The sequence below is a fragment of the Streptomyces hawaiiensis genome (assembly GCF_004803895.1).
GTDB classification, from domain to species: Bacteria; Actinomycetota; Actinomycetes; order Streptomycetales; family Streptomycetaceae; genus Streptomyces; species Streptomyces hawaiiensis.
Genome location: NZ_CP021978.1, coordinates 565,493 through 620,710, shown reverse-complemented (window position 1 = coordinate 620,710; position 55,218 = coordinate 565,493). Strand labels below are relative to the sequence as shown.

The following is a 55,218-nucleotide window of genomic DNA, read 5'->3' as shown; positions in this document are numbered from 1 at the left end:
GTAGCCGTCGATGAGGATGTCCTTCGCATACATAGCTCCACCATCGCGCATCGCAGGAGATCACGCGTCGAGGATCACGCGCGGGGGATTACGCGCCGAGGATCGCGCGACGGGGCTCACGCGTCGGGAATCCAGCTCCCGTGGAAGCCCAGCGGCACCCGCCCCGGGAGATGGATGCGGGCCACCGGCTCCCCGGTGAAGTCCTGGGCCGCGAGGATCACCAGGTCCGAGGCCCCGCGGTCGGGGTTGTGCACATACGCGATCGCGTATCCGTCGTCCTCAGCCGCCCTCCCGTCACACGGGCCGGACGGCACGAACACGGCCTCGCTCGCCGCCGCGCCCTCGGGCAGCAGGTGCACCTCGGACGTGCCGCACAGCAGGTCGTGCTTGATGAGCGCGTTGGCGAAGGCCCCGTCGGGCGGGATGCCGTCGACCGCCTGGTAGGCGAGCGACATCTCCGCGGCCGCGGCCGAGCAGCCGTACCGGTGCCGACGGGACACCAGCGCCTCGTTGACCCGCGGGAACTCCTGGGGGCGGTCGTCGAGGGTCCTGGTCCGCACCCGCCCCTGCCGCAGGTCGATCGTCCAGCGGTCGAGCCGGGGCGTGCCCGCTCCGTAGGGGCCGCCCGAGCCGTTGCCGGCGACGAGGAACGGCGCGTCGAAGTTGGTCATGTCGACGACGATGTGCGGCCCCTCCTCGTACGCGTTGAGGGTGTGCGAGTAGAAGACCGGGTCGACCTCGAACCAGCGGACCGCGCCCCCTTGCGGGGCGGCACGCCGACCCGTGCCGGATGCCGGTCGTTCCAGACGTACGGCACGATGTCGCCGCGCTCGGCGACCGCCGGGTCGAAGGTGACCGGCATGTCGAGGATCACCACGTGGTTCTCGGTGAGCGCGAAGTCGTGGATCATCGGCGCGTCCGCCACCGGAATCCTCGTGGTCCGCACGACCCGGCCCGTCGGGCCGACGACCAGGTGCCGGACGTGGTTCCAGGTCGGGTGGTGGGCGATCGCGTGCAGCTCCTCGGCGGCCACGTCGAACTTCGTGTGCGCGGTGAGCGGGCCCTTGACAGTGCCCCGGAAGTCGTACGTGCCCACGGTGTTCAGCTCGTCGTCGAGTTCGTACGGCAGCGGCCCGCTCTCCTGGAGCGCGAGGATCCGCCCCCGGTGGGGGATCACATGGGTGTTGCACGGGAAGTCGTCCGGCGGCACCGGCCCCGGGTAGGGCTCGCCGAGTTTCTTCGCCACCTGCGAGGAGCGCACCCAGCGGTTGGGGTCCACTCGGCCCGGCCCGCGCGCAGCCGCACCCCGTGCACCATGCCCTCGCCGAGCATCCAGTGATGGGCGCGCGGATCCTCCAGGCCCAGGACGTTGGGGCCGTTGCGCAGGTAGCGGCCGTTCAGCTCGTGCGGGACACGGCCGGTGACCGGCAGGCCGAAGGCCGTCAGCTCCTCGGTGACCGGCTCGAACGCGTCCTCCAGGAAGGGAAAGCGGCGCGGGGTCCGGGACGCTGCCACGGCGGGCCCTCCTCCCGCTCCGGTGCCGACCAGCGCGCCGGCCGCCGTGATCGCCGCCGCGCCGCGCAGCACGTTACGTCGTGTGTGATCCGTCATCTCGCCTACTTCTGACCGCAGTTGCCTTCGGGGACGGTCACAAGTCTGGTGCGCGGGACGGATCGGGTCAGGAGGGGTGGACACTCTCCTGGGGTGGTGCCAGGCCCCCGGTTTCCAGCAGGGCCATCAGCGCCCGGGCCGCCGGACTGGTCGCCTGCTCGGGCGGCAGCAGAGCCACCGTCTCGTACACCGCGTCTCCGGCACCCTTCACCGGCAGGGCGGTCAGCGACGCGCGCTTGTGCCGGAAGTGACGCGGCACGACGGCGATGCCGAGACCCTCGTCCACGAGGTCGAGGAGACTGTGCACGTCGTTGACCTCCAGGGCGACGCTCCGGCGGACGCCCGCGGCGGCGAAGGCCGCGTCGGTGGTGCGCCGGGGCCCCCAGTCCGGGTGGAAGTCGACGAAGACCTCACCGCCGAGATCCTCCGGCGTCACCGCGCCCCCGGCCGCCGCGAGCCGGTGGCTCGGATGGCACAGCACGGTCATCGGCTCGCTCGTCAGCGGCACCGTCCGCAGCTGGTCGGTGTCCTCCTGGGCTGTGCGCACGGCGAACGCCAGATCCAGGCGCCCGGCCGCGACCTCCTCGGCGAGGGCCCCCGAGCCCGCCTGCCGCAGACAGATCTCCACGTCCGGGTGGCTCCGCCGGAACGCCGCCAGCAGCCCCGCCACGTGCACCCCGGCGATGCACTGCTCACTGCCCAGCGCGAGCATGCCGCGCAGCACGCCCTGCACCGCCGCCACCGCCTCGTGGGCGGAGCGCACCTGTGCGAGGATCCGCTCCGCCTCGCCGAGCAGCGCCCGCCCGGCCGGGGTGAGCGTCACCCGGCGGGTCGTGCGCACGAACAGCGGCGTCTGCAGCTCCCGCTCCAGCGCCCGGATGGACGCCGACAGGCCCGACTGGGACACCAGGAGGCGTTCCGCCGCCCGGGTGAAGTGCTGGTCCTCGGCGACCGCGACGAAGTGCTGCAAGTGGCGCAGTTCCATGACTGAGAAGCGTAGCCGCTGAATTCCATCGGATTCTTCTGTTGGACGCATGGGCGCAGGTCACGCCAGAGTGGACACCGGTTTCATCCCGACCGCGCCAACCCTCTGGAGTCGCGTTGTACACCGCACACCCCGACCGCTACGCGGACATGCCCTACCGGCGCACCGGACGCAGCGGTCTGAAGCTCCCCGCGCTCTCGCTCGGCCTGTGGCACAACTTCGGCCCGGACCGGTCCGTCGAGACGCAGCGCGCGATCCTGCGCCGCGCCTTCGACCTCGGCGTCACCCACTTCGACCTCGCCAACAACTACGGCCCGCCGCCCGGCGCCGCCGAGTCCGCGCTGGGCGAGTTCCTGAAGTCGGACTTCGCGCCGTACCGCGACGAGCTGGTGATCTCCACCAAGGCCGGCTACCTGATGTGGCCGGGCCCGTACGGCGAGTGGGGCTCCCGCAAGTACGTGCTGTCCTCGCTGGACCAGAGCCTGAAGCGGATGGGCCTGGACTACGTCGACATCTTCTACTCGCACCGCCCCGACCCGGACACTCCGCTCGAGGAGACGATGGGCGCCCTGCACTCGGCGGTGCAGCAGGGCAAGGCGCTGTACGTCGGCGTCTCCAACTACTCCGCGGAGCAGACCCGCGAGGCCGCCCGCATCCTGGGCGAGCTGGGCACCCCGCTCCTCATCCACCAGCCGCGCTACTCGATGCTGGACCGCCGCCCCGAGGACGAGGGCCTGCTCGACGCGCTCGACGAGCTCCAGGTCGGCTCGATCGTCTTCTCCCCGCTGGAGCAGGGCGTGCTCTCCGCCCGCTACCTCGACGGCATCCCCGAGGGCTCGCGGGCCGCGAGCGACAGCCCCTTCCTGAACTCCGACGCGCTCACCGAGGACCTGGTGGGCCGGCTGCGGGACCTGAACGACATCGCGAAGTCCCGCGGCCAGACCCTGGCCCAGATGGCGCTGGCCTGGGTGCTGCGCGGCGGCCGGGTCACCTCCGCGCTGGTCGGCGCGAGCAGCGCGCGGCAGATCGAGGACAGCGTCGGCGCCATCCGCAACCTGGACTTCGACGCGGACGAGCTGGCCCGGATCGACGCCATCGTCAAGCAGTAGCGCGTCCGCCTGTCGGGGGCGGCCGCCCCCGGACACTCGGGCTAGGTCGTGTCCGCGAAGTCCCGTCGTTCGCCCGGAGGGCGGGCTCCGCGCGTCTGGTGCGTGCTCTCGGCGTGCCGGGCGGAGACCCTCGTACCGGATGTACTTGGGGCTTCGCCCGGTGCGGCGAGAGTGCGTGCCAGGCGTCGCGGGGCAGGCGGGACTTTGCGGACACGGCCTAAGACCTGATCCGCTCCTCGAGGCGCACGGTCACGGTGTCGCCCTCCTCCTTGCCGATGGCCTGGCGGATGCCCGCCTTCACGGGCAGCTTGTGCGTGCCGTCGCCCAGCGCCATGAACGAGCTGCGGAACGGGTGCCCGTCGATCGTCCCGCGGACCTTGACCAGGCCGCGGGTGCCGAAGAACTCGACGGACCGGGGCCAGACCAGAAAGGTCCAGCCGCCCTCGGCGGGGCTTTTGCGCAGGACCGCGGTGAACTCCGCGTCCAGTTCTCCCGTGGTGGCCATGGCGTCCTCCGGTGCTCGGCGGCCTCTCCCTCATGCAGACGGCCGGACACCGGAGAACTCATCGGGGACGCCGGCCTCACGCCCCGGCGGGCACCCGGTCCAGGAATCCGAGCACGGTCCTGATCCGGCCCTGCCCGTCCAGCGTGATCACATCCGACCCGGCGACCGGCGCCGAGCCGTCGGCCGCGCTCACCAGCTCCCACGAGAAGCGTGCGGTGTCGTGGTGCCCGTCGACGCCACCGGTGAGCCGGAACTCGAACCCCGGGAACCGCTCGCGGGCCGCCGCGATCAGCCCCGCGATCTCCTCATGGCCGCTGACGTCGGCCAGGGGGTCGGCGTAGCCGCCGTCCTCGGTCCAGGCGGCGGCCACCGCCTTGGCGCGCGCCGCCGGTTCCTCGGCGTTCCAGGCCTCGAAATAGCGGGTGACGGCGTCCTCGTAGCGGTGGGCGGTTTCGGACATGGCGGTCAGCCTCCAGGAGGTCGTATCTGCTGTTCAGAGCCCGGATCCCGTTCTCGGTGAAGCCGGTACGACCACCTTGCCCGCACCCGCCGGGAGCGTCGATTACCTCCGGAGTCATGGGCCGTCGCCACCACTCGCCGGATTTCGGCCAACGCGGGGGGTGAATATGCCAGGAGAGTGGCCGGAAATTCATGGTGACAGTGATTCAGTAGTGAACATACTGACCTGCGAGAGCGTTTTCACTTCGCGCGACGGCGCCCTCACGCACAGCACGCGAGCCGCACACAAGCGAGGCCGGGCCGGCAGACGGGCAGGGCAACGGGGGAGGGTCACGTGCACGACGAATTTCTGTGCCACGTCACGGCATACGGAGTCTGCGACGGCCGCCGTATCGGAGTGCCCCTCGGTACCTATCGGGCCCCCACCCTCGCCCTCGCCCTGTGGTGGCTGCGGGACCGCGCCTCCTGGATCGCCCAGCGCCTCGACCCCCGGCCCGACGCCGAGCACTTACCGCCGGGCGCGCTCGTGCCGGTCGCCCCCACCGCGCCCGACGTGCCCGCGCTGCTGCGCGCCTGGTGCGCCGACCCGGCCCAGCAGGAGCGGGTCGCCGAGGAGTTGGCGGCCGGACGGCTGGTGCGCATCGCCACCAGCGACGACACCACCGAGTACGAACTGCTCGCCGAGTCCGTGGACGCCCTGCGGATGCAGCGCACGGCTCCCTTCGTCGGCATCTCCGTCGGCTGACCCGCCGTACACCCCGCTCGCCCAGGCGCACATCAGGGCAAATCGGTAGAATCTTGACCATGGCGCAACCCTCGGTAGCACCGGAACTCGTCCTGGAGACAGAGACGGGCACCACCGTGATGATCCCGGGCCGCGACTACCACGTAGGACGTGACCCGCTGTGCGACATCGTCATCGACGACGACCGGGTCTCCTGGCACCACGCGGTGCTGAAGCCCGAGGACGGTCACTGGACCATCGAGGACGAGGACAGCACCAACGGCACCTACGCCGACGGCCGACGCGTCCACGAGTGGGACGTCGGACCCGGCAGCGTCATCCGCTTCGGCAATCCCGCCGACGGACCGCGCATGACCCTGGCGGGCCGCCCCGCCCCGGTCCCACGCACCGCGGAACGCCCCTCCGCCGTCTCCATGCCCGCCCACACCGGCACCTACCGGCAGCCCACGACCGTACGGCCGCTGCCCACCCGCACCGTCCGCATCGGCCGCGCCACCGACAACGACCTGGTCATCGACGACCTCATCGTCTCGCGCCGGCACGCCGAACTGCGCGCCCTGGCCGACGGAACCTACGAGATCACCGACCTGGGCAGCCACAACGGCACGTACCTCAACGGCAGCCCCGTCACCACCGCCCCGGTCGGCCAGGGCGACATCGTCGGCATCGGCCACTCGGCGTTCTGCCTCGTCGGCGACCAACTCCAGGAGTACGTCGACACCGGTGAGGTCTCACTCGACGTGCAGGACCTCGCGGTCGCCGTCGACCGCGGCCGCAAGACGCTCCTCGACCACGTGTCGTTCCCGGTGGGGGAGAAGTGCCTGCTCGCCGTCGTCGGCCCGAGCGGCGCCGGCAAGTCCACGCTCCTCAACGCCCTCACCGGCCAGCGGCCCGCCAACCACGGCACCGTCCTCTACGACGGCCGCGACCTCTACCGCGACTACGCCGAGCTGCGCCAGCGCATCGGCCTGGTCCCGCAGGACGACATCCTGCACGCGCAGCTGACCGTCCGCAAAGCTCTCTCCTACGCCGCCGAACTGCGCTTCCCGCAGGACACCGCCAAGGCCGAGCGGCGCGCCCGGGTCGACGAGGTCATCCGTGAACTGGGCCTGGAGCAACGCGCCGACCAGCATGTGCACAGCCTCTCCGGCGGCCAGCGCAAGCGCGTCAGCGTGGCCCTTGAGCTGCTGACGAAGCCGTCGCTGCTGTTCCTCGACGAGCCGACCTCCGGCCTCGACCCCGGCATGGACCGCTCGGTGATGCACATGCTGCGCGGCCTCGCCGACGACGGCCGGACCGTCATCGTCGTCACGCACAGCGTGCTCAGTCTGGACGTGTGCGACCGGCTCCTGGTGCTCGCGCCCGGCGGAAAGATCGCCTACTACGGGCCGCCCGAGGACGCCCTGTCCTTCTTCGGCTTCGAGGAGTGGCCGGAGGCCTTCGAGGCCTTCGACCGGGACACAGACCGGGACTGGGCGGGGGAGTACCTCGTCTCGCCCTTCCACGGCCGGTACGTGGCCGACGCCTCCGCGCAGCCCCAGCAGCCCCGCTCCGAGCCCGTCGTCATCACCGCCCCGCCCCGGCCGCGCAGCCGCGGCGCCCAGCTCGGCACCCTGGTGCGCCGGTACGCGGCCGCACTCAGCGCCGACCGCACCTTCCTGATCATCATGATCGCGCTGCCGTTCGTGATGGGCGCGATGGCGCGTGCCCTGGCGGGCGGCAAGCTGACGCTCGACACGGCGATGAACGCGCTGCTCATCCTGTGCGTCGGCGCGGTACTGACCGGGGCCGCCAACGCCGTGCGCGAACTCGTCAAGGAACGCGTGATCTACCAGCGGGAACGGGCGGTGGGCCTGTCCAGATCGGCGTATCTGATGTCCAAGGTCATCGTCCTGGGCGTCATCACCGTCCTCCAGGCGGTGGTGCTGACCCTGGTCGCGCTGCTCGGCGTCGACCTCAACGCACCCGGCGGTGAAGGCGTGCTGATGCCGCCCCTGGTGGAGATCACGGTCGCCGTCGCCTTGCTGGCGTTCACCGCGATGATGCTCGGCCTGCTCGTCTCCGCGCTGGTGCGCAAGGAAGAGGTGACGATGCCGCTGCTCGTGCTCATCGCCATCGTCCAGGTCGTCTTCTGCGGGGCCCTGCTGAAGCTGGCCGCCACCCCCGGGCTCGAGCAACTGGGCTGGCTGGTGCCGGCGCGCTGGGCGCTGGCCGCGATGGCCGGGACCGTCGGGCTGGCCAGGATCGTGCCGGACGACCTGACGAAGGACCCGCTTTTCGAGCACTCGGCGGGCACGTGGCTGCTGGACGTCGGGATGCTGGTCGTGCTGTCGGTGTTGTTCGGCTTCCTGGTGTCCCGGCTGCTGCGCCGGCACGAACCGGCCGTCATGCGGAAGTAGGGAGCGCCTGTGACGACTCCCGGATTCCGGCCCACGCACGTCGTCCCGCAGCACGGGATGCCCGCCTGGGAGGCCCCTGACCCGTCCCGGCCCACCGTGGACCTGGACCCGCTGCTGCCGGTGCAGCTCCTGGAACGGCAGGGCGACTGGGGGCATGTGCTGTGCTTCAACGGCTGGTCGGCCTGGGTCGACGGCCGCCGCCTGGTCGCCGTACCGCAGGATCCGCCCGCGGCGGACGGGGCGCTGACCCGCGCCGCCGATCCGCGGCCGTTGCTGAGCCGGGCGCAGGAAGCCCTGGCGCGCTACCGCTCCGCGGTGGAGGACCTCGCGGGCGGCCTCGACCGGGAGGCGTTCCGCAGCCGCACCCACGGCATGCGCATCGGTGTCGTCGTCGACGGCGAGTCCGTGTGGCTCTACGACTCCGCCCACGGGCACTGGGTGTACGCCGACGGAACCCGGTTGACCACGTACGCGACGGACGAGACGCCCGCGGCCCAACCGGCGTCCCGCCCGGCCGAACCGCCCGTGCATCCCCCGACGCGGGCGGCACCACCCCAGGGCCCCGTCGGAACGCCCCGCGCCGAGGGAACCGCCCGCCCGCCCGACACGCCTCCCCCCGCCCAGGGCGCCCCCGCAGGACCGACCCGGGTAGTCCCACCCGAGGCACCCAAGCCCTCGGGGGTGGCGCCTGAGGAGACCCCCGAGTCCTCGGGGATGGCGCGTGCGGAGACTCCTGAGCCGACTCGGGTGGTGGCCCCGGAAGCGCCCGAGCCGAAGGGGGTCGGGGGTGCGGAGGCTGCGGAGCCGACCCGGGTGGCCGCTCGGGACGCGCCCGAGCCGAAGGGGGTCGTGCGTGCGGAGGCGGAGCCGACTCGGGTTGTGAATGAGGTTCCCGGGTCCTCGGGGGTGGCGCCTGCGGAGGCTGCGGAGCCGACTCGGGTGGTGGCTCCGGAAGCGCCCGAGCCGAAGGGGGTCGGGCCTGCCGAAGCTGCGGCGCCGACCCGGGCGGTGGCACCGGGCCCCCCTGAGCCTACGCGGGTGGTGAGTGAGGAGACCCCCGAGCCCTCGCGGGTAGCGAGTGCGGCCCCCGAGCCCTCGCGGGCGACGCCTGCCGACGCCCACCAGCCCACACGACCGGTGCCACCCGACGTTCCCGAGTCGACGAGGGTCGCGCCCCCCGACGCTCCCGAGCCGACGCGGGTCGTGTCTGCTGACGCTCCCGAGCCGACGAGGGTCGTGACTGCTGGCGCCGCCGAACCCGCGCGTGCCGTGTCCTCCGAGGAGCGAGAGGGCGAGGGTGAGGACGTGGCGGATCGGGCGGCTGCGGCGCCGCCCACGCGGGTCGTGGGGCATGAGCCCACCCGGGTCATCTCACCTGAGGGTGAGGGCCGTTGAACCGCGAGACGAGCCTGTTCTCCGGGCGGCCCTCCGAGCTGGTCGGGCAGCAGATCGCCGGGTACCGGCTCGAGCAGGAGATCGGGCGGGGCGGCATGGCCGTCGTCTACCGGGCCCGCGACCTGCGTCTGGAACGCACCGTCGCGCTGAAGCTGCTCGCCCCGGAACTCGCCCGCAACGACACCTTCCGCCGCCGCTTCACCCACGAGTCCCGGGCCGCCGCAGCGATCGACCACCCGCACATCGTGCCGGTGTTCGAAGCCGGGGAGACGGACGGCGTGCTGTACATCGCCATGCGGTACGTCGCCGGCAGCGACCTGCGGCACGTCCTCGACCGCGAGGGCCCGATGCCGCCCGTCACCGCCGTGCGCGTCGCCGCCCAGGTCGCCTCCGCGCTCGACGCCGCCCACGATCACGGGCTGGTCCACAGGGACGTCAAGCCCGGCAACATCCTGGTGTCCCGCGGCACCGACAGCGACCACCCCGAGCACGTCTACCTCACCGACTTCGGCCTGACGAAGAAGTCACTGTCGCTGACCGGCTTCACCACGGTCGGCCAGTTCGTCGGCACACTCGACTACGTCGCCCCCGAGCAGATCTCCGGCAAGCCGGTCGACGCCCGCTGCGACGTGTACGGGTTCGCCTGCGTCGTCTTCGAGACCCTGGCCGGCCATCCGCCCTTCCTCCGCGACGACGACATGGCCCTGCTGTGGGCCCACCAGTACGACGAACCGCCGCCGCTGACCGAGGACCGGCCCGACCTCGACCCGCGGGTCGACCTCGTCCTGGCCCAGGCCCTCGCCAAGAGCCCCGACGACCGGTACCCGTCCTGCCTCGCCTTCGTCGCCGCTCTGCGCGCGGCGACGACCGGCGGCGGCACCGGCGCCACCCGGTCGCCCACGCGGGTGGACCGGCAGTTGCCGGGCGCGGGGGAGGAGCGGCCCAAGCCGCCGCCGCGCTGGGCCGAACCGGTCTTCGTGCAGCGGACGTAGAGCGCGGCGTCAGCTCTCGCTGTCGGAGCGCACCTCGCCGCGCCGCCGTACGTGCCGCGCGAGCAGTGCCCCGGCGAACCCGGTCACCAGCCCCCACGGGACGGCCAGGCCGACGGCACCCCACAGCTGGGGCCTCAGGAACAGCTCACCCCCGAGACCGCCGCCCAGATCGCCGATGCCCAGCACGGACAGGCCGTAGTGCGCGGAGATACGCCCGACGAGGCAGATCATGAACACCGTGAGCACGAGGGCGACCGCCATGTGCACGGCATGCTGCCAGGCCCGCACCCGGGCCGGCGACCGGGCCGCCATCACGAACGCGGCGGCCAGCAGCAGCACGACATCCACGACCAGCAGCCACCACACCCGGCCGTCGTGCTCGGAGAGGGTCCGCAGGTTCAGCTCGGAGACGTCCGGGGTGCGCAGCACCTGGTCGAGGACCTGCGGCATGGGCAGCCCGAACGGCCCCTCCACCTTGCCGTTCCAGGTGGCGCCGAGCCCGATCGTCAGCGCCAGCCACACCAGGTTGGGCAAGCCGAGCAGAATCACCGCGAACGTCTCCCGCGCGTGCCCCTTGGCCACCGCGACGACCAGCGCGACGACCACGCCGATGACGACGCAGGCCAGCAGCAGCGCGACCATCGCGTACGCGGCCGGCCGCACCGACGCCTGGAAGCGCAGCAGCCCCGCGGGCAACGGGGCCCCGCGCGACACCAGCAGCGCCAGCACCAGCACACCGGCCAGCCACACGACGCCGACGAACACGGACAGCGCAACGTCGGTGGTGAAGCCGATCTTCGGTGAGGCGCCGAAGACGTCGCCGAGTTCACCGAGCGTGTCGTCCCCGAGGGAGATGTCGAAGGTGTGGCGGGCGGCGAGCGTCAGGCCGATCAGCGCGAGCAGCCACAGGGCCGCCACCCGGCCGGCCCAGCCGGCCAGCTCCGTGGCCCCGGCGACCGCGCGGTGCCGCAGCGGCCGTAGGAAGCCCCAGGCGATCACCAGCGCCCCGGTGAGCGTGACGGACAACGGAATCACCGTCAGGCCGGCCTGCGTGTCGGCGAGGTCGCCGGCGCTTCCGGCGAGCTTCACCGTGCCGCCGACGGCGGTGACCATGGTGGCCGCGACGACGGGGGCGAAGGCGCCGTCCGGAAGGTCCGCCGCCCCAGCCGCCCACAGGCCCAGAGCGGCCACCACCGCCATGGCGAGCAGCCCGCCGAGCACCGTGACGAGGGCGTGCACCCAGCCATGGCGGGCGACGGCCCGCTCGCCGGAGGTACGTGCCTGGCCGGAGGGGGTGCGCGAACTCACGCTGCCACGCTAAGCAGCCCCCGTGCCGGGCGCCCGCCGGAGACGTCCGTCCGCGTCGGCTTGCGGGGCGTACGGGACTGGAGCACACAATGAGCTCGTAGTGGAAAAAGCGGCATACACGTGAGCAAATCACCCCACGTGTGTGAAGGCCGCAGAGAACCCACGCGGGAGAAGAGCTCGTGAGCGTCGATCCGCCGTCGTCCGGCCGCCCCACAGGACCTCCCTCGGGCCCACTGTCGGGTCCCTCCCAGCCGCCCTCGGGCGGCGGCCCACCCTCGGAGCCGCCGAACGGAGGTGGCAAGGAGCCGGAGCCTCGCCGACCGTGGTGGGGGTCCGTGCCCCGTGTCGCGATCATCGCCACCGCCGTGGTGGCCGCCGTGGTCCTGGCCGTCGTGCTCTCCCGGCCCGACAACGGCGGCACCGGTGCGTCCGACGGCGGTACCAGCACGTCCAGCGGCGAGGTCTTCCTCCAGCCCGCGGCCGACACGGGCCCGGACGAGTTCACCGAGTCGACGGTCGAGGAGAAGAGCTCCGCCTCCCCGGTCGCGCCCTCGGGGGCCACCGAGTCGGCGCCGCAGAACGCCGTCCGGGGCGTGAAGGGCGATGCGCCCGGCTTGTACGGAGGCACCCGCAAGGTCGCCAGCTGTGACGTGGAGAAGCAGGTCAAGTACTTCGAGGACGCCCCGGACAAACAGCGCGCGTTCGCCTCGGTCGCCCGGATCCAGCCGTCCCAGGTCCCCGCCTACCTGCGCTCGCTCACCCCCGTGCAGCTCCGCATGGACACCCGCGTCACCAACCACGGCTACAAGGACGGCGCCCCCACCAGCTACCAGGCCGTCCTCCAGGCCGGCACGGCCGTCCTCGTCGACGACCGCGGTGTGCCCAAGGTGCGCTGCGCGTGCGGCAACCCGCTGTCCCCGCCGGTCGCCCAGCAGAATGCGCCGAAGACGACCGGCGACGCGTGGCCGGGGTACAAGTCGTCGAACGTCGTCATGGTGACGCCCGCGCCGGAGCCGGTCGACGTCTTCGTGATGTGCGAACCCGACGGCGAGTGGTTCGAGCGTCACAAGGGCGACACCGGCAAGAAGGACCACAAGACCGAGAAGCCGGACAAGCCCTCCCCGTCGGCGAGCGTCACCACGCCCACGGCACCGTCCGACCCGGCATCGCCGCAACCGCCGCCCCCGAGTGAACCGCCGACCTCGGACACGGACACGTCGGGACCGACGACGGACGAGCCGCCCTCGTCGGACACCCAGCCGCCTGCGCCCGACGGCGACACCGGGAGCGACACCGGCGGCGCCACCACGGAAGAACAGGCCCCGGCCTCCTGACCCGGCCGGCTCAAGCGGCGCGGACCACCAGGGCGTAGTCGCCGAGCCCGAGCAGCCGATCGGCCGGCAGGTCGCCGTGCGCGGTGACGACCGCCTCGATCCGGCCCGTCTCCGGTTCGAACGCGACGTCTTGGACCGCGCCGAGCGTGTCGCCCGTCTCGGTGAGGATCCTCAGGCCCGGGAGCTCGTGGTGCGGCGGCACCTCGGCCGGTTCGGCGGTCGTGCGGACCAGCACCGCGTCCGGGCCGATGGCGTGCAGGGCGCCCCAGGCCAGCACGGTCTCCCTTCGGGAGTGCCGGCCCCTCACCCGGACGTGGGTGACCACACCGGACACGGCGTCGACCGTCAGCGACCTGAGGGCGCCGACCTCTTCCGCCTCGGTCAGCGTGAGCACCGGCAGGCCCCGCGCCTCGGAGAACAGCATCATGACGCCGTCCCCTCCTGCCCGGCCTGGAAGGCGCCGACCCGGGCGACGAAGGCCGGCAGGTCGTCGGCGACGTAACGGGTGGCGTCCGCCGGGATGACCAGGGCCCGTCCGGACACCGCCAGGGTTTCGCCGCGCGGCACGTACACCCGGTGCCGACGGCGTCTGGAGCCCTGCATCAGTGCCTTGGCAGCGGCGATCCGGAAGCCCACGACCCGGCCGCTGGCACCGCCCTCGACGATGACGTCGAGCACCGTGCCGACCTCGGCGCCCTCGTCGGTCAGCACCTTCGCGTGCAGCACCCGGCCCTGCTGGGCCTCGCGGCGGGCCACCACGGTGGACGGGTCCTGCAGCGCGAGGGCGTCGCGGATCATGACCGCGTGCGGACCCAGCGCGTGCACCGCCGACCAGGGCAGGCTCCGCTTGAGCGGCCCCGACAGCAGGCCCCGGCCGCTCAGCGTGAAGCCGGTGACACGGCCCGCGGCGGGGTCGAAGACGGTGTCCTTGACCTGCGCGACGGCGTCACCGCCCAGGGTGACCACCGGCAGGGTCGTCAGGCTCCGTGCGGCCAGCAGCTCGTTCATCGCAGGCCCTTCCCGCCGGGCCGGCGCCGGACCGCTATGACGGTCCCCGACCGCCGGCCGGCCTGCACCGCGAGCGTCACCGCCGCGACAGCGGCGAGCGCCGCGATCACCACGACCAGCCATATCCACCAGGCCACCGCGCACCTCCGGCGATCCGGCCCGGCCGCCCTCGGCCGGCCCTGATTCCTTCCGGGTGCCCCACGGACGGGGGACAATGCCCGGAGTACCGAACAGGCGCAGAACTGTCAGGAATGTGATGCCCGGCTCGGGGTACGAGCACTGGTGCAGAGCGTCCGGCCAGTCCGGCTTCCCAGAGAGAAAAGAATGATCGACCACCTGGACGGGGCAGTGATACCGACTGGTTTCGACGTGCCCGTTGAACCGCTGAGGCGAGCGGCACACTACACCGGCGAGCAGGGCTGCATCGCCGAGGCGCGGTCCTTCGCCGCGCTCTTTCTCGATCAGCTCAGGACCGAGTGGTGCGCGCGTATCGACGAGCGTGTCGACGGCGCCGTACTGCTGGTGGTGAGCGAGCTGGTCACCAATGCCGACCGGCACAGCAACGGGCCGTACATCCTGGAGCTCGTCGGCACCGACACCGCGGTGACGGTGGCGGTCTACGACAGCAGCTCCGCACTGCCGCGCATCTTCCCCCGCAACCCCGAGCGCATCGGCCGGCACGGCCTGGAGATCGTCCACGCGCTTGCCGAGCAGGTCAGTGTGGAACGGGTGCCGGTGGGCAAACGGGTGCGCGCCGTGCTGCCGCTCTCCGAGGCAGCCAAGGGGTGACCTGTCCGGGTGAGGGCGTCACCCGTGCGGCGCGGATGACGCCGCGCTGTCTCTCTGAGCGGGCCTGGCTACCCTGATGAGGCCGCATGCGAACGCGGCAGCGGGTGCCGCCCCACTCCCGCATGGGGGACGGCACCCGGTGGTCGGACGACGGTGTCAGGCGCAGCCCAGCTCGCCCAGCATGCCCTCGCGCAGCCGCGTGATGATCCGCTTGATCAGGCGGGACACGTGCATCTGCGAGCAGCCGAGCCGCTCACCGATCTCCGCCTGGGTGGCCTCCTCCACGAACCGCATGTGGATGATCTGCCGGTCGCGCTCGCTCAGCTCCGCCATGAGCGGGGCGAGCGAGTGGAAGTCCTCGACGAGCCGCAGCCCGTCCTCCTCCACGCCGATGAAGTCGGCCAGGACCGCCTCGCCGCCCTCCGGACCGTCGCCGGTGAGCGCGGCGTCCAGCGACGACGAGTTGTACCCGTTCGCCGCGATCTGCCCCTCCACCACCTGGCGCTCGGAGATGTTCATCAGTGTGGCCAGCTCGGCGACCGTCGGCTCGCGGTCCAGCCGGCTGGCGAGCTCCTCTCGGGCCTTGGCCAGCTCCACGCGCAGCTCCTGCAGCCGCCGCGGCACGTGCACCGCCCACGTCGTGTCCCGGAAGAAGCGCTTGATCTCGCCGACGATGTACGGCAGCGCGAAGGAGGTGAACTCGACCTCACGCGAGAGCTCGAACCGGTCGATGGCCTTGATCAGGCCGATCATGCCGGTCTGGACGATGTCCTCCATGTCGTCGCCGCGGCCCCGGAACCGTCCGGCCGCGAAACGCACGAGCGACATGTTCATCTCGATCAGGGTGTTGCGCGCGTACTGGTACTCGTGCGTGCCCTCTTCGAGTTCCGTCAGGCGCTGGAAGAACTGGCGGGACAATTCCCTCGCGTCCCGCGGGGCCACGGACCGCGGGTCCACGACGCCCGGCAGTGCTCCGTCACCCGCGCTGGCTTCGGTGTTCTCTTCGACGACCTGTGCCTTCGACCGGATCACGGCGGTCTCCATTACCTCTCCCACGTCACGGCGGACATCTGCATAGGTACTCCCGAGTTGCGGGTACCCGGGTTGACGCGCACCATGCCCGCGGATTTCCCCACGGGCGAAATCGGACGGAATGCACCCTCCACCCCCGTCGCGGGCGCGGTGATTCCACCGAGGGCGGAACGCCGGGCCCTTCCCCCGACGGCCGGGATTCCTAGGCTGGAGAAGTGACCAGCCACCTGCCGAACGAAGCCCGAGTCATCCCGCTGCGCCCGCACGGCGCGCGTCCCACCGGCGCACCGCCGCGCCAGGCGCCGCCGGCCCCCGCCGTGAAGGAGCCGCTGTGGCGGGACCTGGTGGGCGACGTCCTGCGCCGTGAACGCCTCGCGCAGGAGCGCACGTTGAAGGACGTCGCCGACGAGGCGCGGATCTCCATGCCCTACCTCTCCGAGGTGGAGCGCGGCCGCAAGGAGGCCTCCTCCGAGGTCCTCGCGGCCGCCGCCCACGCCCTCGGACTGAACCTCGGCGACCTGCTGACGAGGGCGCAGGGCGAACTGACCCGCGTCACGTCGCGCTACGCGGGCGGCAGCCGCCGCGGGGCGGCCACCTCGTCGCACGACGGAATGTGCCTGGCCGCCTGAGCCGTACCGCCCGGCCGGCGCCTCACACCTTCACGAGGCGCCGGCTGAGCACCTCGTCGGCCAGCCCGTAGGCCACCGCCTCCTGTGCGGTGAACACCTTGTCGCGGTCCATGTCGGCGCGCAGCGTCGGCACGTCGTGGTGGGTGTGCCGGGCCAGCACCTCCTCCACCTGGGAGCGGATCCGCACCATCTCCTTGGCCTGGAGCGCGAGGTCGGACACCATGCCGCGCTGCCCGCCCGCGGCCGGCTGGCCGAGCAGCACCCGTGAGTGCTCCAGCACGAACCGCCGCCCCGGGTCCCCGCCGGCCAGCAGCACGGCCGCCGTGGAGGCCGCCTGCCCGACGCAGAACGTGGAGATCGGCGCCTGCACGAACGTCATGGTGTCGTAGATGGCCATGAGCGAAGTGAAGGAGCCGCCCGGGGAGTTGAGGTAGATCGCGATCTCGCTCTCCGGGGACGACGACTCCAGGTGGAGGAGCTGGGCGATGACGACGTTGGCGACGCCGTCGTCGATCTCGGTGCCGAGGAAGATGATCCGCTCGTTGAGCAGCCGGCTGAAGACGTCGAAGGAGCGCTCGCCCTGCGGGGTCCGCTCGATGACGTTCGGAATCGTGTACGTCCCCATCACTGCAGCCCCATCCTGCGTCGCGTCGCGGCCGGGCGGACGTCGGAGAGGGACTCCACGACCCGGTCCACCATGCCGTACTCCCTGGCCTCCTCGGCCGTGAACCAGCGGTCCCGGTCGCCGTCCCGGGAGATGTTCTCCGGGCTCTGGCCGGTGTGCTCGGCGGTGATCCGCTCGATGGTCCGCTTGGTGAACTCCAGGTTCTGCGCCTGGATCTCGATGTCGGCGGTGGTGCCGCCGATGCCCGCCGACGGCTGGTGCATCATGATCCGCGCGTTCGGCAGGGCGTAGCGCTTGCCCGGCGCGCCGACGCTCAGCAGGAACTGGCCCATGCTGGCCGCGAAGCCCATGGCCAGCGTGGAGACGTCGTTCGGGATGAGCCGCATCGTGTCGTAGATGGCGAGGCCCGCGTGCACCGCGCCGCCCGGACTGTTGATGTACAGGCTGATGTCGGTGTGCGCGTCCTCCGCGGACAGGATGAGCAACTGGGAGCAGACCCGGTTCGCGGAGACCTCGTCGACCTGGGTGCCCAGCAGCACGATGCGCTGCGCGAGCAGCTGTGCGGCCAGTTGGTCGTCGAACCGGGTCGGAGGGGTGTCGCCCTCCTCCGCCCGTGGGGCGAGTGCCGTCAGTGGAGTCATGGGTTCTCCTCGTCGCGGCGACAGGTGCCGCGGACGTGTCGGGGATGTGCCGTCGACTTCACTCTCGACCTCGGACGATGCCGGCGAACGGTTTCTCTGCCCTCGGCAGATCCGCTACCGGCAGAGCTCGAAGGATCAGCCCTTCTCGCGCAACCGGCGGAAGAACGCCCGCACGTCACCGACCAGCAGGTCCGGCTTCTCCAACGCAGCGAAGTGCCCGCCGCGGTCGAACTCCGTCCAGCGGACGATGTTGTCCGTCCGCTCCGCCTTGTGCCGCAGCGGGATCTGGGGGTCACCGGCGAACGACGCCACCGCGGTCGGCGCCGTGGACGGCTCCTGCGGGGCGGCGATCCGCTCGCCCCGGGCGTGGGCGCGCTCGTAGTACACCCGGGCGGACGAACCGGCCGTGCCCGTCAGCCAGTACAGCATCACGTTCGTGAGCATCAGGTCCCGGTCGACGGCCTCCTCGGGCAGCTCCTCGGAGTCCGTCCACTCCTGGAACTTCTCGACGATCCAGGCGAGTTGCCCCACAGGTGAGTCCGTGAGCGCGTAGGACAGGGTCTGCGGCCGGGTGGACTGCACATGGAAGTAGCCCGTCCCGTCGCGGGACCACTGCGCCCACCGCCGCCATGAGGTGAGGGTGCGCTCCCGCTCCGCCGGGCTCAGCGCCTCCAGCTCCTCGGCGGCCGGCTCGACGGTGGCTTGTGCGCCGGGCAGCAGATTGAGGTGGATGCCGATCACCCGGCCGGGGTGCACGCGGCCCAGTTCGGGGGAGATGGCCGCACCCCAGTCGCCGCCCTGGGCGCCGAACCTCTCGTAGCCGAGGCGCGTCATCAGCTCGGCCCACGCGTCGGCGATCCGGCGTGCCTCCCAGCCGGTCTCCCGGGTGGGGCCGGAGAACCCGAAGCCGGGGATGGCGGGCAGCACGACGTGGAAGGCGTCGGCCGGATCGCCACCGTGGGCGGCCGGGTCCGTCAGCGGCCCCACGACGTCGGCGAATTCGACGATCGATCCCGGCCAGCCGTGCGTGAGGACCAGCGGGGTGGCGTCGGGCTCGGGGGAGCGGATGTGTGCGAAGTGCACCCGCGCGCCGTCGATCTCGGTGGTGAACTGCGGCCACGCGTTCAGCCGCGCCTGCGCCGCCCCCCAGTCGTACTCGTGCCGCCAGTACCGCACCAGCTCGCGCAGATAGTCCGAGGGAACGCCGTACGTCCAGCCCACACCGGGCAGCTCGTCGGGCCAGCGGGTCCGGTCGAGGCGGTCGTGGAGGTCGTCGAGCTCGCTCTGCGGTACGTCGATACGGAAGGGACGGATGCCGCTGTCGGCGGGCGAAGACGTCATGGCCGCGATGCTAGTTCTGAACGGTGTAACGGCCACCTGAATTTGCCGGCCCCCGGCCGATGAGTTCCGGGGCGAGGGACGGTCGACAGTGGTGACAGCGTCGCACGCGCCCAGGAGGACTCATGACCACCGATGGTTTCACCACGTGTCTCTGGTTCGACGGCCAGGCCGAGGAGGCCGCCCACCACTACGTCTCGGTCTTCAAGAACTCCGGCATCGGCAGGACCGTGCGCTACCCCGAGGGGGCGCCCCAGGCCGCAGGCAGTGTGATGACCGTCGAGTTCACGGCCAACGGGCACCGGTTCCTCGGGCTCAACGGCGGCCCTCAGTTCAAGTTCACCGAGGCCACCTCCTTCATGATCTTCTGCGAGGACCAGGAGGAGATCGACCACTACTGGACCAAGCTCACCGAGAACGGTGGCGAGCCCGGCCCCTGCGGCTGGCTCAAGGACAGGTTCGGCGTGTCCTGGCAGGTCGTCCCGGACCGGCTCGACGAGATGATCAGCGACCCGGATCCGGCGAAGGCCGCCCGGGTGACCCAGGCGTTCATGGCGATGAGCAAGTTCGACATCGCCACCCTGGAGAAGGCGTACGCGGGCGAGTGAGGTGCCTCCGTAGGGGCGGAGCCTTTTTCCGCCCCTACGCCGTCTCGGCCAGGATCTCCCCGATCACATGCCGGGAGTTCGCCGCGACCGGCGGATTCGTGTCCCAGTAGTAGGGCAGCGCGATGACCGCGATCGACAGGGCCCAGCCCCGCCCGCGTGCCCATTCGGCCTCGCCGGCGCCCACGGCCTCGCGGAAGACACCGCGGGCCGCGGCCGGAAGCAGGCACCAGGCGCCGATGAGATCGACGGCGGGATCCCCGACCCCCACCGTGCCGAAGTCGATCACGGCGCTCAGCCGCCCGCCCGTGACCAGGAGGTTCCCGGCCATCAGGTCGCCGTGGGCCCAGAGCGGCGGCCCGGTGTGCTCCGGAGCCCGCAGGGCCTCCTCCCACACCTTCGTCACCGCGGCGGTGTCGATCCGCCCCGCGAGACGTCCGAGTGCCTCGCGCAGGAAGGGGTCCCGGGCCGCCAGCGGCACTCCCCGGTAGCCGAGGGGACCCTCCGACGCGTCGATGCGGCGCAGGGCCGTGACGTACGCGGCCAGGTCCCCGGCGAGCAGTGCGGGCTCCTCGATCCTGCCGGGCACCGGATTGCGGCCGTCCAGCCAGCTGTAGACCGACCAGGGCCACGGGAACCCGTCGCCTGCTTCGCCCCGGCCGAGCGGCTCGGGCGAGGCGGCGGGCAGTCCCGGGCCCAGCCGGGGCAGCCAGCGCAGCTCGTGCGCGATGGCCTCCACGGCACGGGGATGCCGGGGAAGCCGTACGACCTTGTCCGCGCCGAGGCGGAACATGGCGTTCTCCGTCCCGGAGGACTCCAGCCGCCGCAGGGGCAGCCCGGCCCACTGCGGGAACTGCCCCGCGATCAGCCGGCCGACGAGCGAAACGTCGATGTCCAGCTCGTCCTCATGCATTCGTACCGCGCACATGGGTGACCATTCGAGCGGTCAACTCGACGCCTGTCGAATGATTTTGGTGATCTCCCGGGCGATGCGCAGGATCCCGGGGGAGCGCACCGGGCACGGCTTGGGCTTGGTGGTGGTGGGGGCCAGGCAGAAGTGCAGATAGTCGTCGTCGCGGTGCAGGGCCGTGCGGTCGCGGCCGGGCTGCGTGCAGAGGCCGGGGCGGGCACGCTCGTAGGCCGTGCACGGCAGGTACTGCGTCCACGCGTAGCGGCCGGTGGCCGGGCTCACCGCCTTCCCGGCGTCCGCCACGAGGCCGCCCGAGGCGGCGGCCCGCTTCTCGTAGAGCGCGTTGACGCGGCGGACCCGGTCGGGGGTGATCGGATCCGGGCCCTGGGACACCCACACGATCCTCGGGCCGCTGCCGCCCCCGGCCGCGGTGATCTGCTCGGTGAGGCGGCGCGCGTCGGCGGCGTAGCGGCTGAAGTACCGGGCCGGTGACTTGTCGTAGGTGATGCCGTCCATGCACGGCGTGTAGCCCCAGGAGTTCCCCCAGAACTGCAGGACCACGAAGTCGGGCCGCAGCCTGCGCACCAGTGCGGCGGCCTTGTCCGCGGCCGGCACCAGGGACCGGTCGGCCGTGCCTTCCAGGTAGTCGCACAGGGTGGTGCCGGAGTAGGGGGCGCCGGTGTACCGCGCTTTCAGGTCCCGGCGTAACTCCTGGCCCAGGACCTTCTGGCCCTCCATCGCGAGCGAGTCGCCGAGGTACAGCACCTCGGGGGCCTTCCCCGGTTTCGGACCGGGGGAGGCGGGGGCCCGCTGGTGGGTGGTGGCCGACGCGCGCGGCGCGGCCGGTGCCGGCTCCTCGGGTCCGGACGCGGGATCCCCGCACCCGCCGAGGAGCACCCCGGCCAGCAGTACTCCCACGACCCACGGCTTGCGCATACGGCAACTCCCGCCCCGGCCACCGAAACGGCACTCAGGCAAGCACAGCCGGGCGCCGGGGGGAAGACGTACGCAGGACGGGATGGCCAGAACCGGCCGGTCGCGATCAGCGGGGGGCGCGGCAGCCGGACGTGGCCGGCGGACGTCCGCTCGGCGCGCGGGTCGGCCACGGGATGACTAGCGTGAGGAAGCGGACGATTCCACCCATTCGGAGAGGGCCGTAGCCATGGCCGTGCAACCTGAAGGAACCCCCTGCTGGGCCGACGCGATGTTCAGCGACCTCGAAGGGGCCAAGAGCTTCTACGGGGACGTCCTCGGCTGGACCTTCGCCGAGGCGTCGGCGGAGTTCGGCAACTACACGGAGGCCTACGCGAACGGCAAGGCGGTCGCCGCCGTCGTTCCGCCCATGCCCGGCCAGGAGGGCCTGTCGCAGTGGTGCCTGTACTTCGCCGCGGACGACGCGGCCGCCACCGCCGCCCGGATCCGTGACCACGGCGGCGAGGTGCTGATGGATCCGATGAAGGTCTCCGACTTCGGCACCATGTGCCTGGCCCGCGACCCCGGTGGCGTCGTCTTCGGCGTGTGGCAGGCGGGCACCCATGAGGGCTTCCAGATGATGGCCGAACCCGGCGCCTACACCTGGGCCGAGGTCTTCACCCGCGAGCCGGAGAAGTCCGACGCGTTCTTCCCCGCCGTCTTCTCCTACCGGCAGCGGGACATGGGGGACGGCGAGATGGACTTCCGGATCTACGACCTGGGCGAACACACCGTGCTGGGCCGGATGAAGATGACGGAGGAGTTCCCGCCCGAGGTGCAGCCGTACATCAACGTCTACTTCACCGTGGAGGACTGCGACGAGGCCGTGGCGAAGGCCACCGGGCTCGGCGGCGTGCTGCGGTTCGGTCCGATGACCACCCCGTTCGGCCGGTTCGCGGCGATCAGCGACCCGCAGGGCGCGAACTTCTCGGTGATCGACACCACGAAGACCGAGGGAGAGATGCCGAAGCTGACCGACGTGGCGTAGGCGCCGGCCCGCACCCGGACCTCCCGGCCGGACGGCCCCCGCGGCCATGGCATGATCGAGCGCATGCGTGAACGTGTTGTGGCCGCGTGTGACGGGGCTTCGAAGGGAAATCCCGGGCCCGCGGGCTGGGCCTGGGTCGTCGCCGACGCTTCCGAGACGCCGGAGCGGTGGGAGGCGGGGCCGCTCGGCAAGGCCACCAACAACGTCGCCGAACTCACCGCGCTGGAGCGCCTGCTGACGGCGACCGACCCGGACGTGCCGCTCGAGATCCGGATGGACTCGCAGTACGCGATGAAGGCCGTCACCACCTGGCTGCCCGGCTGGAAGCGCAACGGCTGGAAGACCTCCGCCGGCAAGCCGGTCGCCAACCAGGACCTCGTCGTGCGCATCGACGAACTCCTGGACGGCCGCTCGGTCGAGTTCCGCTACGTCCCCGCCCACCAGGTCGACGGCGACCGGCTCAACGACTTCGCCGACCGCGCCGCCAGCCAGGCCGCCATCATCCAGGAGCCCGCGGGCAGCGGCCTCGGCTCTCCCGAGCCGCCGCCCGCCCCGGACACCCCGGCCAAGGCCCCCCGCTCCCGCCCGCGCGGCGGCGCGGCCCGGACCGCCAAGACCGCAGGAGGCAAGACCTCCGCGCGCACGATCAAGGCGAAGTTCCCCGGCCGCTGCCAGTGCGGCCGCCCGTACGCGGCCGGCGAGCCCATCGCCAAGAACGACAGCGGCTGGGGCCACCCGGAGTGCCGCACGGGCGCGACCGTCTGATCAGACGTCGAACGTGTAGTGCGGCGTGTGGTCCAGCAGATCCGCCGGACTCGTGTCGTGCCACGGCCGCATCGTCTCGTTGAGGTCGATCACGTTCGGCGTGCCGGCGGCCGGCAGGTAGCCGGAGCCGGGGTGCCGGCGCTGCCACTCGGCCCACAGCTTGTCTATGTACGCGTGGTGCAGCCAGAACACCGGGTCGTTGGGGGAGGCGCCGGTGGCCATGTGCCCGCCGACCCAGACGTGGACGCGGTTGTGCAGGTTCACGCCCCGCCACCCTTCGAGGTGGTTGCGGAAGCCGTCCGAGCCGCTGTTCCAGGGCGCCATGTCGTACGTGGACATCGCCAGCACGGACTCGACCTCGGCCCGCGTCGGCAGCTCCCGTACACCGGATCCGAGGGAGCGCCGCAGGAACGTACGGCCGTCGACCCGCACGGTGATCGGCCAGTTCCCGCCGGACGCGGAGAACGGTCCGTCCGGAACCCGGCCGTCCCGCTCCCGCCCGGTGCCCCCGAGGAAGTCGGGCGCCCACAGCGAGGCGCGCGGCGTACGGTCGACGGTCCAGTCCCAGTAGGGCAGGGACACCGAAGAGTCCACCGACTGCAGCGCCCGCTCGAACTCCAGGAGGAATCTTCGGTGCCAGGGCAGAAAGGACGGTGAGCGGTGCCCGGTCCGTTCGCCGTTGTCGGTGTCGGAGACGATGAACGCGTTGTGCGTCGTGACGAACTCGTCGTAGCGGCCGCTGCGCTTGAGCTCCAGCAGCGCGGCGACGAACCGCCGCTTCTCGTCGGCGGTCAGGGTGGACTGGTTCTTGCGGACAGCCATGTGCGGGTGCTCCAGTTGCCTTGCGGGGCGGGTCAGTTGGCGGGGAAGGGCAGCAGGGGAGCGCCCTGCAGCTCGTCCACCGCCGCGCGGGCGGCGGCGCGCGGGGTGGGCACCGGGTCGTAGTGGCTGACGACGCTGATCCAGCTGCCGTCGGCGTTGCGCATCACGTGCAGCTCCATCCCGTCGACGAACACCGCGTATCCCGCGCCGTGGTGGTTGTGGTGACCGGACCCGGTGGCCGGCCGGCCCTGTATCCGGCGGCCCTTGTACACCTCGTCGAACGTCCCGGGGGAGGCGTGGTGACCGGCGGCCGAGGCCGGGGTGAGGGCGGACAGCGTCCCCGCGCTCGTGGCGAGGACGGCCGCGGCGGTGAGCGCGCTGCGACGGCTGAGTTCCGGCATGCGGACCTCCTGGGTGGGTTCGGCTGATGACCCCGCATGCCTATCGGCCCGCCCGCTACCGGGAGAAATCCACGCGAGCCGGTTGGCTGCGATCCGGGCAATTCCCCTTATGTCGTGCAAGGTTGAACGAAGATGATCTTGCCGCGAGGAGTCTGCGCGCGGGAGTGGAAGGGGAAGTTCCACCCGCGAAGGGTGCTGCGGCGGATGTTTCTGCCGGTGGGGTCCAGCACCCGTGGTGCGCGTCACGCCGGAAAACTGGCGCGATTCGGCGGTCCGGCCGGCGATGCCCGCGTCCTGCTCCCCTGCGTCAGCAATCGACAGCTCTCGGTAATCCTCAGGGATGTGCGTGAAGGTCGCCTGTGTCGGCGGCGGGCCCGCCGGTCTGTATCTCTCGATCCTGCTCAAGCGGCAGGACCCGTCCCACGACATCACCGTCTACGAACGCGATCCGGAGAATTCGACCTACGGTTGGGGCGTGACGTACTGGCGCGCACTGCTCGACCGGCTCCACGAGCAGGACCCCGTGTCGGCGGGCCTCCTGGACGCCGGTTCCGTCCGGTGGTGCGACGGCGTCGTCCGGGGCCTGACGTCCCGGTACAGCGGCGGCCAGGGGCACGGCACCGGCCGCCACCGGCTGCTGGAGATCCTCGCCGCCCGGGCCCGCGACCTCGGCGTGCGCCTGGAGTACGAGCGCGAGATCACCGCCGGCGACCTGCCCTCGGGCGCCGACCTGATCGTCGCGGCCGTCGAGACCGCCCACGGCTGGATCTGGTGCTACGGATACGGTTACGGCCCCGACCGCAGCACCTGCGTCGTCGAGTGCGCACCCGAGACCCGGGCCCGTCTCGGTCTCGACCGGGCGAGCGAGGCCGACGGCCGGGCCCTGCTGGAGAAGCTCTTCGCCCGCGTCCTCGACGGCCACCCCCTGCTGGGCCGCCCGGGCGGCACCCCCTGGAAGACCTTCCGCACCCTCACGAACGACACCTGGCACCGCGGCAACCTCGTCCTGCTCGACGACGCCGCCCACACCACGCACGACTCCTTCGGCGCCGGCACCACCCTCGCCCCGGAGGACGCCATCAGCCTGGCCGCCGCGCCGCGCGAGCACCCGGAACTCCCCCAAGCCCTCGCCCGCTGCGAGAGGGAACGCAAGGCGGCCCTCCTGCCCGCGCAGAGTGCGGCCGCCACAGCGGCCCCGTGGTACGACACCTGCCGCGCTACGTGCACCTGCCCCCGGAGCGCATGTTCGCCCTGCTCGGCCAGGCACTCGCCCCTGCTTCCCTACGTCCCGCCCCAGCTGTACTACCGGCTCGACCGAGCGGCCGGGCAACTGGAACCGCTGCGCCGGTTCAAGCGCTGGCTGGGCCCGAAGGTCGCGCGAACCGTGCACGCGAGGGCCATGGCCCCCTGGATCAGCCTTGCGCGCCGTGGGCGAACAACCGGTCCAGGAACGCGTTGCCGTACACGCGGTGCGGATCGAGCCGGTCCAGCACGGCGTCCGCATCAGCCCACGCGGCCGGGCCGACCGCCGCCGGGACGACGCCGCCCAGCACCTCCTCGTCGCTCCACGCCTCATCGTCCGTGTACGCCCACCCCTTGGACCACTCCACGCGGGTGAGCGCGAACCCGCCGTCGAACGTACGCAGCAGGAACCGCTCGATCTCGCGCAGGAACGCCGCCGCGTCCGGCGTGCCCGGCAGCGTCAGGACGTCCAGCCACACGGCCGTGTCCCACTCGGGGTGGTCCTCGGGCGGCCGGAGCGCCGACAGCAGCGGCGGCCGGGCCCCGGCCGTCCCGGCGTCGGCCGGGTTGTCCAGGCCGGTCACCCGGATCTCCACCGAGCCGTTGACCGGGAAGCTGCCCCGGGCGGCGTACGCCGTCAGCCGCTCCCGGTAGAACGCGGCGAACTCGGAGACGACCCGCTGCACCCGGTCCCGCGAGGTGAGGACCGCGTAGCCGTTGGCGTGCACCCGCAGCGTGGTCGGCTTCAGATACAGCAGCGTGTTCTTGGACGGCCCCCAGAGGTCGGCGGACAGCGTCGTCACCAGTCCGAGCGCGGCGGCCTCGTACTGGGCGATGCCGAGCACCGGCGCGAGGTACCAGGCCGCCTCCGACGTCATCCGGCCGACCAGCTTCGCCACCGGCCCCGGGATGTTGTCCGAGAACGGGTAGTTGTACGGCCGGGTCACCTTCCGCGAGGTCAGCGGCCGGGTGGGGGAGACGCTCCACACCTTCAGCCAGGGATGCTCGGTGAAGGCGAACCAGATCGCCTCGACCCGCCCCGCCGCGTCCAGGAAGCTCGCGAAGGTCCGCCCGTCGCCCGAGCCGGGCGCGGCGAACAGCTCCCCCGCCGGGATGTCCGTACGGCTCACGCACCGCAGGTTCGTGTTCGCGCCGACGCGCAGCACCACCTCGGTGACCAGGGACCGCCCGAGATGCGTCAGCAGCGCTGCGCAGTCCGCACCGTCGCGGTGGAACGTGCGCAGTACGTACGCACCGGCCCCGTCGTCCCACACCACGGCCGTGAGAGACAGGATCAGGTTGCTGAGCGAGCCGTAGGTGTGCCCGGGCCGCCGCTGCTCGCCCCGCGCGGGAACCGCGGTGCCGTGCCCGTCGACGGCCAGGACTCCGCCCAGGGTGAGCACACCGGGAGCGGGTGTCGCCGTGACGCCGAGGCCGTGTTCCTCCAGGAAGGCGAGCAGGTCCTCCATCGTCACGCCCGTCCCGGCGCGTACGACGGCCGGGGAGTCCAGGGCGAGGCCCGTGAGGTGGGCCGCGGTGTCCACCAGGAGGACCGGCGCCCCGGACGGCGTCCCCTCCGTCACCGTCAGCGGCGACCAGCCGTGCGCGGCGCCCCGGGCACGCACCCGCCACCCGTGCCGCCACGCCCAGTTGACGACGGCGACCACCTGGCCCGGGCTGCCCGGCGCACAGGCCCACAGGCCGTCGGCGGTGATCTCGCCGACCCAGTTCCGGTACGCCGAGCGGTACAGCGCGACGTCCGCGGGGAAGTCCGGCAACTCCGCCGCGGCGGCCGCGGGATCCGCGGGCAGGCCGGGTACGACGGCCAGCGCGGCGGCGGTGAGGAGGAAGCCCCGGCGCGTCCAACGCGGATCGTACGACGGGAAGTTGCTCACTGCGTCATGGGTCACGTGGCGTCACGCTAGGGGCCGATGGACACGTGACAGGTTCCTGTCGTCTTTTCTCACTCGTGTGAGTGAATCGAGTGAGGTCGACGGGCCGTCTCGGCTCGTTCCGCACGGAGCGGTGCCGGATGACAGACTGACGCCCATGGACGAGCGCACATTCGACAGGTCGGGTCAGCACGCCTCCGTCATCGGTCTGGGCACCTGGCAGCTGGGTGCCGACTGGGGAGACGTCGACGACAAGGAAGCCCTCGCGGTACTGGAGACGGCCGCCGAGGCGGGGGTGACCTTCTTCGACACCGCCGACGTGTACGGCGACGGCCGCAGCGAGCAGACCATCGCCACATTCCTCAGCGGCCGCCCGGACCTGCACGTCATGGTCGCCACCAAGATGGGCCGCCGGGCCGACCAGATCCCCGCCAACTACGTGCTCGACAACTTCCGCGCCTGGAACGACCGCTCCCGGCGCAACCTCGGCGTCGACCGGATCGACCTGGTGCAGCTGCACTGCCCGCCGACACCCGTCTACTCCACGGACGAGGTGTTCGACGCCCTCGACACCCTGGTCGAGGAGGAGCGCGTCGCCGCCTACGGCGTCAGCGTCGAGACCTGCGAGGAGGCGCTGACCGCCATCGCCCGGCCGAATGTGGCCAGCGTGCAGATCATCCTCAACCCGTTCCGCATGAAGCCCCTGCGCGAGGTGCTCCCGGCCGCCCGTGAGGCGGGCGTCGGCATCATCGCCCGCGTCCCGCTGGCCTCCGGCCTGCTGTCGGGCAAGTACACCCGGGACACCGTCTTCCCGGAGAACGACCACCGCACCTACAACCGGCACGGCGAGGCCTTCGACCAGGGGGAGACCTTCTCCGGGGTCGACTACGCCACCGGAGTGGAGGCGGCCGCCGAGTTCGCGGCGCTCACCCCTGAGGGCTGCACCCCGGCCCAGCTGGCCCTGCGCTGGATCATCGAGCAGCCCGGCGTCACGACCGTGATCCCCGGCGCCCGCTCACCCGAACAGGCCCGGGCCAACGCGGCCGCCGCCCGCCTCCCGGAACTGCCCGGCGAGACGCTGACGGCGATCCGCGACCTGTATGACCGGCGCATCAAGGACCAGGTCGAATCCCGCTGGTGAGGCCGGTTCTCACGGCTCCAGGAGCAGCTGCCTCTCCTGCTCCTGGTCGCCGGAGGCGGCCCCGTCGTCACGTGCCGTGAAGGCCCGGGTGAGCGTGTCGCTCGCCCGCCTCACGGCCTCCGGGCTGCCCTGCACGGTGACGGTCACCGGCGCGGACAGCCGCCCGGAACCTTCTCCGTCGCCGCCGGCGGGACCCGCGTCCGTCTCCCCGTCGAAGGTCGCCATGTGCACCGTCGCGTTCTCGTCGGCGGGAAGCTCGTCCGGTGCCCCGAACGTGCCTTCCAGAGCGCGGACGACCGCTCGCGCGTCGTCGGCGCCTCCGCCGCTGAGCGTCACGGTGAGCTGCGTACCGGACATGCGTCCACGACCTCCTCGGTTCTGCGTCATTCGCGTCGTCCGTGTAACCGCCCCCTGATCGCTCAAACCGCCGCGAGCCCCGGGACGACGACTCGTTCCGGGGAACCCGGGAAAGAGGAGGGCTCAGGTCTCACACCGGGAGGAACAGTGGCGGACGCGGCAGAGGGCGGGGTCATGCGCCGGGGGCGCAACGAGACGGAGGAGGAGAGAGCGGACCGGATGTGGCAGGAGCTCATCCAGGAGGTCCGCGTGGCGCAGATGGGCGTGCAGATCCTGTTCGGCTTTCTGCTCACCGTGGTGTTCACCGAGAAGTACGGGGATCTCTCCGACACCGACCAGACGATCTACCTCGTGACGGTCGTCCTGGGCGCCTGCGCGACCGGGGCGCTCATAGGCCCGGTGTCCCTGCACCGCCTCGTCTCCGGGCGGCGCGTCAAGCCCCAGGCGGTTCAGCTGGCCTCCCGGCTCACCCTGCTCGGCCTCGTGCTGCTGCTCGCCACGACGACCGCCTCACTGCTGCTGATCCTGCGCGTGGCCACGCACGACGGCTTCGTGCCCTACCTGGTCGCCGGCGTGGTCGGCTGGTATCTGCTGTGCTGGTTCGTCCTGCCGCTGTGGACCCGGTACCGCCACACGTCGAGGTGACGACACCGGCGCCGGCGCGCGGAACATGTCGGTCCCACAGCGTGTCGCAGACGCCCTGGGGGCTCGGACCCGCCGCGACTCAGCCCCCGGCGAGAACGCCCGCCAGGAAGTCGTCGACATGGACCTCCTCGCGACCCGGCTGCACCACCTCGTAGGTCTCCCGAAGGAACGCAGCGAACCCCGGCGCCCACGCGAACACCACCGCGTGGTGCCGGCCGCCGTCGGGGCGGGCGTCGCCGAGGAACTCCATGCGCAGCTCCCGCCACATGCCCCGCGACTCGGGGCGCATCCGCACGTCGCCGACCCCGACCGGACGCCGCAGCGCGTCACCGAGCATCTCCCGGTCCAGCTGCCACCGGGCGAGGACGCGGCCGTCGTGGCTGAAGACCACGGTGACGGCGAACGGGTCCGCGGCGTCGTAGCTCAGGTGGGCGAGCACGGAGAAACGGTCCGTGTCGCCCGCCTGGAGCTGCACCACCAGGGTCTTGTGGACGAACGAGTTCACGAGAGAGCCTCCGGGAAGAACCGACGTAGAGCCCTCTAGTACCCCCGATCCAGCCGGAATGCTCAGCCGACCGGGTGATTCCCGCGAGCACCGCGCAGCGACTCGATGCATACGGCGACGGCCCGCTGGAGATCCTCCAGACGCTGCACCATGTCGTCCTCGTAGAACTCCCCGGCGTCGTCGAAGGTCAGCTCCTCGAACACCTTGGTCGCCTTCTGCAGGCTGTTGTAGAACTTCGTGCGCCGCTCCCGCACCCGCAGACCCGGGTCGGCCTCCACTACCTCGACGACGAGGGACTTCATCGTGTCGTAGGCCTCGGCGGCCCACTCGCCGGCGCCCTCGCCCTCGTCCAGCTCGTCGAGCAGCGACAGGTGCCGCTCGGCCTCCTGGCGCAGATCGGCGGGCGCGTCGACGGTCTGCCCGGCGGGCGTCTTGATCTGCCCCGACTCGGCGATCTGGCGCACGTATCCGATCCGGTCGGCCGCCCTGCTCTCCCCGGCGACGGCCTTCTTCAGCTCGTCGGTGCGCACCACGTCACGGGCCAGCTCCGACTGGAGGTCCGGGTCCTCGCGGACTCGGTCCAGCAGGGCCTGGCGGGCCGCGCGGGCGGTGGAGGGGTCGGCGAGGATCGCGGCGCGCAGGGCGGTGGGGTTCTCCGCGACCTCGAGGGCCTTGGTGGGCCGGATGCCCTCCGCCTCGGCGGCCTCGGTGATGGCGGTGCCGCGCTCGGAGGTCGCGCTGTTGCGGGAGATGTAGTAGCCCGGCCACACGTCGGCGTCCGGCAGGTCCACCTCCTGACCCGGCGTCAGCGCCTCGAAGTGCGGGACCATCCCGTCGTCGGCCGCCCGGTCCCACGCCTTGTAGTAGCGCATGACCCGCTCCGGGGAGCAGCCGGCGAGTTCCGCGAACTCCTTGGCGGACACCTTCGGCGTCTCGTCCGAGCCCTGCCCGCCGGGCCGCACACTGCGCGCCACCATCAGACCGAAGGCCCACCCCCCGGTCCGGGCGTACGCCCCGAACTCCCGCGCGTCCCGCGCCACCGGGTCGCAGACGGGCGCCGGGGCGGCGGGGGACGTCTCGGGCGGGGTCATGGCTACGGTCACGGACGACTCTCCTGAGGTGGGGCAGATCGGACTGCACGAGGTGCGGACGGAAGCCTAGCGGCCCCCGCTGACCTGGCCGTTCCCCGCCCGTGCGGCCCGGGCCGAAAACCGTTGTCCCGGCCGGGCGCGGGTGCGCGAGGATGCCCGGCATGGTGCGACAGGAGACGGACGCCACGCTGCGCCGCTGTGCGGAGTGCGGCGGCTACGCGTACGGCGGTGCCCCCGCCTGTGCCCGCTGCCGGGACCTCGTGGACGGCATCGTCGAGGGGGAGTGGGCCGCCTTCCTGCGGCAGTGGGGCACCGCTGAGGGCGGTGACCAGGAGCGGGCACTGGCCGAGATGGTCGCGGCCGAACCCGACCGGCACGACTGGCGGATCGTGGACGCCGCCCTCGACCGGCTGGTGTGCCCCGACTGCGGCGACCGGCTCGCACGGGGCCCGGCCGGCTGCCCGGCCTGCGACCTGGCGCACGGCTTCCGCTACGCCGCGATCGAAACGGACCGGCCGGGTGTCCCGCCCGGCAACGAACACGCGATCCGGGTCAACGTCTCAGTGGTGCGCAGGCCCCAGGTCACCTCGGAGGGCGAAGTGCTCGTCCGGCGCCTGCTGCTGCCCCTCCTGCTGGCCGGGTTCCTGCCCACGACCGAGGAGGCACAGCGGGTGGGCGCCCTCGTGAAGAAGAGCCCCCCGGGGCGGAGGGCTCAACTGGTGGAACGGGCTGTCGAGGCGCTGGCGGAGGACTTCAGCCGAACGCGTCGCGCAGCGCGGGCAGCAGGGTCTTCTCCGACCAGTCCAGATACGCCGGCTGCGACTCGCCGCCGATCTGGACGAGGGCGATCTCGGTGAACCCGGCCTCGGCGTACGGGCGGACGGCCTCGACGAACGCGTCCGGGTCGTCACCGCACGGGATGGAGTCGGCGACGTCGTCCTGTGTGACGAACTGGGTCGCCGCCTCGAAGGAATCCGGATGCGGCAGCTCGGAGTTGACCTTCCAGCCGCTGCCGAACCAGCGGAACTGGGAGTGCGCCCGCTTGACGGCCGTGTCCCGGTCGGGGTCGTAGCAGACGGGCAGCTGGCCGACGCGGGGCTTGCCCTGGCCGCCGTGCCGGTCGAAGGTCTCCAGCAGCCCGGCCTTGGGCTCCGTGGCGATCACCAGGTCACCGAGCCGGCCCGCGAGTTCGCACGACCGCTCCCCGGAGACGGCGATGCCGATGGGCGGCGCCTGGTCCGGCAGGTCCCACAGCCGGGCCGACTCCACGTCGAAGTGCGTGCCGCGATGGTTGACATGGCCGCCCTTGAAGAGGGCGCGGATGATCTCCACGGCCTCCTCGAACATCTCGTGCCGCACGTCGACGGACGGCCAGCCGCCGCCCACCACGTGCTCGTTGAGGTTCTCGCCCGAGCCCAGCCCCAGCCGGAACCGGCCCTCGGACAGCAACTGCAGTGTCGCCGCCTTCTGCGCCACCACCGCGGGGTGGTAGCGGAACGTCGGGCACGTCACATACGTCATCAGCGGGATACGTGACGTGGCCTGCGCGGCAGCGCCGAGCACGGCCCACGCGTACGGCGAATGACCCTGCGAGCGCAGCCACGGGAAGTAGTGGTCGGAGGTTACCGAGAAGTCGAAGCCCGCCTCCTCGGCCCGCACCACATGGTCGACGAGCTCTCGGGGGCCGGCCTGCTCGGTCATCATCGTGTATCCGATTTGCACCATACTCGGCGAGTCCCCTGACAGCGCGCCCGGAAACGGCTCGATCAAGGTCGCCGACGGGTGCAGGATGCATCCATGAGTGCTTCCGTCCTGCCGTCCTCCGACCCCGCCGCCCAAGGGGTCGACGCCTCCGGCGTCCACGCCTTCCTCGACGCTCTCGAAGCCGCCCCCGAGATCGAGCCGCACAGCCTGATGATCATGCGACACGGGCATCTGGTCGCCTCCGGCTGGTGGGCGCCGTACACCGCCGAACGCCCCCATCTGCTGTACTCGCTCAGCAAGAGCTTCACCGCGACCGCAGCAGCTCTGGCCGAGGCCGAGGGACTGCTCGACTTCGACGCTCCGGTGATCTCGTACTTCCCGGAGTTCGAGGCCGACATCACCGATCCGCGCAGCCGGGCCATGCTCGTACGGCACGTGGCGTCCATGTCGAGCGGCCATCGGCGGGAGACCGTCGACGAGGCCTTCGGGCGGGACCCCGCCGAGCCCGTCCGAGGGTTCCTGCTGCTGCCGCCCGACCAGGATCCCGGCACCGTCTTCGCCTACAACCAGCCCACGACGTACACCCTCGCCGCGATCGTCCAGCGCGTGACCGGCCAGTCGCTCACCGGGTACCTGCGGCCCCGGCTGCTGGATCCGCTGGGCATCGGCGAAGTGGCCTGGCGGTGCGACCGCACCGGCCGCGAGCTGGGCTTCAGCGGTCTGCACGCGACCACCGACGCCGTCGCCCGGCTCGGCCAGCTGTATCTGCGCGACGGGGTCTGGGAGGGCAAGCGGCTGCTGTCGGAGGGATGGGCGGCCCGGGCCTCGCGACCCCGCATACCCACCGCCGGAGCCATAGGGGACGGGGACCGGCCGGACTCGGCCCGGGGCTACGGCTACCAGTTCTGGATGTCCCGGCACGGCTACCGGGGCGACGGCGCGTACGGCCAGTTCTGTCTGGTGCTGCCGGAGCACGACGCGGTGATCGCGACGACCGCGGCGACCGAGCGGACGCAGGAGTACCTGAACCTGGTCTGGGAGCATCTGCTGCCCGCCTTCGGCCCCGAGCCGCTGACCGGCCGGGAGGCCGCCGACGCGGAGCTGTGCGAACGCCTCGACCGGCTCGCGCTGCCGCCCGCCCCGGGCCGGCCCACACCCCCGGAGCGGGACCGGGACTGGGCCACCACCGCGTTCACCCCCTCCGCCGAGACCGGACCCGTCCTCACGGCCGGGCTCGCCGAGGACGCGGACGGCTGGACGCTCACGCTCACCGGGGCGATGGACCGCCCGGACCAGCCGGACCGGCTAAACCTACGCCTCCCGGGGGAGGGCTGGACGGTCGCCGAGGAACCCGTCCCGACCGCCGTGAGCGGCGGCTGGACCGACGTCGGCACACTGGCCGTCGAGGTGGTGTTCCTGGAGACTCCGCACCGCCTGGCACTGACCTGCTCCCTCGCGGACCGCACGCTCACCGCGCACTGGCGCACCGAGCCGCTGCAGCGCGGCCGGTTCACCTCCCTGCGCGCCCGGCCCGGCTCAGTCTGAGCCGGGCCGGAAGGTCTTGAAGAACGTGCGCAGCGCCTCCTGGTTCGCGGCGTCCTTCCCTTCGGCTTCCGGGGTCGTCCAGCGCAGGGAGAAACTCCGGCCCCCGCCCAGCAGGACGCCCCGGCCGTAGGTGTGCACACGAGTGCCGTCGACGTCCGCGGTCCACTCCATGTCGGCGGCCTCGCGCCCCTGGTACGTCGTCGCGCGGATCGCCCCGATCCGGTCGTAGCCGTCGGTCCGCTTGAGGTTGGGCTCGACGTCGTCCCGCCACACGGCCACGGGGTCCGGGCCCGCCTGTTCGCTGTAGGTGACGGCCAGCGTGCGGTCGTCGCCCTCGGCGCCGAAGACGACCCGGTACGCCTCGCCCTCGCGGTCGGTGTCCAGCCGCTTGAAACCCTCGGGGAGCGCGACGGAGAAGCCCTCCGGCGCCCGGTAGCGCTGGAAACCGGGCGGCAGGGCCGTGGCCGGGGCGGACGGGGTGGGCGTGGGTGTGGGCGTGGGTGTGCCTGTGGGGGACGGGGACGACGGAGTGGGGGTGGGGGCGGGGGACTCGGGCGGACTGGGCGCCCCGGACGGTTCGGGGTCGCCGCCGGTGCCCTCGCCCGGCGTGGCGGCGGAGGCCGGCGGCCGGGCCGGCGATTCGGCCGCGTCGCTGCCGCCGTCCGTGCCGGGCAGCCCCTGGGTCGCGGCGAGCACGGCGACCGCGACGGTGACCACGGCCAGGGCCGTACCCGCCACCATGGTCCGTCTGCTCCACACCGGGCTTCCCGGCCGCATGGCGGCGTAGGCGCCGCGCAGTCGCGGGGCCGGTGCCGCGGCCACGGCCGCCTCGGGGTCCTCGCTGAGCGCGCGGGTCAGCGCCTCGCGCACCACCGGGCGGGTCAGCCGCTCCCGAGAGTCCTTGCGGAGCAGTCCCTGCACGACCTGGGTGAGCGGCCCGGCGCGCACCGGCGTGCGCAGCGGCAGCCGGTCCACGCCCTTCAGGGTGTTCTCCGGGCGCCCCCGGTCCCGGAAGGGCGGGCGCCCCTCGACCATCGTGTACAGGATCGCGCCCAGCGCCCACAGGTCGGCCGCGGGACCGATGCGCTGATCGCGCGCCTGCTCCGGGGAGGCGTACGCGGGTGCCGTGAGCCGGGGCGCGAGGGTCGCGCCGGCCAGGCCGAAGCCGGTGACGACGACCGAGTGGTCCTCGCGTACGAACACCTGGCCGGGGCTGAGCTCGCCGTGCGTGATGCCCTCGGCGTGCGCGGCGTCCAGCACGTCGAGCAACTCCAGGCCGATCCGTGCCGCCCGTACGTAGTTGAACGTGCCCTGCTCCGAGAGGAGTTCGCCGAGCGGGGTGCCGTCGATCCACTCGTTGACGGTCCACAGGGCACCGGCCTCCTCGACGGCGTCGACGACCATGGCGATCCGGCCGGGGCACAGCAGCGCCATGTTCTCGGTCGTGCGCAGCAGGCGGGCGGCGGACCGGCGCTCGGCCCCGCGCGGGTCCTCCGGAAGCCCGGTCTGGGTCACGAGGCACGGGCGGGGGACCTCGCCGGTTCCGGTGTCCTCGGCGTACCAGCAGATGCGGTTGGTCTCGCGCTGGATGATCTCGAGCAGCCGGTACCGGCCGGCGACCAACTGGTGTGTGGAGACGTGCGCCCTGCCCATGGCCATCCCTCGCTGGAAACCTGGCTCTCATCTTTTCCAGAGGTACGGGGCGTGAGGCGGCCTGCGTTCAATCCGATCGCAACTCCGGGGTCATTCTTGTCTTCTGTTCAAGAGATGGGATCAAGTGTGCGAGGGAAAACGGTCTTTCGCGGGCTCGGGCGCGGTTCACCTCGGTCGCCCGGGCTGCCGCGGGCGGGAGGAATTCGCCCGCGGCAGACCGTGGATTCGCAAATTCCCGCCCGGCCTGGTGGTAACCCGCGGTAAATGCGGACGTGTACAACGTCCGAACTCCGAGCCCTCCGATGAATTCCGCGACGGATTCCCCGCGAGCGGGCCGGAACGTCAGCGCAGACCGAAGCGGCGCGACCAGGCGAACACGTCACCCGTCGTCGCGTTGCCCCCGCACACCACCAGGCCGAGCCGGGCCCCGTCGCCGACCCGCTCCAGGACCTGCCGGGCGGCGGGCAGCAGACAGCCGGCCGCCGGTTCGGCCCACACCTTGGCGTGGTCGGCCAGGTCCAGCGAGCCCTGCACGGCCTCCCGGTCCGGGACCACGAGGACCTCGGTGACCTGGGCGGAGACATGGTCGTACGTCAGCTGCGACACGGACGGGGCGCTGAGGGTGGAGACGATCGACGACAGGGCGACCGGCAGCGGGCCGCCAGCCGCCAGCGCCTCGGACATGGCCTGTGCGCCCTCGGTCTCCACGCCCCACACCCGCACCCCGGGCCGGCATGCCCGCAGCGCGGCGGCGACACCGGCGATCAGGCCGCCGCCCCCGATGCTCACGAGGACGTCCGTGAGCTCACCGGCGTCGGCGGCGAACTCCAGCCCGACCGTGCCCTGTCCGGCGATCACCACCGGGTCGTCGAAGGGGTGGACCAGGGTCAGCCCCTCCTGCTGGAGCCGCGTCATGTGTGCGAACGCGCCGTCCATGTCGTCGGTCAGCCGCACCGACGCGCCGGACGCCTCCGCGATCTCCACGGCTTTGGCGGGTGCCGAGCGCGGCATCACCACCGTGGCCTTCACATCGAGGGCCGCGGCCATGACCGCCAGGGCGATCCCGTGGTTGCCGCCGCTGACCGCCACCACCCCGGCGGCCCGTTCGGCCTCGGTCAGCGACAGCAGTTTTGCCGTCGCCCCGCGCGCCTTGAACGAGCCGGTGCGCTGCAGCAGTTCGAGCTTCGCGGTGACCGGTGCGCCGAGCAACGCCGACAGCCCCGGGCTGTCCACGGTCGGTGTGCGCACGACGTGCCCGGCGATCCGCTCGGCCACGGCTTCGATCTCCGAGATGCCGATCATGGCAGCCATCCTTCCGGCGCGGGTTGCGGAACGCGCCGTGATGAACCCTGACGCGCACAGGGGGCCGAGGTCAACGCGGTGCGGGGACAGTACGCGGGCGGGTCGGCGCGGACTGGCCGGTCGGCGGGGTCGGGCGGGGTGGTGGGGCGGGACGAGGCGGCGGAGCGACTGGGCGTGGCCGGGCGGTGGAGTGGGGACGGCATGGCCGGGCGGGGCGGCGTGGCCGTGTGCGGCGCCCCAGTCGTGGCGAGTGCCGGCCCCGCGCGGGTGTTACGGCCGTGCGAAGCGTCCTCGCCCGCTCCGCCGGCCGTTCGCGTCGGGTTCAGACGGTCGTGTCGCTCCGGGTTGGCGGGCAGGGACCGCAGTTGGCTGGAGGTCGTGCGGGCGATGGTGTCGCGGTGAGGGGCGGGGTGCCTCTCTCGCGAGGGTCGGTTCAGACGTCGCGCCGCACCACGTAGGCGAGCAGCGACCGAAGTTCACCGGCGGCCCCCGCGGCCAGCGGCACCCTCGCGAGTGCTGTCTCGACGGCGGTGATGTGCCGCCGGGCCTCCGCCATGGCCGCCGAACGGCCGCCCGCCTCCTCGATCAGCGCCGCCGCCGTGCCGGGCGCGTCGCCCGACTCCAGGAGTGCGGCGATGCGGCCGCCCGTCGGGGAGCCGAGCGCCACCAGCACCGGGAACGTCCTCTTCCGCTCGCGCAGATCACCGTGGACCGGCTTGCCGGTGACCCGGGGGTCACCCCAGACGCCCAGCACGTCGTCGACGATCTGGAACGCGACTCCGAGATGCCGGCCCGCCCGGTCGAGCGCGGCGACCGTCTCGGGTCCGGCACCCCCGAGCACGGCGCCGAGCCCGGCCGCGCAGCCCAGCAGCGCGCCCGTCTTGTGCTCCGCCATCGCCCGGTACTCGTCCGGCCTCACCCGCTCCGGCCCCGTCCACGGACGGTCGGCGAACAGCAGGTCGTCCGCCTGCCCGCGCACCAGGTCGCCCAGCGCCACGGACAGCGTCCGCACGCCCCCGGCACCTCCTGGCTGCGCGGCGAGCGTCTCGACGGCCAGGGCGAACAGGGCGTCGCCCGCGAGCACCGCGGGCCCCGTGCCGTAGGCCTTCCACACGGCCGGGCGGCCGCGTCGGTCCGCGTCGCCGTCCATGATGTCGTCGTGCAGCAGGGAGAAGGCATGCACCAGCTCCACCGCGACGGCCGCCGCCACCCCGGCCCGCCCCGGAGCACCGGCCGCCTCGGCGCCGAGCACCGCGAGCGCCTGCCGTACGCCCTTGCCGCCGGGGGCGACGGTCGGCGCACCGCCGATCTCGCACCAGCCGAAGGAGTACGCGGCCATCTCACCGACCCACGGGTGCAGCCGCGCGACGGTTTCCTCCAGGGCGGGCCGGACCAGGGCGCGACAGCGGTCGAGGACCCGGAGGGTGTCGCCGGCGTCGGCCGCGGGATCGTGCCACGCGGACTGTCGGGCTGTCCGTGCCCGCGCGGCAGGGGGCGTTGCCGTCGTGGTGCCGCGCCGCGCCGCCTCCACCGTCGTCGGCAGCGCCGTCACAGTGCCGCCTCCGTCGCCCGCCCGGCCGCCGGTATGCCGAGTTCCTCATGGGCCCGGGCCACCATCCGACGGGCGTGCTGCAGGCCGATGCGTTCCAGCAGGCCGGCGAGGTCGGCCAGTTCCGCCGCCGTCTCGTCACGGTCGCGGCCCAGGCGGGCCAGGGACTTGGCGAGCCCCAACCGCGACAGTGCCTCCCCGCGCGGCTCGCTCATCTCGCGGAACTCCTCGAGGGCCTGCTCGTACAACTCCCGCGCCTGCGCGTAACGCCCCGCCCGGTACAGGACGTTGCCGCGCATCTTGTGGTTGTAGGCCAGCGCGCTGGACAGCCGCATCGCGCGGCACGTCGTCTCCGCCTCGCTCAGCAGCTCCAGGGCCCGCTCGGTGTCCCCGTCGCGCACCGACACCACGTCGGCCAGTCCGCGCAGCGCCCAGGCGTGGCCGCGCCGGTCGTCGGCACGAGCGGCGATCTCGGAGGCCTCCTCGAACAGCGCGTACGCCGAGTCGTAGCGCCCGGTGTTGCGGTGCATCTGCGCGATGCCCTCCAGCGCCCACACCGTGTGCCGCGCCTCCCCGCGCCGCCGGGCCTCGGCGAGCAACTGCTCGTGCAGTCGCCCCACGGCCTCGTAGTCGCCCTGGATGCGGCCGGTCTCGGCCAGGCCGGCCAGCGAGTAGCCGCGGACGACGACGTCCCCGCCCCGTTCGCCCAGGTCGGCCGCCAGCCGGAGCAGCCGGCGGGCCAGCGGGAGCGCGCCGCGCTGCCGGGCCAGCGTGCCGCCGCTCCACAGCGCCCAGGCCATCGCCCCGACGTCCGCGGCCTGCCGGGCCGCGCGGTAGCTCGCCTTCCAGGCCCGGTCCGCGTCCTCGACCCGGCCCAGCCGACGGTGCGCCTCGGCCACCGCGAGTCCGGAACGCGCCGCCTCCCCGGGCTGTCCGGCACGCTCGGCCGCCCTCAACTGCTCGGTGCCGGCGGCCAGGACGTCGGTCAGTGAGGAGTTGACGGACAGGGTGGTGAGCGAGCCCTGGTACTCCGGGGCGAATGCCTTGCCGTACATCGATGCCTTTCGGTCCGTATACACACCATGTATACACAGTACGTATACATGGTGTGTATAGAGGGGTGGAAGCCTGCCCTGGCCACAAGGGCCAGGGCATCCCTGTTGTCGGTCAAGACGTCGGCGGCACGGACCGGGTTGCCTCTGAGGCGCAGATCACCTGACGGGTCTTCAGTGTTGGCCGGGTTTGTGCGGTGTCGCCTCGCTCGGCCGGACGACGACGTACCCCTCGCCCTGGAGCAGCAGTTGCACGGCCTCGCCGGAGCCGCCGCGCAGCATGGAGCCGATGGACTGGGAGCGGTGCAGCGAGGTCTGCAGGCCAGCGGTCCACCCGACGATCGCGTCCGTGTCGACGTACACCGGATACTGCGGCGAGACCGGGATGACGAGCGGACTGCCCTCGCACACCAGGCCCAGCCTGCCGTGCCCGGTGAAGACGCTGTTGAACAGGCCGCCGCCGGTGACGCCGGCGCCCTTCACGGTCGCGATGCGGTACGACAACGTGGCGTCGAAACACAGGACGTTGCGGCCGTTGACCGTGAACTCGTCACCGGGCTCGACGTCGACGATGAAACAGTTCTGCGCCTCGTGCGCGAACCAGGCCTCGCCCTGCCCGCTCACCGCCATCAGCGGCAGCCCCTCACCGGTGACCGCGCGCTTGAGCATGCCGCCCACGCCCTGGCCCTTGCGCTCGAACTGGAGGTTGCCGCGGTAGGAGATCATCGCGCCCTGGCGGGCGAGCATCTCGCCGTTCACCGTGTATCGGATGCACTTGGCGTTCTCGACCGTCATGCCTGGCGCTACGGCCGGCTGCACCATGTGCTCACTGGAAAAGAGGTCACCCTTCATACCGGCATCCTCGCCCGGAGCCTCTCCCTCCGCCAAGATCGCGCGGGAGACCCGGTCGTGAAGCGCCGTCGCCGGCGTCAGCCCCCGAAGAGCTGCGTCCAGTACATGCCCGCCCGGCCGCCCCCGCAGAAGCCGATGCCGATGTGGGTGAAGCCGGGTTTGAGGATGTTGGCCCGGTGGCCGGGGCTGTTCATCCAGCCCTCCACGACTTCGGCGGGGGAGCGCTGGCCGCAGGCGATGTTCTCGCCGATGGAACGCAGGGCGGAACCGGCTGCGGCGGCCCGGTCCCAGGGCCGGCTGCCGTCGGGTGCGGTGTGCGCGTAGAAGGCGCGGGCCACCATGTCCGCACTGTGTGCCTGGGCGGCCGTGGTGAGCGACGGGTCGGCGGCCAGGGGCCGGAGCCCGGCCCGGGCTCGCTCCCGGTTGGTGAGATCGATGACGGCCGCCGCCGTGCCGGCCAGCCCCTCGGGCGTGAACGGCCTGGCCCACAGCGCTGTCCAGAAGGTGTCACCGGACGGGCCGTCGTGCACCTGGGCGAGCCCGGCGTGGGTGAACGCCGGGTCGTGCAGGGTGCGCCGGGGCCCGTCCGTGCGCAGGCAGTACGCGACGAACCCGGCGGCCGAGCGCGGTCCGGACACCAGGTGCTCGCCGATGGTGAGGTACGCGAACCCGGAGTCGATGACGCGCTGGTAGACGGAGACGCCGTCGCGCGTCTCGACGCCGAGACGTCCGGCAGCGGCCATGGCGGCGGCGTGCTCCCGAGCGGCCGACATGAGTCGGGCGTCCAGGGAGAGCGGGGGCGAACCGGCTGCGGCCCGGGCGGAGTCGACCAGGGGGAGGAAGCCGTCCGGATCGAGGGCGGCAAAGGCGCCCGGGGGCGGGCCGGGGGTCGCGTCGTCCACGACGTCGACGCCGAAGTCCCGTGCGAGTCCCGCCAGTCCATCGGCGTACCCCTGGCCCAGGGCGCGCAGCTTCCAGCGGTCGCCGCGCCGGTAGAGCTCCGCGAGCAGCAACACCGTCTCCTGCCGGGGCCGCGGCGGCGTGAAGCGGGCGAGCGGGCGGCCGCCCGCGTCGGCGACGTGGAGCGTGGGGGAGGGCAGGTGGCCGAGGGCGGTTCCGGGCTCGGCGGGGCTGACGACGACGGTGACCCGGGTCGCGCCGGGGCGCAGTCCCGGCGGGTCCACGGCGAGCGTGTCGCCCCGCAGGGCGGCTCCCGGCGCCGCCGGCTGGTTGTAGAAGACGAAGTCGCCGTCGTCCCGGACTTTTCCCCCGTCGTCGGTGACGAGCGCGGACACGTCGAACGGCCCGGGCACCCGGACGGTCACCGCACCGCCCGGGAGCGCCAGATTGCCTCCGGGAACCAACTCGCTCATCACGCCGCCTGCCCCTTCCCCCCCGGGGGATCCGGTTGCCCGGACAACGGCCGTCGCGGCACCAGGGTTCCCTCAGCGGCCGGCGTGCCGGGGACTGCTGAGCCGGTGTCCGCCCGCCGCAGAACGCGGCGTCGAGTGTGCCCGGCATCGTGTCCGTCACCGTGCCGGTGCCGGAGGTGCCGGAGGTGCCGGCGAGCGGCGAGGGTGCGCCGGCCGTCCCGGGACGCGAAACGCGTAGGTGGAGCAGCCCTGGACCGCGCCGGTGTGGCCGTACACGGACGTGCCGACCGAGAAGGACGGCACGCCCGTCGAGGCCGCCCCGCACAGCGTCGGCAACCTCACCACTACCGTGGCGTACGGCCGGGACGACCCGCAGGATCCGCCTCACGCCCCAAGGCTGCGAGAACCCGCGGAATCTCGCCCCGTGCCACCGCCCGCACACCACCGACCGGCCGAAGGAGCGCCGAAACGAATGTCCCGCACCGCACGCCCCCGCTGCCGTGCCGCCCTGGCCGCCCTCTCCTGCTGCGTCGCGCTGGGTTGCGGGACCGGCTCGGTACCTCAGGGGGACCAGCCGAGCCCGCCGCCCAGCGCCCCGGCGGCGGCCGGGCACGGCGTCGTCACCTGGGCCTCCTCCGCAGGCCACGTCGGCGAGGCGGCCGACGGGCGCGGCTACCGGCTGATGGTGCACACCAGCGTCGGCGGCAGCGGCCTGAGGGTGCGGCTGTCCAACGCCTTCGGCGACCAGCCGGTGACGTTCGACAACGTCCACGCGGGCCTGCGACGGGACGGCGCCGCACTCGTCCCCGGCAGCAACCGACGCCTCACGTTCGGCGGCGCCCGCTCCGTCACCGTCCCCGCCGGCGGCATCGTCTACAGCGACCCGCTGCCCGGCCACGTCCCCGCCGGGCGCACCCTCGCCGTCAGCCTGTACGTCCCCCGGGCGGGCGGCGCGCTCACCGGGCACTGGCTGGCGATGCGGACGTCGTACACCACCGACGGTGACCACACCGCGCAGGAAGGCGCGGCCCACTGGAAGCAGCGGACCGGCTCGTGGTTCTACCTCGATGCCGTCACCGTACGGCCCCGTAAGGGGACGGGTGCCGTGGTCGCCCTCGGCGACTCCATCACCGACGGCTGGCATTCCACGACCGACCGGGACCGCCGCTGGCCCGACTACCTGGCCCGCCGCCTGGCCGCGTCCGGCACCACGGTCAAAGGAGTGGCCAACGCGGGCATCGCCGGCAACAAGCTCCTCCTCGACGGCCCCGGGCAGAGCGCCCTGAACCGCCTGCAGCGGGACGCGCTCTCGCTCCCGGGCGTGCGCACGGTGTTCCTCTTCCAGGGCGTCAACGACATCAAGGCCGAGCCCGGCGCCACGGGCGCCGGGCTGATCGCCGGGTACCGCAGGCTGATCGACCGGGCCCACGCGGCCGGGAAGTGCGTCGTCGGCGCCACCATCGCCCCCTTCAAGGGCTGGCAGGAGTGGGACCCCGCCGGGGAAGCGGTGCGGCAGCAGGTCAACGCCTTCATCCGCGACAGCGGCGCATTCGACGGGGTCACCGACTTCGACCGCGTCCTGCGCAGCCCCCACGACCCCGAGCGGATCCTCCCCGTCTTCGACGGCGGCGACCATCTGCACCCCAACGACAAGGGGATGCGGGCGATGGCCGACGCCGTCGATCCGAAGACGCTCGACTGCGGGACCGGCTAGCGCGGGGAGCACACCGGAGCGTCAGCCGGATGTCGACGGCTCCGGGGTGATCAGGCCCTCGCGGTAGGCGATCGCCACGGCCTCGCCGCGGCTCGACGCGCCCAGCTTGGCGAGGATGTTGGAGACGTGCACGCTCGCGGTCTTGCCGCTGATGAACAGCTCCTCGCCGATCTGCCGGTTGCTGCGGCCGAGAGCGAGCAGCCGCAGCACGTCCTCCTCGCGCGCGGTGAGCAGGCCGGCCCGGTCGTCGTTGCCCGGCGTGTCCGACAGCCGGCCGCGCCGCAGCAACGCGTCGGCCTGCTCCCGCAGCGGCGTGGCACCGAGGTCGTCGGCGGTGCGACGGACCTCCCGGGCCTCTGCCGCCGCCTCCTCGCGACGCCCGGCCGCCACCAGAGCCTCGGCGTACCGCAACCGGCAGCGCGCCCGCTCGTAGACGTCGCCGTAGCCGAACGCCGTCACCGCCCTCGACCAGGCCGCCGCGTCCGGTCCCTTCGTGGCCCGGACCCACTCCGCCTCCGCCCGGGCCAGCCAGGCCTGTCCCTCCGGGCCCTGGGGTGCGCCGTCCTCGCCGTGGGTGGCGATGGCCCGTGCCAGTTCCACCAGTTCGGTGGCGGTGTCCGTCCAGCGGCGGGCCCCGGCCTCGTCGCCGGTCAGCCGCAGCCCGGCGGCCGCGTCGGCCACGGGGGAGAGGGCCAGGGCGGCGAGCCGGACCGTGACGCCCGGGCGGGGGACCGCGTCGTCGGCCAGGGCCGTGACCGTGGACCGCATCCACCGCACCGCGTCCTCGGGATCACGGCGCAGTCCCGCGGCGTCGGTGAGCACGATGCCCGCGACCAGCGTGGCCATCCAGTCGAAGGGCCCCTCCAGCAGGGCATGCGCCCGGTCGGCGGCCCCGAGATCGCCGCGCGCCAGCATCACGTACAGCGCGGGACCGACTGTGTAGCCGCCGGCCGCCGGCAGCACCTCGGCGTCGGCCGCCGCCGCGCGCACGCACTCGTCCCAGCGGCCCAGCACATGCAGCACCAGCAGCCGCAGATACCGCATCTCCAGCGGGTAGGGCGAGGACAGCAGCCCGGCGCGCCGGGCCCGGTCCAGGCCCTCGGTCAGCCACGACACGCACTCCGCCAGGGCGCCGGACTCGTAGCAGCCCATGGCCAGGTTGAACAGAGCACGCAGCTCCACCGGCGCGTTGCCCGAACTCCGGGCCAGCTCCCGGGCCTTCAGCAGCCGCTCACGGCCCTCGTCGCCGCGCCGCCCGGCCCCGTCGAACACGGCCAGTGAGATCAGCAGGTCCGCCTGTGCGTCGGTCACCCGCAGCTGCTCCGCCACGCCCAGGGCCCGGCGGGCGACCCGCAACGCGGTCTCGTTCTCCCCTACGTGGCGTGCGGCCAGGACATGGGTGGCCGCCGCCCACACCCACGTCCGCGACGGAGGATCCTCCGGAATCATCGCCAGGGCCTCGCTGCTGTAGGCGAACGCCGCGGTCAGGCTGTCCACGCTCAGCAGGTTCCCGGCGAGTGTGTAGCGGACCCGGGCGGCGAGCTCGGAGCCGGCGTCCTGGCCGAGTTCGGCCAGCGCGGACCGGCTGAGGGAGACCGCCCGGTGCAGTTCCCCGGCGTGTGCGGCGGCCGCCGAGGCGCGCAGCGTCAGCGTCACCCGGTCGACGCCGCCGCCCGAGGGCCTCGCTTCGGGACCCACCGCCGGCCACAGATCGAGCGCCGCTTCCAGATGCCGCTGCTCCTCGGCGGGCGCACCGACGCGCTGGGCGTGGTCGGCGGCTTCCAGGGAGGCGGCCAGCGCCTCGGCGAGGTCGTGACTCTCCCGGTAGTGGTGCGCGCGCTCGGCAGCGCTCTCGGCCGTCCGGCCACGACCGGCGAGCAGCCGGGCGAACGCGCCGTGCAGCCTCGCCCGCTCTCCGGGCAGCAGATCGGCGTAGACGGCCTCACGGGCGAGGGCGTGCCGGAAGGAGTACGTGTCGTCGCCTCCGGCCACGAGAAGCTGCCGCCCCACCGCTTCGCGCAGCGCCGACTCCAGCTCCTCCTCGGGCAGCCCGACCGCCTCCCGCAGCACGTCGTGCTCCGCCCGGCGCCCGGCGACGGCGGCGGTCCGCAGCACCTGCTGCGCGGTCTCGGACAGCTGCTCGAAGCGGATGAGCAGCACATCGGCGAGCCCGCTGGGCACTCCGCCGGACTCCGTGTCGGTGGCCGCGAGCAGTTCCTCCGCGTAGAAGGCGTTCCCTTCGGCCCGCTCCACGATCCGCCGGACCGTGGCGTCCGGCAGCGGCCGATGCTCCAGGGCGCGCACCAGGCGCGCCACATCCGAATCGCCCAGCGGCCGCAACTCCAGCCGCTCCACGGCCGGTAGCCGTATCAACTCCGCCAGCAGCGGCCGCAGGGGATGCCGGCGGTGCAGGTCGTCGGTCCGGTACGAGGCGAACACCGCCAGCCGGTGCCGGAGCACGCCCCGGCCGAGGAGGAACCGCAGCAGGTCCCGCGACGACTGGTCGGCCCAGTGCAGGTCCTCCAGCACGAGCAGCAGCGGCGCGGTCTGAGCCACGTCGGCCAGCAACCCCGCCATCCCTTCGAACAGCCGCAGCCGCCCGTCCACGTCCCGCACGGAATCGGTTCCGGCCCCCAGCAGCCGCTCGACCACGGGATGCGCGGCCATGGCGCCCGAGAACCGCTCGTCGGCGGCGAGCACCCCCAGAATCTCGGTGAACGGCAGATAGGGCAGCCCGACGTCGCCGAGATCCACGCAGTGCCCGGTGACCACGGTCATGCCCGCAGCGGCGGCTCGCCCCCCGACCTCGTCGAGCATCCGGGTCTTGCCGACACCGGCGTCCCCGGCGATCAACACGGCTCGGGCCTCACCACCACGCGCCCGCTCCAGTACACCGGACAGGCGCGTGAGTTCGGCGTTCCGCCCGACGAGGGGCGTGGCCGATGAAGCCTGCTGCACAGAACCAACCTTCTTGTTCAGGGGCGCGGTGGAGAACTGCGCGACCGACTCACGGACAACCCGCTGCCGCATCGACGCGACAGCGCCGGGCTCCTAGCCCCGCAACACCTTCGCCCAGTCGTCGGGCACCCGCCCCGCCGGCCCCGGCGTCGGCTGGTCGACGGGATGACTCACCGGCTCGGCCAGCTCCGGCCCACCCTCGTACAACTCGTTGGTCTCATAGCTCCAGTACCAGTCCTCGCCCGGCTCGAAGCTCTGCACGAGCGGATGCCCGGTCTCCCGGAAATGCCCGGTCGCGTGCTTCGCCGGTGAACTGTCACAGCACCCCACATGCCCGCACCGCGCACACCGCCGCAGATGGAACCACCACCCGCCCGCCGCGTCGCACTCCGCGCAACCACTGCCGCTCGGCGCGGCACCCGGGTCGATTCCGTTCTCCGCAGTCATGCCGACTCCTCCTCGACCGCTGTCAGCGGAAGCAGTACCTGGAAACGCGTGTCCCCCGGCTCCGACTCCACCTGGATGCTCCCGTGATGCTTGTCGACCACGATCCGCCAGGAGATGTCGAGCCCGAGCCCGGTCCCCTCACCCACCGGCTTGGTGGTGAAGAAGGGATCGAAGATCCGCCCCCGGTCCTCCGCCGGGATGCCGACGCCCGTGTCCCGGAACTCCACCAGCAGCCGGTCGTGTTCCGCAGCCGTCCGCACGGTCAGTGTCCCCTCCCCGCCCGCGCTGTTCATCGCCGCGACCGCGTTGTCGATGAGGTTCGTCCACACCTGGTTGAGCTCCGCCGGGTACGCCGGGATCTTCGGCAGCGCACGGTCGTAGTCCTTGACGACCTTGATCCGCTTGCCGATCTTTCCGGACAGCATCAGCAGCGTGGAGTCGAGGAGTTCGTGCACGTCGGCGTCCTGGAAGGGCGCCCGGTCGAGCTGCGAGTACTGCTTCGCCGCGTCCACGAGGTGGGAGATGCGGGTGGTCGAGTCGTGGATCTCGTCCATCAGCAGCTCGGTCTCGACGGTGTAGTTGAGCCACCCGATCGCGCTCGGCAGGATGTTCTCGTCGACCGCCGCGGCGACCTGGTCCAGCCAGTCCACGTCGAGACCGGCCTGGACGAAGGTGGGCGCGATCCGCCAGCCCTCCGGAATGCCGTGGTCGTCGAGCCAGTCGGTGACCGTGTCCTCTCGGTCGGACGCCTCCAGCGGACTCAGCGCCGGTGCCTTCGCGACCCGTTCGGCCGTGCGCTCCTGGAGGTCGATGAGGTTGGCCATGACCTCGGGGGAGTACGAACCCTGCGCGATGACCGCCAGCTTGTGGCGCATTTTGCCGACCCGCTCGCGCAGCGTCGCGGTCGCCCGTACGGCCGCCGCGGCCGGGTTGTTCAGCTCGTGCGTGAGACCGGCGGACAACGAGCCGAGCGCCAGCAGCCGTTCCCGCTGGCCGATCATCCGCTGGGTGTTCTTCGAACCGAAGAACAGCCCCTCCAGCAGATGCACCGCCATCGGGAACCACTCCTGCATGATCCCCGCGAACGTGTCGGCGGGCAGCACGAAGAACCGCGTCGGCTCCGTGACGCGCATGGAGTTGTTGTAGACCTGCCGCACCCGGTCGCCCAGGTACGCCTGCATGGATCCCGCGTACACCCCGCGCTGGGAGGTCCGGGTCACCTCCACGTCGTCCCCGCCGACCCGGCGGTACAGCACGACCGTGCCCTCCAGCATCACGTAGAAGCAGGTGGCGGGTTCCCCCTCGGTGTACACGGGCCCGGGCTCGAACCGCTCCACGCGCCCCTCGGCGCACAGCCGGCCGAGCTGCTCGGGCGTGAGCTTCTCGAACAGGAACAGCGCCCCGATCTCCTGCGGGTCGCAGGGCACCGCCCGCCCGCTCACGACTGCTCCAGGTACCGGTGGACGAGCATCACGGCCATGGCTCCCTCTCCGACGGCGGACGCGACCCGCTTCGCGGACTCCGAGCGGGCGTCGCCCGCCACGAACACGCCGGGCACGTTGGTCTCCAGGTGGTACGGCGGCCGGTCAAGTTCCCAGCCCTGGGGCGGGCGGCCGTCGGCGGTCAGGTCGGGCCCGGCGAGGATGAACCCGCGCTCGTCCCGCAGCACCGTGCCGTCCAGCCAGCCGGTCAGCGGGGCCGCGCCGATGAACACGAACACCCACTGCGCGTCGACCTGTTCGGTCTGCCCGCTGTCCACGTCCCGCAGCGTCAGCCGCTCCAGCCGGCCGTCGCCGTGCGCCTCCTCGACGACCGTACGGGTGCGCACCTGGATGTTGGGGGACTCCTCGATCTGCTGGATCAGGTAGTGCGACATGGACGCCGTCAGCGATTCGCCGCGCACCAGCAGCGTCACCGACTTGGCGCCCCGGGACAGGTACATCGCCGCCTGCCCGGCGGAGTTGGCGCCGCCGACGATGTACACGTCCTGGTCCTGGCAGGCGGGAGCCTCCGTCAGGGCCGACCCGTAGTACACCCCGCAGCCGGTCAGGTCCTCGCAGCCGGGCGCCGCCAGCTGGCGGTAGGACACGCCGGTCGCCAGGATCACGCTGTGCGCGGCGATCGCCGAGCCGTCCGAGAACCGTACGATCCGGGCGGCGCCGTTGACCTCCAGGGCCGTCACCTCACGGGCGGTGAGGATCTCGGCGCCGAACTTCGCCGCCTGCCGCCGCGCCCGGTCGGTGAGCTGCGCGCCCGACACCCCGTCGGGGAAGCCCAGGTAGTTCTCGATGCGGGAGCTCTGGCCCGCCTGCCCGCCGGTCGCCGACCGCTCCACCAGCACGGTCCGCAAGCCCTCGGAGGCGCCGTAGACCGCCGCGCCGAGCCCGGCCGGGCCGCCGCCGATGACGACCAGGTCGTAGAAGTCGGCCGTGGGGGTCGTGGCCAGCCCGACCCGGGCGGCGAGGTCGACGGCCTCCGGCTCGATCAGCGGTGTTCCGTCCGGCGTGATCACCACCGGCAGCCGCATCCCGTCCTCGCCGGCCGCGGCCAGCAGCCGCCGCCCCTCCGGCTCGTCGGAGGAGTACCAGCGGTACGGCACCTGGTTGCGGGCCAGGAACTCCCGTACGTCCGAGGAGCGCGAGGACCAGCGGTGCCCGACGACCTTGGTGCTGGGCACGGGCCGGAAGTCGCTGGAGCGCCACGCCTGGAGCAGATCGTCGAGGACCGGGTACAGCTTCTCCTCGGGCGGGTCCCACGGCTTGAGGAGATAGTGGTCGAGGTCGACGACGTTGATCGCGTCGATCGCGGCGTTCGTGTCCGCGTACGCGGTCAGCAGCACGCGCCGCGCGCCCGGGTAGACGTCCAGGGCCTGTTCGAGGAACTCGATGCCGTTCATCTGCGGCATCCGGTAGTCGGCCAGGATGACGGCCACGAGATCGCCGCGCAGCTTCAGCTCCCGCAGCGCGTCCAGCGCGGACTCGCCGGACTCCGCCCGCACGATCCGGTACGACGCGCCGTACCGCCGCCTCAGGTCCCGGGCCACGGCCCGGGAGACCCCCGGGTCGTCGTCCACGGTCATGATGACGGTCCGCGCCGAATCGGCGGCCTGTGCCATACGTCCCCCACACCGGGCGGTCGACTCACGGCACGGCGTCCCCGGGGCACCGTGCCGACCTTTGCCCATCGTATGTTCGATCGCCACGCAGCGCTCCGACACGGAGATCGGCTCCGGCGGGCGTAGTGAAGACTGGGCGGCGGCAGGTAGTGACCGTGACTAGGGAGGCAGCGGGATGACACGCCCGATCACCGCAGGGGTCGACGGATCGCAGGAGAGCCTCGCGGCCCTCGGCTGGGCGGCGCGGGAGGCGGTGCGGCGTGACCGGCCGCTGCGCGTGGTGCACGCCTGGCGGGCCCAGCCGCAGCAGGCGCTCGAAGCGGGGATCGAGGGGGACGCGGACAGCCAGGCCGAGTGGGTGCACAGCGCGGTGAACGAGGCCGTCGGGACCGTCACCGAACGGCATCCGGACCTCGCGGTGACCACCGATGTCATCGAGGGCCCGGTGGCCGACACCCTGGTCGCCGCCGCGGCCGAGGCCGAGACGCTGGTGCTGGGCTCGCGCGGGCACGGCCGCATCCTCGGATTCCTGCTCGGCTCGGTCGGCCAGCAGGTGATCGCCGCGGCCACCCGGCCCGTGGTGCTCGTCCGGGCCGGCGACCAGCCCTCGTCCGAGGCGGCCGGGCGCGAGATCGTCGTCGGCCAGCAGGGCGACCCCGAGGACAGCGCCGACGCGCTGCGCTTCGCCTTCGAGACGGCCGCCGCGCGCGGGGCGACGGTGCGGGTCGTGCGGGCCTGGAACCTGCCGCCCGTCTTCGCCTACAGCCCCGGCTCGCTGAAGCTGCTCGACGAGGCCGGGGGCCTGGAGCCGTACGAGAAGAAGAGCCTGGCCGCCGCGGTCCGGCCCTGGCGGGAACGCTTCCCCGGCGTGCGGGTGGAGGAGCACGTGGAGATGGGCAGTGCGAGTCAGGTGCTGCTGTCGGTGGCCGGGACGGCCCAGCTGATGGTCGTCGGACGCCGGGTCCACCGCACGGCCGTCGGGGCCCGCATCGGCTCGGTGGCCCACGGGATGCTGCACCACGCGGACTGCCCGGTGGCGGTGGTGCCGCACGGGTGACGGCTCCGGGGCCTCACTCCGCCGTCGGCTGCAGCGTCTTGCGCGCCTTGGGCAGGATGTTCTTGATGTAGTCCTCGACGGCCGTCTCGATGCCGATGTCGTGCTGGGCCCGCTCGGACATGTACCAGCGGTGTTCGAGGAGCTGGTGGTAGATCTCCGCCGGGTCCATCGCGCCGCGCAGTTCGGGCGGCACGGCCCGCACGGTCGGCCGGAACACCTCTCGCACCCAGCGGTGGGCCAGCACCTCGGGGCGGGCTCCCAGGGGGTCGCCCGGCGCGTAGTCGTCCTGGGTGGCCATCCAGCTCTCCAGGTCGTTCAGCAGCCGCCGGGCCTGGTTCTCCTCCGTGTCCAGGCCGGTCAGGCGCAGCAGCTGCCGCTGGTGGTGGCCCGCGTCGACGACCTTGGGCACGAAGCTGACCGTGTCGCCGTTCGAGGCGTGCTCGATCTGCATCTCGGCGACGTCGAAACCGAGGTCGTTCAGGCGCCGGATCCGGCGTTCGATGTAGTGGTACTTGCCGGCCGGGTAGACGGAGGCCCGGGTCAGCTCGTCCCACAGGCCGCGGTAGCGGGCGCAGATCTCCATGCCGAACTCGATCGGGTCCACCGACGGGTGCAGCGCCCCCGAGGCCTCCAGGTCCAGCAGCTCCCCGCTGATGTTCACCCGGGCGAGGTCGAGGTCGTAGTCCCGCTGCCCGGTGCTGAGCTGCGGATGCAGGTCACCGGTCTCGGCGTCGACCAGGTAGGCGGCGAAGGCGCCCGCGTCGCGCCGGAAGAGGGTGTTGGACAGTGAGCAGTCGCCCCAGGCGAACCCGGCGAGATGCAGTCGCACCAGGAGCACGGCGAGCGCGTCCATCAGCCGGTGCATGGTGGCCGGGCGCATGGTCGTCTCGAACATCGAGCGGTACGGCATCGAGCCGCCCAGGTGCCGGGTGACCAGGACGCTCTCCAGCGGGGCGCCGCTCGCGTCGGTCCGGCCGGTGACCACGGCCAGCGGGTCCACCGCCGGGATGCCGATCCGGTCGAGGTCGCGCAGCAGCTCGTACTCGCGCAGCGCGGGCCGCTCGGCCAGCTCCTTGACGGCGATCACCTCGTCGCCGGCCCGGGAGTAGCGCACCACGTGCCGGGAGATGCCGCGCGGCAGCGGGACGAGGTACTCCTCCGGCCAGTCCTCCAGGGGAAGGTGCCACGGCAGCTCCAGCAGAAGCGCGGGATGCTCCGGGTTGGTCGCGCTGATCTGAAGTGCCATGAGCCGGGTGTCCTTGTCTCGCCGCTGATCGTCACCTCAGACTAGAGGGCGCGCTCCCGGGCCCGGTGTGCGGCGCCCTTCAACGAACCGCGGTGGACCGGACCGTGCCCGGGCAGCAGCAGCTCGCCCTCCAGCTCCGCGAGGACGTCCAGGGAGGCCACGGCACGCGGACGTTCGTGGTGGAACATGTCCGGCAGCAGTTGCGGCCCGTCGACCCGCGAGGTGGGGTGCCCGCTGACCAGGGCGTCGCCGGAGACGAGCACGCCGGTGCCCGGCAGGTGGTAGGCGCAGTGCCCGTCGGTGTGGCCGGGCGTGTGGACCGGCACGGGCCGCCCGGGCAGGTCCAGGGCGCCCGCCGCCGGGAACGGCTCGGGAGCTGTGACGGGGTTGTGCGTCGTGCCGCCGGAGCGCAGCGCGTGCACGACCCACGGCAGCACCCCGGGGCGCCAGCCGTTCTTCAGCACCGTCCCGACGGACACCTGATGCAGGAAGTCGCGGCGCGCGTGCGGTACTTCGGCCTCGTGCAGGTACACGGGCGTGCTGTACGTGGCGCGCAGGTACTCGGCGGAACCCAGGTGGTCGTTGTGCGCGTGCGTGATCAGCACCGCCGCGACCGCCTCCGGGGAGCTTCCCACCTCCGCGAGCGAGGCGAGGAGCTGCTCCCGGTCGCCGGGGTAGCCGGTGTCGACGAGGGTGACGGCATCCCCCTCCGCGAGGATCACCCAGTTGGTGTTGGAGCCGTGCGCCAGGTAGGTGCCGTCCGCGACTTGGTGTACGTCTGCCCGCATGATCGCCCCGCATTGGTGTGGTCCCAGCCCGACGAGAGAAGGAAAGCAGACCCCACGGCGCGTGGAATGGCCGGGTCCGCCTCAACGGACGGGCAGGGCATGGCCCTTGGGACTCACCGCACGCCGTGTGGGCGGAACTGGATGCTGATGCGCGGCTCCGTGGCACGTGCGCTCTTGGGGATCGCGTGCTCCCAGGTGCGCTGGCAGGAGCCGCCCATCACGATGAGGTCGCCGTGGCCCAGGGGCCGGCGCACGGTGTCCCGACCGCCTCCGGCGGGGCGCAGCAGCAGGTCCCGGGGCGCCCCCACGGACAGGATCGCGACCATCGTGTCCTCGCGCGCACCGCGCCCGATCCGGTCGCCGTGCCAGGCGACACTGTCCCGGCCGTCGCGGTAGTAGCACAGTCCGGCCGTGGTGAACGGCTCTCCCAGTTCCTCGCGGTAGTGGGCGCTCAACGCGTCCCGCGCGTCGTGCAGCACGGGGTGCGGCAGCCGGTCGTCCACGCCGTAGAACGCGAGCAGGCGGGGGACGTCGACCACGTTGTCGTACATCTTGCGCCGCTCCGCCCGCCACGGGACCTCCGCGGCCAGCTGTTCGAACAGTTCGTCCGAGCCGCTGAGCCACCCGGGGAGCACGTCGAGCCAGGCGCCGAAGCCGAGGTGGGTACGGCTGATCCCGTCCAGAGGGCCGAGGCGCAGCTCGTCGGCCTGGTCGAAAAGGGAGCCCTGGAGGTGCATGCGGCCAGCGTACCTCCGTATCGAAAGTGTGTTCCATCGGAAACCCGCCCTTTCGATACACCGGTGTATCCAATACAGTCATGTATCGAAAGGGGGCCGGGCATGGCTGTCGAGGGAAGCACCGGGCGCGTGACCAGGCGCCGTGTCCACACCCGCGCCAACCTCCTGGACGCGGCGTTCTCCGTGTTCGCGGCCAAGGGCTTCGGGCACGTGTCCATCGAGGAGGTCTGCGAGGCCGCCGGCTACAGCAGGGGCGCCTTCTACTCCAACTTCTCCAGCCTCGACGAGCTGTTCTTCGCCCTGTACCAGGAGCGCGCCGAGCTGATCGCGGAGCAGGTGTCCGGGGCCCTCGCCCTCGACGGGCCCGACCTCGACGTGCCCGCCGCCGTGGACCGCGTCACCGACGTGCTGCTCCTCGACCGCGACTGGCTCCTGGTGAAGACGGACTTCCTCGTGCACGCCGCCCGCGACCCGGAGGTGGCACGGAGCCTGCTCGAACACCGCGCGCGGCTGCGGCAGGCCATCGCCGACCGGCTCGGCCGGGCCCGCGGGCACACCGCACTGCCCGCCGTACTGGGCGACACCGACGGCGCCGCCCGTGCCGTGGTCGCCGCGTACGACGGCGTCACCACGCAACTGCTGCTGGACCGGGACCTGGAGCACGCCCGCGCCTGGCTGAAGCAACTGCTCACGGCCCTGCTGACCGACGGCAGCGGCACCCTCGATCACACGAAGAACTGAAGAAGGGAACGGTCGCCATGGATGCCGATGTCATCGTCGTCGGAGCGGGCCTCGCCGGGCTGGTCGCGGCGCACGAACTGACCAGCAGGGGCCGCAGGGTCGCCCTCGTCGACCAGGAGAACGCGGGCAACCTCGGTGGCCAGGC

At 72.5% G+C, this 55,218-nt stretch carries 53 protein-coding genes and 2 pseudogenes (2 of these 55 only partly in view); 20 read left to right on the top strand and 35 right to left on the bottom strand.

The window, feature by feature from the left end:
• The 3 genes and pseudogenes from CEB94_RS02960 to CEB94_RS02950 form a co-directional block, all read right to left on the bottom strand.
• Positions 1 to 33, bottom strand: partial view of a mycothiol transferase gene (locus CEB94_RS02960; RefSeq protein WP_175430668.1) — the beginning only. Its footprint begins 483 nt before the window's first position; 33 of the gene's 516 nt are visible here — the first part of the coding sequence; the start codon lies at positions 31 to 33; its stop codon lies beyond the left edge, outside the window.
• 83 nt (positions 34 to 116) lie between these two features.
• Positions 117 to 1,611: pseudogene (locus tag CEB94_RS02955) on the bottom strand (carotenoid oxygenase family protein).
• Positions 1,612 to 1,678: 67 nt separating this feature from the next.
• The gene (locus CEB94_RS02950; RefSeq protein ID WP_175430667.1) at positions 1,679 to 2,596 is read right to left on the bottom strand and encodes a LysR family transcriptional regulator; all 918 of its coding nucleotides are present in this window, start codon (positions 2,594 to 2,596) and stop codon (positions 1,679 to 1,681) included.
• A gap of 116 nt (positions 2,597 to 2,712) precedes the next feature.
• Between CEB94_RS02950 and mgrA the strand changes: the two genes are divergently transcribed.
• Positions 2,713 to 3,705 (top strand): L-glyceraldehyde 3-phosphate reductase, encoded by a 993-nt coding sequence (mgrA, locus tag CEB94_RS02945; RefSeq protein ID WP_175430666.1) that lies wholly within the window; start codon positions 2,713 to 2,715, stop codon positions 3,703 to 3,705.
• Positions 3,706 to 3,922: 217 nt separating this feature from the next.
• Here mgrA and CEB94_RS02940 read toward each other — a convergent pair whose 3' ends face one another.
• On the bottom strand, positions 3,923 to 4,210 hold the full coding sequence (locus CEB94_RS02940; RefSeq protein WP_175430665.1) for a DUF1905 domain-containing protein: 288 nt from the start codon (positions 4,208 to 4,210) through the stop codon (positions 3,923 to 3,925).
• Positions 4,211 to 4,286: 76 nt separating this feature from the next.
• On the bottom strand, positions 4,287 to 4,670 hold the full coding sequence (locus CEB94_RS02935) for a nuclear transport factor 2 family protein (protein ID WP_175430664.1): 384 nt from the start codon (positions 4,668 to 4,670) through the stop codon (positions 4,287 to 4,289).
• 333 nt (positions 4,671 to 5,003) lie between these two features.
• Between CEB94_RS02935 and CEB94_RS02930 the strand changes: the two genes are divergently transcribed.
• The 4 genes from CEB94_RS02930 to CEB94_RS02915 are packed head-to-tail and all read left to right on the top strand — an operon-like array spanning position 5,004 to position 10,200.
• A complete protein-coding gene (locus CEB94_RS02930) occupies positions 5,004 to 5,414 on the top strand; it encodes a hypothetical protein (protein ID WP_175430663.1) in 411 nt (136 codons plus the stop codon).
• A 59-nt stretch (positions 5,415 to 5,473) separates the two neighbouring features.
• The gene (locus CEB94_RS02925; protein ID WP_175430662.1) at positions 5,474 to 7,813 is read left to right on the top strand and encodes an FHA domain-containing protein; all 2,340 of its coding nucleotides are present in this window, start codon (positions 5,474 to 5,476) and stop codon (positions 7,811 to 7,813) included.
• 9 nt (positions 7,814 to 7,822) lie between these two features.
• Entirely contained in the window at positions 7,823 to 9,208 is a 1,386-nt protein-coding gene (locus CEB94_RS42130) for a hypothetical protein (protein WP_425472420.1), read from the top strand.
• Positions 9,205 to 10,200, top strand: coding sequence for a serine/threonine-protein kinase (locus CEB94_RS02915; protein ID WP_175430661.1), 996 nt, complete (start codon positions 9,205 to 9,207; stop codon positions 10,198 to 10,200). Before CEB94_RS42130 ends, CEB94_RS02915 begins: the two co-directional genes overlap by 4 nt.
• A gap of 9 nt (positions 10,201 to 10,209) precedes the next feature.
• Here CEB94_RS02915 and CEB94_RS02910 read toward each other — a convergent pair whose 3' ends face one another.
• Positions 10,210 to 11,508, bottom strand: coding sequence for a streptophobe family protein (locus CEB94_RS02910; protein WP_175430660.1), 1,299 nt, complete (start codon positions 11,506 to 11,508; stop codon positions 10,210 to 10,212).
• A gap of 335 nt (positions 11,509 to 11,843) precedes the next feature.
• On the opposite strand from CEB94_RS02910, the gene CEB94_RS02905 reads away from it, so the two are divergent.
• Positions 11,844 to 12,842 (top strand): DUF6777 domain-containing protein, encoded by a 999-nt coding sequence (locus CEB94_RS02905; RefSeq protein ID WP_175430659.1) that lies wholly within the window; start codon positions 11,844 to 11,846, stop codon positions 12,840 to 12,842.
• Positions 12,843 to 12,852: 10 nt separating this feature from the next.
• Here the strand turns inward: CEB94_RS02905 and CEB94_RS02900 are convergent, their stop codons facing one another.
• The 3 genes from CEB94_RS02900 to CEB94_RS02890 are packed head-to-tail and all read right to left on the bottom strand — an operon-like array spanning position 12,853 to position 13,987.
• Positions 12,853 to 13,269, bottom strand: a complete 417-nt coding sequence (locus CEB94_RS02900; RefSeq protein WP_175430658.1) for a PRC-barrel domain-containing protein — start codon at positions 13,267 to 13,269, stop codon at positions 12,853 to 12,855.
• Positions 13,266 to 13,850: a PRC-barrel domain-containing protein gene (locus CEB94_RS02895; RefSeq protein WP_175430657.1), complete on the bottom strand. Its 585-nt coding sequence runs from the start codon at positions 13,848 to 13,850 to the stop codon at positions 13,266 to 13,268. The genes CEB94_RS02900 and CEB94_RS02895 overlap by 4 nt, the downstream gene beginning before the upstream one ends.
• Positions 13,847 to 13,987 (bottom strand): hypothetical protein, encoded by a 141-nt coding sequence (locus tag CEB94_RS02890; protein ID WP_175430656.1) that lies wholly within the window; start codon positions 13,985 to 13,987, stop codon positions 13,847 to 13,849. The genes CEB94_RS02895 and CEB94_RS02890 overlap by 4 nt, the downstream gene beginning before the upstream one ends.
• Before the next feature lie 187 nt (positions 13,988 to 14,174).
• On the opposite strand from CEB94_RS02890, the gene CEB94_RS02885 reads away from it, so the two are divergent.
• Positions 14,175 to 14,639: an ATP-binding protein gene (locus CEB94_RS02885; RefSeq protein ID WP_175430655.1), complete on the top strand. Its 465-nt coding sequence runs from the start codon at positions 14,175 to 14,177 to the stop codon at positions 14,637 to 14,639.
• A 156-nt stretch (positions 14,640 to 14,795) separates the two neighbouring features.
• On the opposite strand, the gene CEB94_RS02880 is transcribed toward CEB94_RS02885, so the two are convergent.
• On the bottom strand, positions 14,796 to 15,683 hold the full coding sequence (locus CEB94_RS02880; protein WP_175430654.1) for an RNA polymerase sigma factor SigF: 888 nt from the start codon (positions 15,681 to 15,683) through the stop codon (positions 14,796 to 14,798).
• 203 nt (positions 15,684 to 15,886) lie between these two features.
• Between CEB94_RS02880 and CEB94_RS02875 the strand changes: the two genes are divergently transcribed.
• The gene (locus tag CEB94_RS02875) at positions 15,887 to 16,300 is read left to right on the top strand and encodes a helix-turn-helix domain-containing protein (RefSeq protein WP_175430653.1); all 414 of its coding nucleotides are present in this window, start codon (positions 15,887 to 15,889) and stop codon (positions 16,298 to 16,300) included.
• Positions 16,301 to 16,322: 22 nt separating this feature from the next.
• Here CEB94_RS02875 and CEB94_RS02870 read toward each other — a convergent pair whose 3' ends face one another.
• The 3 genes from CEB94_RS02870 to CEB94_RS02860 all read right to left on the bottom strand — a co-directional run bounded on the left by CEB94_RS02870 (position 16,323) and on the right by CEB94_RS02860 (position 18,907).
• Positions 16,323 to 16,925, bottom strand: coding sequence for a ClpP family protease (locus tag CEB94_RS02870; RefSeq protein WP_175430652.1), 603 nt, complete (start codon positions 16,923 to 16,925; stop codon positions 16,323 to 16,325).
• Positions 16,925 to 17,566: an ATP-dependent Clp protease proteolytic subunit gene (locus tag CEB94_RS02865; RefSeq protein ID WP_175430651.1), complete on the bottom strand. Its 642-nt coding sequence runs from the start codon at positions 17,564 to 17,566 to the stop codon at positions 16,925 to 16,927. The genes CEB94_RS02870 and CEB94_RS02865 overlap by 1 nt, the downstream gene beginning before the upstream one ends.
• A gap of 135 nt (positions 17,567 to 17,701) precedes the next feature.
• Positions 17,702 to 18,907 carry an epoxide hydrolase family protein gene (locus CEB94_RS02860; protein ID WP_175430650.1) on the bottom strand — a complete coding sequence of 402 codons (1,206 nt, stop codon included), beginning with the start codon at positions 18,905 to 18,907 and terminating at the stop codon, positions 17,702 to 17,704.
• A gap of 122 nt (positions 18,908 to 19,029) precedes the next feature.
• On the opposite strand from CEB94_RS02860, the gene CEB94_RS02855 reads away from it, so the two are divergent.
• Positions 19,030 to 19,512 carry a VOC family protein gene (locus CEB94_RS02855; protein ID WP_175430649.1) on the top strand — a complete coding sequence of 161 codons (483 nt, stop codon included), beginning with the start codon at positions 19,030 to 19,032 and terminating at the stop codon, positions 19,510 to 19,512.
• A gap of 34 nt (positions 19,513 to 19,546) precedes the next feature.
• Here the strand turns inward: CEB94_RS02855 and CEB94_RS02850 are convergent, their stop codons facing one another.
• Both CEB94_RS02850 and CEB94_RS02845 read right to left on the bottom strand, forming a co-directional pair.
• Positions 19,547 to 20,437 carry an aminoglycoside phosphotransferase family protein gene (locus tag CEB94_RS02850; RefSeq protein ID WP_175430648.1) on the bottom strand — a complete coding sequence of 297 codons (891 nt, stop codon included), beginning with the start codon at positions 20,435 to 20,437 and terminating at the stop codon, positions 19,547 to 19,549.
• Between the two features lie 18 nt (positions 20,438 to 20,455).
• Positions 20,456 to 21,355, bottom strand: a complete 900-nt coding sequence (locus CEB94_RS02845; RefSeq protein ID WP_175430647.1) for an SGNH/GDSL hydrolase family protein — start codon at positions 21,353 to 21,355, stop codon at positions 20,456 to 20,458.
• A 226-nt stretch (positions 21,356 to 21,581) separates the two neighbouring features.
• On the opposite strand from CEB94_RS02845, the gene CEB94_RS02840 reads away from it, so the two are divergent.
• Both CEB94_RS02840 and CEB94_RS02835 read left to right on the top strand, forming a co-directional pair.
• Positions 21,582 to 22,379, top strand: a complete 798-nt coding sequence (locus CEB94_RS02840; protein WP_175430646.1) for a VOC family protein — start codon at positions 21,582 to 21,584, stop codon at positions 22,377 to 22,379.
• A gap of 51 nt (positions 22,380 to 22,430) precedes the next feature.
• Complete coding sequence (locus CEB94_RS02835) at positions 22,431 to 23,144, top strand: ribonuclease H family protein (RefSeq protein ID WP_175430645.1); 714 nt, start codon at positions 22,431 to 22,433, stop codon at positions 23,142 to 23,144.
• Here the strand turns inward: CEB94_RS02835 and melC2 are convergent, their stop codons facing one another.
• Both melC2 and melC1 read right to left on the bottom strand, forming a co-directional pair.
• Positions 23,145 to 23,966 carry a tyrosinase MelC2 gene (gene melC2 / locus CEB94_RS02830; protein WP_175430644.1) on the bottom strand — a complete coding sequence of 274 codons (822 nt, stop codon included), beginning with the start codon at positions 23,964 to 23,966 and terminating at the stop codon, positions 23,145 to 23,147.
• 32 nt (positions 23,967 to 23,998) lie between these two features.
• Positions 23,999 to 24,367, bottom strand: a complete 369-nt coding sequence (gene melC1 / locus CEB94_RS02825) for an apotyrosinase chaperone MelC1 (RefSeq protein ID WP_175430643.1) — start codon at positions 24,365 to 24,367, stop codon at positions 23,999 to 24,001.
• Positions 24,368 to 24,707: 340 nt separating this feature from the next.
• On the opposite strand from melC1, the pseudogene CEB94_RS02820 reads away from it, so the two are divergent.
• Positions 24,708 to 25,772, top strand: a pseudogene (locus CEB94_RS02820) (FAD-dependent monooxygenase); the annotation flags it as partial.
• Between the two features lie 7 nt (positions 25,773 to 25,779).
• Here CEB94_RS02820 and CEB94_RS02815 read toward each other — a convergent pair.
• Positions 25,780 to 27,519 carry a cholesterol oxidase substrate-binding domain-containing protein gene (locus tag CEB94_RS02815; RefSeq protein ID WP_246111689.1) on the bottom strand — a complete coding sequence of 580 codons (1,740 nt, stop codon included), beginning with the start codon at positions 27,517 to 27,519 and terminating at the stop codon, positions 25,780 to 25,782.
• A gap of 139 nt (positions 27,520 to 27,658) precedes the next feature.
• On the opposite strand from CEB94_RS02815, the gene CEB94_RS02810 reads away from it, so the two are divergent.
• Complete coding sequence (locus CEB94_RS02810) at positions 27,659 to 28,642, top strand: aldo/keto reductase (protein WP_175430642.1); 984 nt, start codon at positions 27,659 to 27,661, stop codon at positions 28,640 to 28,642.
• A 9-nt stretch (positions 28,643 to 28,651) separates the two neighbouring features.
• Here CEB94_RS02810 and CEB94_RS02805 read toward each other — a convergent pair whose 3' ends face one another.
• A complete protein-coding gene (locus CEB94_RS02805; RefSeq protein ID WP_175430641.1) occupies positions 28,652 to 28,999 on the bottom strand; it encodes a hypothetical protein in 348 nt (115 codons plus the stop codon).
• A gap of 147 nt (positions 29,000 to 29,146) precedes the next feature.
• On the opposite strand from CEB94_RS02805, the gene CEB94_RS02800 reads away from it, so the two are divergent.
• Complete coding sequence (locus tag CEB94_RS02800; protein WP_381110870.1) at positions 29,147 to 29,644, top strand: DUF6328 family protein; 498 nt, start codon at positions 29,147 to 29,149, stop codon at positions 29,642 to 29,644.
• A gap of 79 nt (positions 29,645 to 29,723) precedes the next feature.
• Here the strand turns inward: CEB94_RS02800 and CEB94_RS02795 are convergent, their stop codons facing one another.
• A complete protein-coding gene (locus CEB94_RS02795) occupies positions 29,724 to 30,149 on the bottom strand; it encodes an SsgA family sporulation/cell division regulator (protein WP_175430640.1) in 426 nt (141 codons plus the stop codon).
• A 62-nt stretch (positions 30,150 to 30,211) separates the two neighbouring features.
• Positions 30,212 to 31,240 (bottom strand): hypothetical protein, encoded by a 1,029-nt coding sequence (locus tag CEB94_RS02790; RefSeq protein ID WP_425472534.1) that lies wholly within the window; start codon positions 31,238 to 31,240, stop codon positions 30,212 to 30,214.
• Between the two features lie 161 nt (positions 31,241 to 31,401).
• On the opposite strand from CEB94_RS02790, the gene CEB94_RS02785 reads away from it, so the two are divergent.
• Positions 31,402 to 32,097: a hypothetical protein gene (locus CEB94_RS02785; RefSeq protein WP_175430638.1), complete on the top strand. Its 696-nt coding sequence runs from the start codon at positions 31,402 to 31,404 to the stop codon at positions 32,095 to 32,097.
• Here CEB94_RS02785 and CEB94_RS02780 read toward each other — a convergent pair.
• Positions 31,994 to 32,965 carry an LLM class F420-dependent oxidoreductase gene (locus CEB94_RS02780; protein ID WP_175430637.1) on the bottom strand — a complete coding sequence of 324 codons (972 nt, stop codon included), beginning with the start codon at positions 32,963 to 32,965 and terminating at the stop codon, positions 31,994 to 31,996. The genes CEB94_RS02785 and CEB94_RS02780 overlap by 104 nt on opposite strands.
• A gap of 72 nt (positions 32,966 to 33,037) precedes the next feature.
• Between CEB94_RS02780 and CEB94_RS02775 the strand changes: the two genes are divergently transcribed.
• Complete coding sequence (locus tag CEB94_RS02775) at positions 33,038 to 34,489, top strand: serine hydrolase domain-containing protein (protein ID WP_175430636.1); 1,452 nt, start codon at positions 33,038 to 33,040, stop codon at positions 34,487 to 34,489.
• Here the strand turns inward: CEB94_RS02775 and CEB94_RS02770 are convergent.
• From CEB94_RS02770 to CEB94_RS02745, 6 genes are all read right to left on the bottom strand, one after another.
• Positions 34,481 to 36,142, bottom strand: coding sequence for a serine/threonine-protein kinase (locus CEB94_RS02770; RefSeq protein WP_175430635.1), 1,662 nt, complete (start codon positions 36,140 to 36,142; stop codon positions 34,481 to 34,483). The two genes, CEB94_RS02775 and CEB94_RS02770, sit on opposite strands and share 9 nt — an antisense overlap.
• A 342-nt stretch (positions 36,143 to 36,484) precedes the next feature.
• Positions 36,485 to 37,444, bottom strand: coding sequence for a threonine/serine dehydratase family protein (locus tag CEB94_RS02765; protein ID WP_175430634.1), 960 nt, complete (start codon positions 37,442 to 37,444; stop codon positions 36,485 to 36,487).
• A 433-nt stretch (positions 37,445 to 37,877) separates the two neighbouring features.
• Positions 37,878 to 38,996, bottom strand: a complete 1,119-nt coding sequence (locus CEB94_RS02760; protein WP_246111688.1) for a polyprenyl synthetase family protein — start codon at positions 38,994 to 38,996, stop codon at positions 37,878 to 37,880.
• Positions 38,993 to 40,048 (bottom strand): tetratricopeptide repeat protein, encoded by a 1,056-nt coding sequence (locus tag CEB94_RS02755; protein ID WP_175430633.1) that lies wholly within the window; start codon positions 40,046 to 40,048, stop codon positions 38,993 to 38,995. The genes CEB94_RS02760 and CEB94_RS02755 overlap by 4 nt, the downstream gene beginning before the upstream one ends.
• A gap of 171 nt (positions 40,049 to 40,219) precedes the next feature.
• Complete coding sequence (locus tag CEB94_RS02750) at positions 40,220 to 40,897, bottom strand: AIM24 family protein (protein ID WP_175430632.1); 678 nt, start codon at positions 40,895 to 40,897, stop codon at positions 40,220 to 40,222.
• Positions 40,898 to 40,974: 77 nt separating this feature from the next.
• Positions 40,975 to 42,270, bottom strand: a complete 1,296-nt coding sequence (locus CEB94_RS02745; protein ID WP_175430631.1) for a CAP domain-containing protein — start codon at positions 42,268 to 42,270, stop codon at positions 40,975 to 40,977.
• A gap of 472 nt (positions 42,271 to 42,742) precedes the next feature.
• On the opposite strand from CEB94_RS02745, the gene CEB94_RS02740 reads away from it, so the two are divergent.
• A complete protein-coding gene (locus CEB94_RS02740) occupies positions 42,743 to 43,984 on the top strand; it encodes an SGNH/GDSL hydrolase family protein (protein ID WP_175430630.1) in 1,242 nt (413 codons plus the stop codon).
• A 21-nt stretch (positions 43,985 to 44,005) separates the two neighbouring features.
• On the opposite strand, the gene CEB94_RS02735 is transcribed toward CEB94_RS02740, so the two are convergent.
• From CEB94_RS02735 to CEB94_RS02720, 4 genes are all read right to left on the bottom strand, one after another.
• Complete coding sequence (locus tag CEB94_RS02735; protein ID WP_175430629.1) at positions 44,006 to 46,942, bottom strand: helix-turn-helix transcriptional regulator; 2,937 nt, start codon at positions 46,940 to 46,942, stop codon at positions 44,006 to 44,008.
• Between the two features lie 93 nt (positions 46,943 to 47,035).
• Positions 47,036 to 47,389 carry a UBP-type zinc finger domain-containing protein gene (locus CEB94_RS02730; protein ID WP_175430628.1) on the bottom strand — a complete coding sequence of 118 codons (354 nt, stop codon included), beginning with the start codon at positions 47,387 to 47,389 and terminating at the stop codon, positions 47,036 to 47,038.
• Positions 47,386 to 48,831, bottom strand: coding sequence for an ATP-binding protein (locus CEB94_RS02725; RefSeq protein ID WP_175430627.1), 1,446 nt, complete (start codon positions 48,829 to 48,831; stop codon positions 47,386 to 47,388). Before CEB94_RS02725 ends, CEB94_RS02730 begins: the two co-directional genes overlap by 4 nt.
• Complete coding sequence (locus tag CEB94_RS02720; protein ID WP_175430626.1) at positions 48,828 to 50,504, bottom strand: NAD(P)/FAD-dependent oxidoreductase; 1,677 nt, start codon at positions 50,502 to 50,504, stop codon at positions 48,828 to 48,830. Before CEB94_RS02720 ends, CEB94_RS02725 begins: the two co-directional genes overlap by 4 nt.
• 175 nt (positions 50,505 to 50,679) lie before the next feature.
• On the opposite strand from CEB94_RS02720, the gene CEB94_RS02715 reads away from it, so the two are divergent.
• On the top strand, positions 50,680 to 51,561 hold the full coding sequence (locus CEB94_RS02715) for a universal stress protein (RefSeq protein ID WP_175430625.1): 882 nt from the start codon (positions 50,680 to 50,682) through the stop codon (positions 51,559 to 51,561).
• Between the two features lie 13 nt (positions 51,562 to 51,574).
• Here the strand turns inward: CEB94_RS02715 and CEB94_RS02710 are convergent, their stop codons facing one another.
• The 3 genes from CEB94_RS02710 to CEB94_RS02700 form a co-directional block, all read right to left on the bottom strand.
• Entirely contained in the window at positions 51,575 to 52,807 is a 1,233-nt protein-coding gene (locus tag CEB94_RS02710; RefSeq protein ID WP_175430624.1) for a DUF4032 domain-containing protein, read from the bottom strand.
• A gap of 41 nt (positions 52,808 to 52,848) precedes the next feature.
• On the bottom strand, positions 52,849 to 53,595 hold the full coding sequence (locus CEB94_RS02705) for an MBL fold metallo-hydrolase (protein WP_175430623.1): 747 nt from the start codon (positions 53,593 to 53,595) through the stop codon (positions 52,849 to 52,851).
• A 113-nt stretch (positions 53,596 to 53,708) separates the two neighbouring features.
• Positions 53,709 to 54,332, bottom strand: a complete 624-nt coding sequence (locus CEB94_RS02700; protein ID WP_175430622.1) for an alpha-ketoglutarate-dependent dioxygenase AlkB — start codon at positions 54,330 to 54,332, stop codon at positions 53,709 to 53,711.
• Positions 54,333 to 54,434: 102 nt separating this feature from the next.
• On the opposite strand from CEB94_RS02700, the gene CEB94_RS02695 reads away from it, so the two are divergent.
• Positions 54,435 to 55,073 carry a TetR/AcrR family transcriptional regulator gene (locus CEB94_RS02695; RefSeq protein ID WP_175430621.1) on the top strand — a complete coding sequence of 213 codons (639 nt, stop codon included), beginning with the start codon at positions 54,435 to 54,437 and terminating at the stop codon, positions 55,071 to 55,073.
• Between the two features lie 17 nt (positions 55,074 to 55,090).
• Positions 55,091 to 55,218 carry the 5' end (the start) of an FAD-binding dehydrogenase gene (locus CEB94_RS02690; protein ID WP_175430620.1) on the top strand. Its footprint extends 1,546 nt past the window's final position, so only the first 128 of its 1,674 coding nucleotides appear in the window; the start codon lies at positions 55,091 to 55,093; its stop codon lies beyond the right edge, outside the window.

Bases quoted from the DNA above. Each gene is read 5' to 3' on its own strand.
- CEB94_RS02755 (WP_175430633.1), bottom strand. From the start codon at position 40,048: ATGTACGGCAAGGCATTCGCCCCGGAGTACCAGGGCTCGCTCACCACC.
- CEB94_RS02775 (WP_175430636.1), top strand. From the start codon at position 33,038: ATGAGTGCTTCCGTCCTGCCGTCCTCCGACCCCGCCGCCCAAGGGGTC.
- CEB94_RS02710 (WP_175430624.1), bottom strand. From the start codon at position 52,807: ATGGCACTTCAGATCAGCGCGACCAACCCGGAGCATCCCGCGCTTCTG.
- CEB94_RS02850 (WP_175430648.1), bottom strand. From the start codon at position 20,437: ATGTGCGCGGTACGAATGCATGAGGACGAGCTGGACATCGACGTTTCG.
- CEB94_RS02745 (WP_175430631.1), bottom strand. From the start codon at position 42,270: ATGAGCGAGTTGGTTCCCGGAGGCAATCTGGCGCTCCCGGGCGGTGCG.
- CEB94_RS02845 (WP_175430647.1), bottom strand. From the start codon at position 21,355: ATGCGCAAGCCGTGGGTCGTGGGAGTACTGCTGGCCGGGGTGCTCCTC.
- CEB94_RS02855 (WP_175430649.1), top strand. From the start codon at position 19,030: ATGACCACCGATGGTTTCACCACGTGTCTCTGGTTCGACGGCCAGGCC.
- CEB94_RS02865 (WP_175430651.1), bottom strand. From the start codon at position 17,566: ATGACTCCACTGACGGCACTCGCCCCACGGGCGGAGGAGGGCGACACC.
- CEB94_RS02740 (WP_175430630.1), top strand. From the start codon at position 42,743: ATGTCCCGCACCGCACGCCCCCGCTGCCGTGCCGCCCTGGCCGCCCTC.
- CEB94_RS02780 (WP_175430637.1), bottom strand. From the start codon at position 32,965: ATGGTGCAAATCGGATACACGATGATGACCGAGCAGGCCGGCCCCCGA.
- CEB94_RS02790 (WP_425472534.1), bottom strand. From the start codon at position 31,240: ATGACCCCGCCCGAGACGTCCCCCGCCGCCCCGGCGCCCGTCTGCGAC.
- CEB94_RS02935 (WP_175430664.1), bottom strand. From the start codon at position 4,670: ATGTCCGAAACCGCCCACCGCTACGAGGACGCCGTCACCCGCTATTTC.
- CEB94_RS02835 (WP_175430645.1), top strand. From the start codon at position 22,431: ATGATCGAGCGCATGCGTGAACGTGTTGTGGCCGCGTGTGACGGGGCT.
- CEB94_RS02695 (WP_175430621.1), top strand. From the start codon at position 54,435: ATGGCTGTCGAGGGAAGCACCGGGCGCGTGACCAGGCGCCGTGTCCAC.
- melC1 (WP_175430643.1), bottom strand. From the start codon at position 24,367: ATGCCGGAACTCAGCCGTCGCAGCGCGCTCACCGCCGCGGCCGTCCTC.
- CEB94_RS02880 (WP_175430654.1), bottom strand. From the start codon at position 15,683: ATGGAGACCGCCGTGATCCGGTCGAAGGCACAGGTCGTCGAAGAGAAC.
- CEB94_RS02940 (WP_175430665.1), bottom strand. From the start codon at position 4,210: ATGGCCACCACGGGAGAACTGGACGCGGAGTTCACCGCGGTCCTGCGC.
- CEB94_RS02750 (WP_175430632.1), bottom strand. From the start codon at position 40,897: ATGAAGGGTGACCTCTTTTCCAGTGAGCACATGGTGCAGCCGGCCGTA.
- CEB94_RS02720 (WP_175430626.1), bottom strand. From the start codon at position 50,504: ATGGCACAGGCCGCCGATTCGGCGCGGACCGTCATCATGACCGTGGAC.
- CEB94_RS02730 (WP_175430628.1), bottom strand. From the start codon at position 47,389: ATGACTGCGGAGAACGGAATCGACCCGGGTGCCGCGCCGAGCGGCAGT.
- CEB94_RS02925 (WP_175430662.1), top strand. From the start codon at position 5,474: ATGGCGCAACCCTCGGTAGCACCGGAACTCGTCCTGGAGACAGAGACG.
- CEB94_RS02770 (WP_175430635.1), bottom strand. From the start codon at position 36,142: ATGGGCAGGGCGCACGTCTCCACACACCAGTTGGTCGCCGGCCGGTAC.
- CEB94_RS02870 (WP_175430652.1), bottom strand. From the start codon at position 16,925: ATGGGGACGTACACGATTCCGAACGTCATCGAGCGGACCCCGCAGGGC.
- CEB94_RS02895 (WP_175430657.1), bottom strand. From the start codon at position 13,850: ATGAACGAGCTGCTGGCCGCACGGAGCCTGACGACCCTGCCGGTGGTC.
- CEB94_RS02705 (WP_175430623.1), bottom strand. From the start codon at position 53,595: ATGCGGGCAGACGTACACCAAGTCGCGGACGGCACCTACCTGGCGCAC.
- CEB94_RS02805 (WP_175430641.1), bottom strand. From the start codon at position 28,999: ATGTCCGGTACGCAGCTCACCGTGACGCTCAGCGGCGGAGGCGCCGAC.
- CEB94_RS02885 (WP_175430655.1), top strand. From the start codon at position 14,175: ATGATCGACCACCTGGACGGGGCAGTGATACCGACTGGTTTCGACGTG.
- melC2 (WP_175430644.1), bottom strand. From the start codon at position 23,966: ATGGCTGTCCGCAAGAACCAGTCCACCCTGACCGCCGACGAGAAGCGG.
- CEB94_RS02765 (WP_175430634.1), bottom strand. From the start codon at position 37,444: ATGATCGGCATCTCGGAGATCGAAGCCGTGGCCGAGCGGATCGCCGGG.
- CEB94_RS02810 (WP_175430642.1), top strand. From the start codon at position 27,659: ATGGACGAGCGCACATTCGACAGGTCGGGTCAGCACGCCTCCGTCATC.
- CEB94_RS02840 (WP_175430646.1), top strand. From the start codon at position 21,582: ATGGCCGTGCAACCTGAAGGAACCCCCTGCTGGGCCGACGCGATGTTC.
- CEB94_RS02785 (WP_175430638.1), top strand. From the start codon at position 31,402: ATGGTGCGACAGGAGACGGACGCCACGCTGCGCCGCTGTGCGGAGTGC.
- CEB94_RS02700 (WP_175430622.1), bottom strand. From the start codon at position 54,332: ATGCACCTCCAGGGCTCCCTTTTCGACCAGGCCGACGAGCTGCGCCTC.
- CEB94_RS02715 (WP_175430625.1), top strand. From the start codon at position 50,680: ATGACACGCCCGATCACCGCAGGGGTCGACGGATCGCAGGAGAGCCTC.
- CEB94_RS02860 (WP_175430650.1), bottom strand. From the start codon at position 18,907: ATGACGTCTTCGCCCGCCGACAGCGGCATCCGTCCCTTCCGTATCGAC.
- CEB94_RS02950 (WP_175430667.1), bottom strand. From the start codon at position 2,596: ATGGAACTGCGCCACTTGCAGCACTTCGTCGCGGTCGCCGAGGACCAG.
- CEB94_RS02900 (WP_175430658.1), bottom strand. From the start codon at position 13,269: ATGATGCTGTTCTCCGAGGCGCGGGGCCTGCCGGTGCTCACGCTGACC.